This is a genomic window from Arthrobacter sp. HLT1-20, from assembly GCF_054510895.1.
Genome location: NZ_JBTNDR010000024.1, coordinates 1 through 57,671, shown reverse-complemented (window position 1 = coordinate 57,671; position 57,671 = coordinate 1). Strand labels below are relative to the sequence as shown.

Sequence of the window (57,671 nt, the reverse complement as noted above, 5' to 3'; positions counted from 1 at the left end):
AGTCGACTTGACCGAGACAGGTGTAGGGCATGGTCAGCCCGGTTTCGTCTTCGGCGGTATCGCGAGTGAAGAGCAGTATCCGGGAGCCGTGCGCTTTCCGGTCAAGGTACCGACGCCCCACCGGGCTGGCTGGTGAGGTGTTGTTTTGCGATTCCCAATGGAAAAGTTCTTGGCTGATCGCGTAGTCCTTGTACATGGTGGTCGCCGAGTGATTCGCCTCGTCCTTGTCCAGCGTCACGAAGAAAGCATCTGTCCTGGTCTGCGGACACCAAGCAACACCCTCCCGGTGCTTCACGTTTTTGCCGAGTTCCAAGGAACCATATTCCAAAGCAGCCAGAATCTCCTCGCGCCTATACGTGGCATGCGAGAGCAACGGAATTCCCGCGAATTCCAAGCCAAGGCTCTTTCCGGCACGCTTCGACGCGTCCGCTCCCAATTTAACGACTTGCTGAATCTCGCTGCAGTCATACGGGTAGCTGCGAAGGTGGGCGAATCCCTCGTCATATGAGGTAAATCCGCCGGCGTCGTCCCACAAAATAAAGAACAGCATGCGGGCAAACACTTGCTCACGCGAACCCAATTCCTGATAGGCCGGCGCGTCGGGAGAAACGAGCATCGCGTATGCCTCGGCGCGTTCCCTGTCGTCCACATGGATCAGGGCAGCCATGCGAGACAGCAGCTTCTTTTCTTCATCGGCCGAAAGCTGGTCAAGTTTTCCTTGTATCAACGCTTCTGCAGGTGACAGCCCCTCAATAAGTCCTGCCTGTCGCAGGTACCAAGTCCATGAATCTTTGGTGCTCTTGTAGATCGTTTTTACGTCGTTGCCGGAATTTTCCAAGTACAAGGCAAGCCGCAAAGCCCCGTATGACTTGATGTCGGCTGCGAGTTTGGGCCGGTTCAGCTTCAGTTGGGTCCTCAGATTCGTCAGAACAACGTCCTTTGCCACTCGGTCCAGGACAATCTGGGAACCGGACGGCAGGAAGGGGAACTCGTCGTCAACTGCCTTTTCCAACTGCTTCCGGCCGTAGCCAGTCATGGCCCGGAACCGAACGTCGAAGCGAAAGTCTCTGTGCTGCTGTCCAATGAAGTCCAACACAGTCAGCACGGACTTGTCTTTCGCGCGCCGAAGGCCGCGGCCCAATTGCTGCATGAAGATTGTGGCGCTCTGCGTTGGACGCAGCAAGAGTATGGTGTCCACTTGTGGCAAGTCCAGGCCCTCGTTGAACAGATCAACGGCAAAGATGCAGTTGATCTCACGCTTGCGAAGCCGTTTCAGCGCTAGTGCGCGTTCGCCGTCGTCAGTCTGCCCGGAGACTGCGACGGATTTGATGCCGGCCTTGTTGAAGACTTCGGCCATGTACACAGCATGCTGGACTGAAACACAGAAGCCGATCGCTCGCATCCGATCGGTGCTTGTGACTTTGTCCTGGAGCTCTTTGATGATTTTGGCGGCGCGAGCGTCGTTGCCTGTGTATACGCCGCTCAGCTGCTGCAGGTCGTAGGATCCGCGTTTCCAGTCCAAATTGCTGAGGTCAACATCGTCCGATACCCCAAAGTAGTGGAACGGGACAAGCAAATCGGCATCCAGGGCATCCCACAGGCGGAGCTCGCTTGCAGTCCTGCCGTCGAAGAACTCATCGGCAACGTGGATGCCGTCTCCGCGTTCGGGGGTTGCCGTGAGCCCGAGGAATTCCTGCGGTGTCAGGTGGTCCATGAGCACGCGATACGTCTTTGCCGCGGAATGGTGAAACTCGTCTATGACGACGACGTCGAATCTGTCCGCGTCCAACTTGCCCAACTTTTTGGCAGAGAGCGATTGGACGCTGGCAAACACGTGTTTCCACTGCTGGGGTTTGTGTTTGCCAACAAACAGCTCGCCGAATGAACCGCTCTGCATGACGTTGCGGTACGTGGTCATGGACTGCTGAAGAATTTCCTTGCGGTGGGCGATGAACAGCAAGGAAAGGTCTTTGCCGGCAGCTTCGCACAGTCGCTTGTAGTCCAGGGCTGCGATGACAGTCTTTCCCGTACCAGTGGCGGCGACGAGAAGATTTCGATGAAAGCCCTTGGCACGTTCGGCTTCCAGATCCTCCAGCATCTCCACCTGATGCAGATACGGTTCCACTTCAAGGCCGGTATATCCGCTGGGGGCTGAGGTTAGCTTCCCGCCGTTCCTGAGCAACGCAGCGTCCAGTTTGTCAGCATCCGTTTCCGGGTCGTACGGCTGGAATGCTCGCTGTTCCCAGTAACTATCAAAAGTGATGGCAAACTTTTGAAGTAAGGCCGGCGTGCCAATGTTTGACAGTCGCACGTTCCATTCGAGACCGTCGAGCATGGCTGCCTGACTCAGATTGGAACTGCCTACATATGCGGTGCTGAAGCCGGTGTTCCGGTGGAAGAGCCACGCCTTCGCGTGGAGTCTGGTGGACTGGGTCTCATAGCTGATTTTGACTTCTGCACCGTAGCGATTCACAAGTTCATCGACGGCCCTGCGCTCGGTGGCTCCCATGTACGTGGTGGTGATGACCCGGAGCTTTCCTCCGCGGTCTTTGAGCGCCGCCAATGCGGGTTCCAAAAGACGAATCCCCGTCCACCGGATGAATGCGCACAGCAGATCTACGGAGTCGGCAGATTCAATCTCAGCCCTGATCTCAGCAGCCAGATTGGGGTCGTCTTTGCCATTGGTTAGCAGCGCACTTTCGCTCAAATTTGTCACGGGCCTGCGCAGCTGGCGGCGTTTGAGCGCGTCTGGCCGGTGCAACGATCTCAACTGCGTGGGCCCAGCCGACACTTGATGCGCCGGGTCAATAACCGTCAAGAGCTGGTTGACTTTCCCAACCCTGTCTTCCGGCTTGGTGGTGATGAGCAACTGTTTGACGGCCTCGGCAACGTGACGCGACAACGCCTCGGGAGAGCTGTCACTGTCCATTTCCAGACTGGTGGCTTCCAAATCCGGCACCGCACTGAGCCGCATTGCCAGATCATTCGTATGAAGAAGCTCATAGAGCCCTTCTGCCAGCTGTTCTGGCGCTTGTCCCCCATCAAAAGTGTTCACCAGGCCAGGCTATGTGGTGGTTCGGACAAAGACGAACGGTGACGCCTACTGGCTGAATATCTCGTATGCGACGCAGCCCGAATGACACCGCATTGGAAAACCTGGAAAACGAACCTATGTTCCGATAAAATACGCCCAATTGCCTGAGATATCCGGAGGTCAAAATGGCAGACGCCCTAGAGAATTTTGACGATGGACTCATGCCACAGCACGACACAAAAAATGGTCTCGGGATACCGCAGCACCACAAAACACACTCTCGATTAACAGCTGCACAGCGGATGGACATAGTCAGTGCATCGGCTGCCGCTGAATTCCAAAGCGGCCAAGACATCGCATTGTTCCTTTCCATAGCAGCTGGCCGAATAATCGATGGACTAAACGATTTGTATGATGTTGAATACCTACGAGTCATGAGCGCCCTTCAAAGAAGAACCAAACAATTGAGATCAGCGCGTAGTCGCGACCACCGGTAGTGCAGTGCCCGGTCAGTTAGATGGTTCCTGGGGTTGCGTACTCGATGCGGACGTAGCAATCCGAATCTGAGACTTGCGCCCCGTAGCTTGGGAGTGCCTTTGTATCCACCGAAAGGACTCCTCATTGCGTTGCATTCCGCCGGAACCCGATTTCAAAGACGGCCAGCTCGCCGAGAAGGCCGTCTGGGACCTTCTGAAAGCAACACTGCCCGACGATGTTGTGCTGGCCCACTCCGTCCAAGTGCGGCATGGACGGGCGGAACACGAGATCGACATACTGGTCCTGTGGCCCGGCGTTGGATTGGCGGCCGTCGAGGTCAAGGGTGGTCTCGTCACCAACGAGCACGGCCAGTGGTTCCAATCAGGCGGGGCTCACGGTAGACACAAGCTTCAGGACCCATTGGCCCAGTCGCAAGGATCAATGCACGCGTTCAAGGAATGGATCGCTGACCAAACTGGCTCGAAACTGACCAGCCGTTTTGTCTACATGGCCGCCCTCCCGTATTCAGCGGTTCCCCAGGAGTGGGTGAAATCTGGCAATCCGCGTGAGCTGATTCTGGACCAGGACGACGTGAAGAATCCCGCCGAAAAGATCCGCCGTGCGATCCTGACCGAAGGCAGCGGGACTGTACCGCTGGCGCCGTCGTACTTGGAGAGAATTGTCCCCAAGCTCGAGGGGAATCTCGACCAACCCGCGAGCGACGGAGCCGGCCACGAAGAGGACGAGAACAAACAGGACCACCTGACGGAGCGTCAAAAGGTGCTCTTGCGGGCCACTCGGTCTCTGCCGCGTATCCGGTTCACCGGTGGCGCTGGCAGCGGGAAAACCTGGCTGGCGGTGGAGAAGGCCCGCGAACTATGTAAATCGGGCAAGCGCGTTGGGCTGTTTTGCTACAACAAGGGCTTGGGTATGTACCTCGGCAACCAGGTGAGAGGTTGGCGGCAATCAAAGCCTGCCTTTACCGGTGAGTTCCATGAATTCGTCAAATCATTGGGTGTGCCCGACGGCGAAGGCCAAGAGTACTACGACGTGGACATGCCCAGAATATTGAAGGACCTGGCCAGCGCACTGCCGGCGCACGAGAAGTTCGACGCCGTGATCGTGGACGAAGCACAGGATTTTGCCCCGCTGTGGTGGGAAGCCTTGCGCGCCTGCATGAAGGACCCCGAGGAACCTGAGATTTACGCCTTCATGGATGACGGCCAGGACGTCTACAAGCGCTGGGACGGGGATGATGCGATTTCCGACCTCATCACCATCCACATCGACGACAACTTGCGGAACACCAAGAAGATCGCCGAAACGTTCAAGGGCTTCGCAGGCGAGAAGTTCATGCCCCGCGGCAGCACCGGCATGGCCGTCCGGCGAGTGCAATGCGCAACAGACGCTGCACTGGATGTTGCCAGCGACTGCATCGACGCACTAATCAAGGACGGGTGGGCCAACAACCAGATCGCACTGCTGACCACCAAAAATCGGCACCCAATTCATGTGGACTACTCCAACCGGAACGAAATTGGCGAGTATTGGCGTGAGTTCCATGCCAACGAAGGTGAATTCTACGGACATGTTCTGGGCTTCAAGGGGCTCGAACGTTCGGTGGTTGTTCTGTGCGTCAATGGCTTCAAGGACATGGACAGGGCAGCTGAGTTGCTCTATGTAGGGCTCTCCCGGGCCAGGACTTTGTTGGTAGTAGTTGGGGATTCCGCACAATTGCGTGAGGCTGGCGGAAATCAAATGGCCATGGTGTTGTCGCGTGCCCAGAAATGGGATCCTGCGTTTTAGCAGGCTTACACCAGATTGACGCGCAGCGGATTTCGACGGGCTGTGTCTCGACAGACTCGACCACCGCCTCAACACCCTAGCCATTCGGACCATTCCACACCAAGCCGTAGACATCGGATGTTCTGGGTGGAAAACTGTCATGAAAGCGCGCCGGAAATCGGTTTCCTCACCATGGAGCGCTTCAAACACCAGACCAATGAAGCTCAGGAGTGTTCATGACAGTCATGCAACCAAACCGCCGCCAAGTCCTCAAACTGGGAGGAGCCCTTGCTCTCACACCCCTCGTGGCCCAAATGATCGCCCGCAGCGCATCGGCGGCACCGGCCCAGCAACTGGCCACCATTCTTGCACCCCACCCGGCGCTGTCCGCCCACGCGCTTTGGTACCAGCAGCCCGCCACTGATTGGCAGTCCGGCGCCCTGCCCGTGGGCAATGGACGCCTCGGTGCCATGTTCTTCGGCGATCCTTCACGGGACCGGATCCAGTTCAATGAGCAAAGCCTCTGGGGCGGCGTCAACAACTACGACAACGCACTGGCCGGCCAGCCCGACGGCGCCTACGACACCAGCGTCACCGGCTTTGGCTCCTACCGGAACTTCGGCAACGTGGTGGTCAGCTTTGCCGAGCAGCCCGTGGTGACCGCTCCCGGCGGCCCTTACAAGATCTGGGGCGCCGAGGACGTTGACGCCTCCGTGGACAGCAACTCCGGCACCAAGTGGTGCATTGACGGTCCACCGGCAACGGTGACCTGGCAGGTCAAGCTGCCTAACGCCGTCGCGGTTTCAAAATACACCCTGACCAGCGCCAATGACGTCCCCGCCCGTGACCCCCAGAAGTGGACCTTCGCCGGCTCACAGGACGGCACCACCTGGACAGCCCTGGATTCCCGCGACCAGGCCCCGTTCGAGAACCGCCGCCAGGCCAAAGAGTTCACGGCCGCCAACACCACTGCGTACCTCTTCTACAAGTTCGATTTCAAACCCAAGCCCGGTGTGAGCCACTTCCAAGTCTCCGAGGTCGCCCTGACCGGGGTCACCATGGGCGGGCAGTCGGCCCTCTACGCCTCCTCTCCCACCAGCCACTCCGACGGCGAAGGCACGGGCAGTGACATCCTCCGCACCTTGGACGGTTCCCCCGCAACGGTGTGGGTGGCACCCCAGCCGGGATCCGGCGTCGTCTGGCAGGCAGACCTGGGCAAGGCCGTGGCGCTGACGTCCTACGCACTGACCTCGGCTGCTGACAACGCCCAGGAAGACCCCACCTCATGGGCGCTGGAAGGTTCAAAGGACCGCCGCACCTGGACAGTCCTGGACAGCCGGTCACCCGGGGCACCGTTTGCCTCGCGCGGCCAGACCGCCAGCTTCCCGCTATCCAACCCCGCCTACAGCTCATACCGGCTCACGCTGCACGGCGGCGCATCCCGCCTGCGCATCGCCGAAGTGGTCCTGCTGGGCAGCGGCTTCGACTCGCGCACCAGCTCCGCCGTGGCCGAATACAAGCGCGCACTGGACCCCACCGTGGGCATCCACGTCACGCAGTTCGGGACCGCCGGCAACCGCGTTCTGCGCGAGGCCTTCGCCAGCAAGAACGCAGATGTCATCGTCATGCGCTACGAGACCGACCGCGCCGGCGGCCTCAACGGCACCGTGGCGCTGACCTCCGGCCAGGACGGGGTGACCACCACCGCCGATCCAGCCTCGAAGTCACTGAACTTCTCCGGCATGATGGCCAATCAGCTCAAGCACGCCGCCACCCTGCGCATCGTCGAAACCGATGGCCAGGTCAGCGGCGAAGGCGCCACCCTGCGGATCTCCGGCGCCACCAGCATGACAGTCATCCTCGATGCGCGCACCAACTACAAGCTCGACGCCGCCGCCGGCTGGCGCGGGCCCAACCCCGAGCCCGGCATCGCCGCAGCCATCACCGCGGCTTCACGCAAGAGCTACGAGGCCCTGCGCGACGAGCACAAGGGCGAGCTCTCCGCGCTCATGTCACGTGTAGCGGTCCATTGGGGCACGACGCCGGACTCCGTCGCCAAGGTGCCCACCGACCTCCGGCTCGCCGCCTACGGCGCAGGCCAGGTTGATCCCAGCCTGGAACAGACCATGTTTGCCTACGGCCGCTACCTGTTGCTGGGTTCCTCCCGTCCCGGTGGATTGCCGGCGAACCTGCAGGGCCTGTGGAACGACAGCAATTCGCCAGCGTGGGCCTCGGATTACCACACCAACATCAACGTCCAAATGAACTACTGGGGCGCCGAGACCACCAACCTGTCCGAAAGCCACGAACCCTTGGTGGAGTTCATCAAGCAGGTTGCCGCGCCCTCCCGCGTGGCCACCCGGAACGCCTTTGGCAAAGACACCCGCGGCTGGACTGCCCGTACCAGCCAGAGCATCTTTGGCGGCAACTCCTGGGAGTGGAACACCGTGGCCAGCGCCTGGTACGGGCAACACATCTACGAGCACTGGGCCTTCACCCAGGACACGGCATACCTTCTTGGCACTGCGCTGCCCATGCTCAAGGAGATCTGCCAGTTCTGGGAAGACCGCCTCGTTGAGGATGCCGCTGGCAAACTCGTAGCCCCGGATGGCTGGTCCCCCGAGCACGGCCCGCGCGAAAACGGCGTCATGTACGATCAGCAGATCATCTGGGACCTGTTCCAGAACTACATTGACTGTGAGGACGCAGCCAAGGCGGATTCGGTGTACCGTGCACGCGTGAAGGATCTGCAGAACCGCCTGGCACCGAACAAAATTGGCAAGTGGGGGCAATTGCAGGAATGGCAGTCGGACATGGACAGCCCCACCGACATCCACCGCCACACCTCGCACCTTTTTGCTGTGTACCCAGGACGCCAGATCAACTTGAAGGAATCACCCGAACTGGCAGCTGCGGCACTCGTTTCACTGAAGGCCCGCTGTGGTGAGAAGGAAGGCGTGCCGTTCACCGAGGGCAGCGTGTCCGGTGACAGCCGCCGTTCCTGGACCTGGCCCTGGCGTGCGGCCCTGTTCGCCCGTTTGGGGGAAGCAGAGCGTGCCCAGTTCATGCTGCGCGGGTTGCTGCGCTTCAACACGCTTCCCAACCTGTTCTGCAACCACCCGCCCTTCCAGATGGACGGCAACTTCGGCATCACCGGTGCCGTGGCTGAAATGCTCATCCAGAGCCACACAGGCAAGATCGAGCTGCTGCCCGCACTGCCGGCCGACTGGAAGGATGGTTCATTCAAGGGCCTGCGTGCCCGTGGCGGCTACGAACTGAACTGCACATGGAAGGACGGGAAAGTCACCGAGGTTGAGGTCATCGGCGACAAGTCCCCCAACCAGGGCAACATCATCGTGTCCATGAACGGCAAGGACTACAAGGTCAAGCCCACCAAGCCGGGCCACAAGACCAAGCCCTTGTTGCCGAGCTAAATCAAGGCGCCCCGCCAGTAGGCGGGCGTTGACACTCACCCGGTCGCGCCCGTCCCCGCTGCCATTGTGGGCCCGTGGTCGCCCCGACCCGAGCCCCGCACCCGGTGAGCAGCCCTGCCAAGGAGAGGGCCCGGCGTCGTACATCCAACGGCAGGGAATCCTTGCGGGTGGCTATGGTTAAGGCATGATGCGCCGCCCACGGCAGCACGGCATTCTTGACAACTAGGGGGACCTCCGCATGACTGAGAGTTCAGGTGCGGCCAACGGCACCATTTTGATCGCCGACTTTGTCAACGTTGATGCGGCGGGGAAGGTCAACATCATTGGCGGCGGGATTCAGTTTCTGGGCTTCGACCCTGAGGGCGGGCTGTCGGCCCCGTTTGCGGTATTTGTGAACGTCACCGTCAACATTCCGCAGTTTGAGGAAACCACGGCCGCCGTGGAAGTGCTTCTGGTGGATACCGACGGGCATCCCGTGACAATTGCCGGGCCCGACGGAACCAACACCATGCGCTTCAGCCAAGACGTGGATTTCAGGCCCGCGAACGCCGCCCACCTCCAGGAGCCACCCATGGGGTTCCCCGGAAATTCAAACATCGTGCTCAATTTCCCCAGCGGGCTGCCGCTTCATGTGGGGGCCACCTACGAGTGGATTGTGCTGATGGATCAGACGCGGCTGGCATCCACCACGTTCTTCGTGCCGGGGCCGGCGGGAGCGTAGCACTCGTTGTCGGACAAGCAGGGAATTTCTAGGCAGTGACGGAGCCGGGCCGTAGGATCGGATTTACCGACTAACCGGGCTCCAGAAGGGACAACCGCTGTGAATAGTGCCGCAATCTCCGCTCCAACCACTCAGGATCTGCGCCGCCAGCTGGTGGTGGCGGCGAGCGCCGTTTTCGCCCTTGTTGGGTCGTTCATTGGCTCTGGAGCTGCTGGCGGAACTCCCATCCAGAACGCATCAAACGGGGCCTTGGCTGCCGACGCCACGCTCATAGCCCCCTACGGCCCAGCATTTTCCATTTGGAGCGTCATCTACTTGGGCTTGATGGCCTACGCGGTATGGCAGTTCCTGCCGGCCCAAAAGTCTGCCCGCCGCCACAGGCTCCTTGGCTACCCCGCCGCCGCGTCCCTCATTCTTAATGCGGCATGGATCCTAAGTATCCAATTCGACCTGCTCTGGCTTAGCGTGCCCATCATCATTGCGCTGTTGGCAGTTTTGTCGTGGGCCTTTGTCCTCCTGCTGCGCCACAAACCCCTCAACGTTTGGGACGCGGTTATTACCGACGGCACTATGGGCCTGTATTTGGGTTGGGTGTGCGTAGCTACGGCGGCCAACATCGCCGCGGTTCTTGTGTCGGCTGGCTTCGACGGATTCGGCCTGAACCCCGAGGGGTGGGCCGTAGTGGTCCTTGGCGTGGCAGCTGCGGTGGGCGTTGCGCTGGCCATCTTTGGCAAAGGCAGGATGGCACCGGCGGTGTCCCTTTGCTGGGGGCTGGCCTGGGTTGCCGTCGGACGGCTTAGCGGTGACTTGCTCTCAACACCCACAGCAATAGCAGCCCTGGTGGGTGTTGCCGCCGTAGCAGGTGTGACCGTTGTTGTCCGGCTTCGTGGCGGTAGATCGTCGGTGTAATGACAGTCAGCAGCTAGGCCAACAACGAATCCGACACTCATCCGCCGTCGTGCTCTAAGACACCTAACACCAGCAATGTGCGAGCCTGCTTTTAGACTTGGAGGATGAGCACAGACATTGCAGCGTGCCCGCATTGCCACGGGCCACGGGAATCGCGGCTGATTCCGGGCAACTACCTGTGCGCCGCTTGTTCTGACAGGGCCACCGACGCCTTGGGCTGGGCCGTTTCCATCGTCACGGAAGCGGGCGACGACGGACTCCCCACGGTCCTGTTTGCCGTTCACGAGGACTGGACCCGGTGCGACGACGTGGGCGACCGTCGTCGTGCGTATGTTGATGACGTTGCCTACCTGGCACTGCCGGGCGAGCTTGGTGAGGCCTATCTGCAGCCGCTGCCGGTTGCCGAGCCGCCGGGCACGGAAACTCTGCCGGGCCACGCCGACATGGAGAAGTTCTGGGAACTGGTCCACGTTGCCCTCACTGAGGACGTGCGCTGGCTCAAGGACGACGATTTCCTCCTGGTTGAGTACAACACCGGGGACCCCGAGTACACCGTCTATGGACAGATGACGCCCAAGGACAGCGGCTATCACCTGGAAGTCGTCTCCAATCAGTACCTGCCCGCTGATGATTGGCCGCTCGACGTCGGATACCTCCAGGAGGCGGGTTGGACGCCGCCGGACGGCGATGCCCCCAATTGGCACAAGTTTCAGCGCGGCCCGGAGAAAGCCACAGCTGCCCTCCTTGCCGGCCTGCGCTACGGCCGTGACTGCAGCAATCCCTTGGAACTCGGCTGGGAGTCGGCCACGTTTCCCCTTCCCGACGGCGAGTAGCCTCTCACTCCACGGGCGACAACCGGGTCACCCGGCCGCCGATCAGCCATTCCGTCAGCAGAATCGTCTCCCCGTCAACGGTGATCCCGTGCGGGCTGTTGAACACCCCGTCTGTGAGGTCCGCCCTGATGACGTTGCCGTGGACGTTGCGGCGGTTTGGCCAGGCATCGCCGGCGATGTCCTTGGGGCTGGCGCCAATGTGGCCCGTAAAACAATCCCCCTCAAACACTGCGAGCGCGCCGTTGAGTTCGGTGACCAGCAGGGTGCCGTTCAAATCCGCAATGCTGGAGGGGCTGGTGAGGCTGCCTGTTCCCACCACACGGCGAAAGGTTCCATCCAATCCGAAGACCACCAGGCGCTTGTTGCCGCGGTCGGCCACATACAGGTCCTGTCCGCCTGCGCTGTGGCGGATGTGGATGCCGTGCGGGCTGGCGAAGTCCACCCCTGTCTCGCTTCCGTCAAGGGTGAGTTTTACGCGTCCCTGACTGTCGAAGCAATGGACAAGGCTGGCCCCATAGCCGTCGCCAACCCAGATGTCCCCTGCCTGCGCATCCACCGCAATGGTTGTGGGACGCCAGCCTTTGTCCGTGTAGGCAGCCAGCTCAGGGCAGGCGAATTCCCGGTGGATGCACCCGTCCAAGCCCATCGCCACCACCCGCCCGGAGAACAACTCTTCCTGGTACTCGGGGACGCTCTCGCATTGACGTGTCCCGTTGTCGGCAACCCAGATGACCTCTTCGCCGTCGAGCATGCTCGTGGCGAGTCCATGCATCTCCGTCAGCTCAGTAAGGATCTCGGTGAAGGTCCCGTCGCTGAAAACCCTGACAAGTTTGCCGCCCTCGGGGTGGGCAAAAACCACTGACCCGTCCAGCAGGGCCGCAATGCCCGAATGTTGCCAGCCCCGGCCTTCGTAATCCGGCCAGATACGCTCTCACTGATACTCCATTGGGCCAATCAGCAATGTGGTCCGCACCTTACAGCCCGTCCTGATAGTGCCAGTGCTCCTGCCAGCGCCAGTCGATGGGTTCGCTGCTTCGCTGGTAGCGGATGTCGGTGGAGAGGCGCATGACGCCGTCGGGATCCGTATTGTCCGTGCCGGCGTGGACAATGTGGGCCGAATGAACCACCACGTCCCCTGCCGCGTAATCGGTCACCAGCCAACGGCTGTCGTGCTTGTCGGCCAGCGCGGGGAGGTCTGCCGTGATGGAGGCTGCCGGCTTTTGCAGGCGCCCCTCCCTTTCCTCCGCGAGCACCCAGTGGTGGCTGCCTTCCAAGTAGGCCAGCCCGCCGCGCTCCACGGGGCAGTCCCCCAGCGGTATCCACATGGATAGCACCTTGTCACTGCCGCCGCGCAGGTACACCAGGTCGTAGTGCGCCTGGGTTGAGGTGCCAATGCCCGATTCGCCGGGCTTGGTGTGCCGAATGATCTTGCGCTTGTGCAGGTGGACGTCATCCTCCAGAAACCAGCTGAACCAGTCGGCAATGGCAGGCGTTGCACACAGGCCTGTGTACTCGCTACCTGGCACCACGGTCCCAAACAGTGTTTCGCGCATCTGTGCACGATCAATGGGCCCCTCTGCAGCAATGCCAAGGGCCGGCTCGGTTCCGGACTTGGTCACGTTGGCATCCTGCAAGGACTCGAAATAGTACTTTCGGAACGCGTTGACCAGCGCCGGGTCCAGCTGGCCCTTCAGATAGAGGTAACCGTCGCGCCGGAGCCGGCCCCAGAGGGCTTCACGGTCGAACCTTTGCGCTACTGGAACAGGTTCCAAGGGGCCCAGTCTGCTTTCCGACGCGTCCAAGACATATCCGTTTGATGTAAGCATTCCTCAAGTTTTGGCTATCGGCCTCCTGAATCCAATGGACTATGCTGAGCTCCACTTGGACTTTTCTAACAATCGAAAATGAGACATGGACAACTGGTCAACGTACCACCCCCTCTCACCTGTGTTGCGCGATCTGGGCCTAAGCTGCCTGGGCGCCGGGGAGCAGGGCGGGCACCTTCCGTCCTTCAAGAAGAGGCGGCTTTCTTCCTACGGACTGGTCTTCGTCAGCCATGGACGTGGCTGGTTCCACCATGACGGGACAGTGGAAAAGGTCACCGCACCCGCCCTCATGTGGCTCTATCCGGGCCTGGAGCACGGCTATGGGCCCGACCCTCAGGGCTGGAACGAGCATTGGGCACTGTTTTCGGGGGTGGGGGTGCGTGCCTTTGAGGAACTGGGTTGCTTCAGCCGTGAACGCCCCCTGGTGCACCTGGCCAACACAGACCTTGACCTCATCTCAAATTTCCAGCACCTGCATGACAGCCTCCGAACGGAGGGACCGCTGGGAGATTTGCAGGCCTCCATCCACACCCAGCAGCTCATAGTCAGCGCTGGCCGTAGCAGCATTGCCAACAGCTCCGCGGGGAAATCCGAAGAGCTCCTCGCTGGCCTGGCAGACATCGCCTACAAGCCACTGACCTTGTCCCAGCAGGCTGCGCAGCTGCGGCTCTCGGAGTCCCAGCTGCGCAGATCCGTTCAAAAGGCTGCTGGTGTTGGTCCCAAGGAATTCGTTCTGCAACTGCGCATGTCCCGCTCACAGTCGCTGCTGGCCGAGAGTAACTACCCGATCGAGCGGATCGCACGGCTGGTTGGGTACCAGGACCCGGCCTACTTCAGCCGGCTCTTCTCGCAGCGCACGGGCAGCTCGCCGTCGCACTTCAGGGCGCAGCATTTCCGGGCCGAACCGTCCAGCCAAGCGACGCTGCGGACCTGGACCATCATGCAAACGGGGCACATTTCCGCGCTCAGGATCAAGTTGCTCGCCAGTGTGCTGCGAGCGCCGTGCTTGCCTGCCTGACAAGTTCCACACTGGTGGTATCCAGTTCCTGCGCGCCACCGCCGGGACCTGCAGGATATTTGTCCAGATAAGGCACCCTTGCGGATAAGTGAACGGCATCCACGCCCACGGCACGCAGGGCCGCAATGTCCACAATTTCCACTCCGCCACCTGCCATGATCTCAATGCCGACAGGGCCTTCACGGACCATGGAGGCCAGAACGGCCAGGCCATCAATGCTCCGGGCCGCGCCACCGGACGTCAGCACGCGAGTTACACCGGCGCCTTCCAGCCCCTTGAGCTGAACCAGCGGATCGGAGCAGGCATCCAATGCCCGGTGAAAGGTGACGGGCAAGCCGCCTGCGGCGTCCACCCACCGCTCAAGCGCCGCCATGTCTATTGTTCCCTCGGGAGTCAGCGCCCCCACAACAACTCCGTGGACTCCGGCAGCCTTGAGATGCCTGATCTCCCTGCTCATGGTGGAAATCTCCATTGCACTGTAGACGTACCCTCCCCCACGGGAACGCACCAGTACGTGGACAAAGTTGGGCGTGCCCTGCACTGCTTCCAGAACGGCTTCAACGCTTCCTTGGGACGGGGTCAGCCCGCCGAGCCGCAATGCAGTGCAGAGTTCCACCCGGGTTGCCCCACCGGCCATGGCTGCGCTGGCACCGGCAGCGTCTTGGACGGCAATTTCCAACTCAGTCATTGTGCGTGCCTTCCTGTCCATCAGCGGCGGTGAATTGTTGCTTTGAGTGCGGGAGCCGCATCCGAGTCGGAGAAGGGGAAAACGCCGGCAGCCAGATGTGAATGCCCCAACCGCAGCAAGTCCTGGTCCACTCCCCCAGGTGTCAGGGCCAGTTTCCAGCCGGCCGCTGCGTTGAACAGCTCTGGTTCCAGGTAGCCGATCTTGACCACCACAATGCCGAACTCGGCCGGGTCCACACCCAGCTGGGTGAAGTCGGAAACGTGGTGAAACGGCTTGCGGCGCTCTGTCAGGATGGCGAACACATTGCCCACCTGAATGACCACCTGGATGCCAGCAGTGGGGTCCCCGTCGGTAATTGAGTACACCGTTCCCTGCAACCGGACCGGGCCATGAGCGTTGTGGTCCACCCGTGCGCCAGCCTCCACATCCACCGCACCACCCACTCCAGCCACAACCGCTTGGGCAATAGCGTCTGGGTCGAAGATTGATGCATGCACCAGCCGAACATCGGCCGTAGCCAACGCTTCGCTGGCAAGCAACTGGGCCAGGGTCCAGGTGACATCCCCGGCACCACCGGCCGTGGGATTGTCTCCGGTGTCGGAGAGGAAATAGGGGCGTGGAGCATCTGGGGCAATGGCCGCCGCGACACCCTTCTCCAGTGTTGCTGTCTCGGCCACAAAGGCAAAGTCGCCCCGCGCATCCCAGTACAGGCGGGCCAGCCGCTGCGCTTCACGGGTGATGACCGCTTCATCATCGCCTGTCACGACGACGTATGCCTGACACCGGGGCTCATCGGCCCACGCGTAGCCCACCCAGATGGCTGCGTCGAGGACGCCGTCGAGCTCGGTGACGGGAGGCACCTGGTCATAGATGCCCTTGGACGGCTCGATCCTGGTGCTGGTCTTCTCGCCGGGCAATAGCACGGGCACTGGCACCCACGCCTTGAGGGGGCGGCGTTTCTGAACATCGCCACCATCGCCGGAACGGAGCCGGGTGAGCAGGTTGTACACGGCCCGCTCCTTGGTGTTCATCTCATCCTCGTGCGGGGCCATCCGGTAGCACGTGATCAGGTCAACGCTTTCGAGCAGCTCCCAAGAGACATTCCCGTGCAAGTCCATGGATGCTGAAACGAGAACCCCCTCGCCCAAGGCGTCACGCACATGCTGGGCCAGGTCACCCTCCGCGTCCTGGCGGCCCAGCACGCTCATGGCTCCGTGGATGTCGAAGAAGAGGGCATCCAAGGGGCCGGCGTTCTTGATGCGCTCCACAATTTCATCCCGGAATGCCACATAGAGTTCCGGGTCCACGGCCCCACCGGGCAGGGACCGGGCGTGCATGAGCGGAACCCACTCGGCAGCTTCCCTCAGGTCACGCCCACTGTCCAGGAAGGGGTAGTAGGCGGTGAGCTCTTCCCCGCGCCGAACAGTAAACGCCTCGGTGCCGCTGATGTGGGGTGAGAAAGTGCTCGATTCAATGGCGATACCGGCAATGCCAATGCGCGGCCGGGACAAGCCGCCCTTCTGCACCGGTGCAAGCTCCGGGCACCACACCTCCGACTGATCGGGAAGTTCCGTGGTTTGTGTCTGCGTTGTCATCGTGTTCCTCGTTTGAATCCTGTGGACTTCTCAAAAGTGTCAATCATGGTCATTGCCTTGCCAGTGTTCTTGGCCCACAGATTGTTAGTCTCCGCCGGGTCATCATTGAGATTGTAGAACTGCCCGGGGCCGCGCCCCGAGTCATCGGGAGCACCAATGGGCTCGGAGAAGCCTCCCGATCCTGTGCCGAATATCGCCTTGCCCAAGCCGCTGCGCAAAACCAATGTTCCGTCGAACGCCTGGTGACCCAACACCCTGCCGACGCCAGCGGCAGCGCTGTCCGCACCGACGTCGCTCCCCAATTCACGGCTAAGAAGCGTTGGGGCGAAGGAAACTCCATCGCCCAGGCGCACCGGCTCAACCACCGGCTCAACCACTGCCCGGCTCGTAGCATCACCGCCACTCAGTTGGGCAAGCGTTGCCCGCAGATCCATGAGGCTGACCAGCTCATCACTGGCGGAACCCGCTGCGATACCCGGACCGGCAATGAGCAAAGGCACCCGGTGCCCGGCCTCCCAAGCATCAGCCTTTTGCCCACGCCACGGCCCATTGGGCCTGTGGCGCACCACGTCCCCGTCCTCCGGGAACATGGTGGGCGCGCCGTTGTCCGAGGTAAACACCACGATGGTATTGGCCACGTCCTCGCCGAGCGCTTCAAACAACTGACCCACCATCCAGTCGACCAGCACAACACCATCGCCGCGCAACCCTGCTTGGGAGCTGCCCTGAATGAACTGCGGCGGCACGCACGGCCTGTGCGGTGCTGCCGTGGCCACATAGGCAAAGAAGGGTTTGTCCCCCTGGCGTTGCTGCGCAATCCAGGCAGCGGCCTCGGCAACAACTGTGGTGTCCACGGCGTCGTCCTGCCAGCCCGGACTTTGCAAGCCGGGGCGCTGCGAGGAAACAAGGTTCTGTTTTTCCTCCAGCGGTAGCCCGGTTGCCTTGTCCTGGTCCAGGAAGCAATAGGGTGGCATGTCCAAGGACCCTGCGATGCCGAAATAGCGCTCAAAGCCAAGATCCGTAGGGCCTGAAGTGAAGGGGACCTGGTAGTTGACTTCGCGACCGCTCCCCTGCATCTGCGCGGCGAAATCCGGCGCGAAGGCATCGCGCTGGCGCCCGTCGTGGCCGGTCCAGTTCAGCCCCAAATGCCATTTCCCGAAAGCACCTGTGGCATAGCCATCCCCATGGAAATCTCTGGCCAGGGTGGGCGCATCGGATTCAATGATGGCCGGGTCAAGCCCGCCGAGCACACCACTTTTCAGCGGGCTGCGCCACGGGTACTGCCCCGTCATCAAGCTGTACCTGCTGGGGGTGCACACAGCCGATGACGCGTGCGCGTCGGTGAAGCGCACACCTGCCTCGGCCAGTTTATCCAGGTTGGGCGTGTGAATCCGCTCTGCACCGTAGCAGGACAAGTCCCCCCAGCCAAGATCATCCGCCAGCACAACAACTACGTTGGGTTGAGCCACCAAGGGACTCTCCTGTTTTCTCTAGTTCGTGCTTCGTCTAGTTCATGGTTCCGTTGCTCAGCAGGGATTCGTGCCCGACGGCGGCTGCCACATGGTCTGCCGCGTAAGCTGCGGCACCAATGAACCCGGCATCGGGCCCCAGCTGGGCTGAGCGGACCAGCGGAGCTGTATCGCGCCCATGTTCGGCCAGCAATTCAGCCAAGCGGGTGCGTGTTGGTTGAGCCAAGGCCTCGCCGGCCGCGCTCACTCCACCGCCTAGCAGCACCAGCCCGGGATCCAGGAGCATGGACACCTGGCTCAGCCCAAAACCCAGCCAGTGCGCAATCTCGGCAAAGTCTTCGGGCGTCCGGGCTTCCATGGTCAGGGCACTGCCACTGGCGTACCTGTCCAGGCAGCCGCGGCTTCCACAGCCGCAGGCCCTGCCCCCGGGGTCAACCACCATGTGCCCTATTTCACCGGCCCAACCGTTGGCCCCAACCACCAACTGCCCATTGACGAGCAGCCCCCCGCCAATGCCGGTTCCCACTGTCACCATGGCCACGTTCTGCTGGTTCCGGGCTGCACCAAACTTGTGCTCGGCCCAGAGCGCAGCATTGGCGTCATTGATGACAAGACACCTGACATCCAGCCGGGCTTCAATCAAATCGGCCAGCAGGGTGTTCTCAAGCTCCAAATTCGCCGCGTACAGCACCGAACGGTGGTCGGTGGACACATAACCTGGCACGGCAACGCCAACAACAGCTCCGTTCACGGGACCCTTGAGTTCGGCAATAACCGCCGCCACTGTCCGGGCTATGGCGACTTCCCCCTCGGGCGTGGGCAGCTGGGCGCGGGCCACAACGCGCCCATCAGTGTCGACTGTGCCGGCGGCAATCTTGGTGCCGCCAATGTCCACACCTATCCACAAATCGCCCGTCATGGCCGCGTATCCGCCGGCGGGTGCGGAATTCGCAACACTGCCACGGCCTGCGGTGTCAGGGCTGCAGGAACCTCCAGCGTTTCTCCAATATTCTCGGTTGTTCCCAGCCATGTTCCACCTGCGAAGTCCACGGGTGCAGGCGGCAGGTGTTCCAGTGGAGTGAGAACACACAAGTAGGTGGCGTTGCCGCCCACAGTCACGGCGTAGTGCTTTTGCTGCTCATCAGTGAGCTGGCCCGGCCAGGGTGTGGTGCTGTAGATGGCATCCCCGTTGTTTTCCAACCAGGCACCCAGTCCGAGCAGCCGTTCGCGGTAGATCTGCGGAACTGTGCCGTCAGCGGCCAGCCCAATGTTGAGCAGCAAATTTCCGTTGCGGGACACCACTGAGACAAGCAGCTGGACCAATTCGGCCACGCTGAGAACGTCGTCCTCGGTTTCCTGCTGGTTGACGCCAAAGGAGCGGCCAAGCCCACGGCAACTCTCCCAATGTTGCTCGGAGAGCCCGCCAATGTCGCTGTATTCACGGGTCAGGTAGCCGTGGGAGGGAACACCCCACCTGTCGTTGACAATTCCCTGCGGGACAACGCTCAGGTACTCCCTGAACAGCGCTGCCACACCAAAGTCGGCATCCGACTTTCCGGCATCCGGCCATTCAATGTCATTCCACAGAATGTCCGGGGCAAACTTCTGGATGAGCTCTGCTGCCTGGGCATGGGAATAGCGGGCAAAGTCTTCGTCATTGCGGCGCAGGCGGAAAATGTCAGGATCGGAATCGATGGCACGGAAGTCACTGACATGCCAGTCCAGGGCACCGGAATAGTAGGCGCCAAACTTCAGCCCCGCAGCGCGGGTTGCCTGGGCGAACTCCGCCATCAGGTCCCGCCGCGGCCCGCGGGCTGCACTGTTGAAGGGAGTGGTGGCGGTGTCCCACAGGCAAAACCCATCATGGTGCTTTGCCGTTGGCACAACGTACTTGGCACCTGCCTGGCGGAACAACTCAAGGGTGGAATCGGCGTCGAACTTCTCAGCGTGCCAGACATCAGCCAGGTCCTCGTAGCTGCTGCCGGGACCAAAAGTGGCCCGCTGGTACGCCTGCGCGCTGCTGCCCTCGATCCGAACCGTATTGCCGTACCACTCAGCATACTGGTGGTCGCGGTAGGCATCCTCGACGGCGGTTGGCGAGCCGGCAACTTCCGCCCATGCCGGCACCGAGTACAGACCCCAGTGGACGAAGATGCCGAATTTTGCGTGGGCCAGCCACTCGGGGAATTCCCAGTCAGGGTAGCTGGGGTTGTGTTCGCCAAAATCTGGCCCCACACGATCCTCAAAGTTAATCATTGAATGCCTTTTGTGTGTTGAAGAGAGCTGGGGTCAGCGTCCGGCGAGGCCGACTGTTGCGATGCCCTTGACCAGGTGTTTCTGGAGGACAATCACCAGCAGCAAGGTGGGCAGGATGGCTATGACGGATGCCGCCATGACCAGGTTCCACGAGTTGCCGTGCTCCCCGAAGAAGGTTTGCAGGCCCAGGGACACGTTGCCCAGTTCATTGACGTCGTTGACCACAATGAGCGGCCACAGGAAGCTGTTCCAGAAGGTGATGAACGTCCAAACACCCAGCACTGCCAGCGATGGCTTGGCCAGGGGCAAGATGATGCGGGTGAATGTTCGCCACTGGCTGCAGCCGTCCATGCGGGAGGCCTCCACCAGCTCGTAGGGGATGTTGACGAAGAATTGGCGCAGCAGGAATACACCGAATGCGCCGAAGGCCCACGGCAGGATCAGTGCCTGCCAGGTGTTGATCCAGCCCAGTTTTTGCATGAGCAGGAACATGGGGATGACCAGAACTTCTTGCGGGATCATCATGGTGGCCAGGTACAGGAGCATGAACTTGTCCCTGCCGCGCCACTTCAGGATGCCGAAGCTGTAGGCGGCAAGCGAGGAAACGGCAACCACAATGATGGTTCCGGCCAGGGAGACTATCAAGCCGTTAACGATGAAGCGCAGGAATGGTGTGTAGTTGAAAACTTCAACAAAGTTCTGCCACCGGATTTCCGAACCAATCAATGACGGCGGTTGAGCAAAAATCTCGCCATTGGGTTTCAGAGCTGAGAAGAAGGTGAAGATGATGGGGAACAGGAATAGCAGGACAACTACGCCCAGCAGGACTTCACTGGTTAGTTTCAGCGGGCGGAAGCGGAACCTTGCCCTGCCGGTGGAATTCTTGCGTGGGGCTGCGTCCTTGCTGGCAGTTCTGGCCTGGAGCTGATTACTAGTCATAGTGGACCCATTTCTTCTGACCAACCCACTGCACCAGCGTGACGATCAGGATCAAGACAAAGAGAATGATGGCAGGTGCCGCGGCGGCACCGAGTTCACCGTCTTGGAATGCTGTTTGGTAAACGTTCATGACAACCGTCACCGTTGAGGTTCCCGGCCCGCCTGCCGTCATGACGAAAGGCTCCGAAAATAGCTGGAACGCCGAGATCATGGTGACTGTTGTGGCGAAGAAGATGGCCGGCGTCAGCAGCGGAATCTTGATGCGCAGCAGCTGTGTGAGGCCATGAGCGCCGTCCAGCATGGAGGCGTCAATGATGTCCTGGGGCAGCTGGTCAATGGCGGCGGAGAAGATCAGCATGTTGTAGCCAAACCCCTGCCAGATGATGACAACCACGACGGCAATCAGGGCCGTGCTGCTGTCGCCCAAAAGGTTGGGGATGTGAACCCCAAAGAGTGAGGCCATGGTGGAATCAACAATGCCGTTGGGCTGGTAGATGAGCTTCCAGATGACGGCCGTTGCCACCGTGGGGGTGACCACCGGAAGGAAGAAGAGCACCCTGTACAGGCGGCTGAACCGGCTGCTGGCAACCCAAAATGCTGTGGAGAGTGTCAGCACCAAGTTGATGGGAACAATCAAAAGCGTGAAAACAATTGTATTGACCAGTGCTGCGGTGAATTGACTGCCGGGTGCAAACAGGTCGCGGTAGTTATCCAGCCCGGCAAAGCTGATCTCGCCAAAGGTGGGCCAGTGGAAGAAGCTTGTGGCAATCGCCAAGATGGTGGGCAGCAGGATGAATACAGTCATCCCCACGGCGCTGGGGGTCAGGAACCCCAGCGCCGCGCGAGAGTCATTCTTCTTCCGCTTCCTCGGCGCAGCAGGCTTGTGGTCCTGCCGGGGCACAGTTCTAGTTGTTATTGCCGTCAAGGGAGTGCCTTTCTGCTACGGCGATGATGTGCGGAAGAGTTTTCACGAGTTACTTAGCTCCACTTTCCTGCACATTTTTCAGCGCGTCCGACGGCGTGATCTTGCCGGAGAATGCCTGCTGGAACTGCTGGGCCATCAGTTTGGTGACCTTGTCCCAGTTGCTGGTGCTGATGAACGGGACAGCCTTGGCCGAGGATGCCTTGGTGACTGCGGCAACCTGCTCGGAGTAGCCGGGGTTCGTGGGATCGATGTCCTTCTTCAGGCCGTCGATGAAGGCCGGGATGGCTGCCGTACGTGCTGGCTGGTTGCCCGAGTTGGCTGATGCCATTTGTGAGGTTGCATCCGTGAGGACACCAATGGCCTGGGCGGCCTCGGTCTTGTTCTTGCAGGTGGAGGAGATTCCGAAGCCGGAGTTGGCTGAGAACGTGCCTGCGCCGTCGGGCCCCTGCGGCAGTGTTACCACGCCAACCTTGAAGCCGGCGGCATCTGTGACGTTGCTCTTGACGTTCCATGAGCCGTCAACGGCCATGGCAACGTTGCCTGCCACGAACTGCTGCTCGCCCCAGGGGACGTCGGCGGAGCTTGCCGGAATGCTGCTGACCTTCTTCTCTGTAGCCAGACTGCTGTACCAGGAAAACGCTGATTCAAAGGCCGGGTCCGTCATCTGGAGGGCACCATCTGCGGAAACAGGCTTTGCACCGTTGAAGGCCAAAAGCTGTGCTGACATGTGCAGATCGGAGAAGGACTGGCCAAAGGCGGGCTTGCCGCTTGACTTGGTGATCTTCTCTGCAGCGCTCACGAACTCGTCGGTGGTCCAGCCATCCTTGGGCTCGTCAACACCGGCAGCCTTGAACGCGTCCTTGTTGTAGTACATGAGCATGGTGGAGAGGCCGTAGGGAAGCGCGTACTGCTTGTCGCCATTCTGCAGGGCCTTCAATGCCCCGCCGTCCCACTCGCTCTCGGTGAATCCGGCGGCCTTGGCCAGGTCGCCGTCAATGGGTGTCATGGCCTTGGCGAAGGCCGGCAGGCGAAGACTTTGCATGCTCACAATGCACGGCGCGGTTCCGGAGGCCAGCTGGGACTGCAACTTGGTGAAGTAGTCGGCGAAGGGGGCCGTGGTGAGGTTGATCTTGATGTTGGGGTACTTGGCTGTGACTTGATCGGCCAGGTCCTTCCACGTCTTGTTGCCCTCGTCGCCCTGGGCCCAGAACGACCAGTCGAGAGTGACATTCCCGGCAGCGGCGCCGTTGCCGGCGTCGGAAGAAGTGGAGGGGCTGCAAGCTGAGGCACCAAGCACGAGTGCTCCGCCGAGGGCGAATGCTGTTAGCTTCTTTGCTAATTTCATATCAATCCTTTGTCAGGACCAAAGGCTCAAGGGCCCTGGGCATATAATTAATTCGGCGCCGAATTAATGGCGTAATGTTAGGATAATCACAGTTGCTGGTTGCAGTCAATAGGGGGCATCAATTTCATCCACACGGGTTAGACCACACACGAGTCCAACGCGCGACGCCATCAGCCGCGCCGAAATTCTGGGCATCCTGGGCCAAGTTGGCCAGCTGAGCCGCAGCGAAATAGCCAAGCGGCTGGCGCTGGGACCTGCCACAGTCACAGCCCAGGTGCGCAAATTGATGACCGATGGCTATGTCCGCGAGTTGGCGGCAGACCCCCGAACCGGGGCTGGCCGGCCGCGTGTTCCCGTTGAGCTGGTTCCCGAGGCTGCAGTGGTGATAGGCATCAGCGTCGCCCCCACAAGTTTGCTCGCCGTGACCATGCTCATCGATGGCACCATTGTGGGCTCGGAGACAGCTGCCTTTGATCCGGCTGCGGCAGTGCTGGCCCAGTTCAAGACAGTCATTGAAACCCAACGCGCAGCACTGGCTTTTCCCGAGCGCGTTGTGGCAGTTGGCATCTCAGTGTCCGGTGCCGTGGACCAGGCCCTGTCAACAGTGCGCATTTCCACAACACTGAATTGGCGCGACTTCAACCTCGGTGCCGAGCTCCAGCATGCCGTAAATCTGCCCGTGTTTGTTTCCAACGACCTTTTTGCCCAGTCCACGCGTGAGGTCAGCTTTGGACTGGGCCGCAACAAGGATGACTTTCTGTTGCTGGGGCTTGGCTACGGTGTTGGTTTGGGCATAGTGAACCGCCGCAGGGTCTTTTGTGGTTCCGGCGGCTCCTCCACCGAGTTCGGTCACATGTCCATCGACCCCAACGGGCCCATGTGCGTCTGCGGAAACTACGGCTGCCTGCAGGTTTATGCCGGACTGGATGAGCTCTTGCGGTCCGCCCCCAACGCCACCGGACCGCAAACCCTGGCCCAACTCCAAGCTGCCCTGGCCCACGGCAGTCCGGAGCTTGCTGACTTCATGGCCGACCTGGGGCACAGACTGGGCCGCTCCGTTGGCGGTGTGGTCAATCTCTTGGGCATTGGGACCATCATTGTAGCGGGGGAAACCACTTCCCTGTGGCAGGAACTCAACACGGGATTCCAACGCGGTCTGGAGGAAACCGTGCTGAAGTTCCTGCTCCCCCTGGACATCACAGTCAAGGCCTGGACGGAGTCCGAGGACGCTGTGGGGGCGGCGGGGCTGGCCCTGCACAACGCCATCAGTCTCAACGTCCCACTGCACAGCAGGGCAGGGACCCCCGCCCCCGCCTAGGCCTTGCCTGGCTCCAGTTCAATAACGAACACCGGCACCAGTGCGCCCGCCTCCAGGGCTGTCACATCGATGTTCAGCTCGCCGTCGGGGTCGCTGAGGTACCTGTCGTCCAGGGTGGTCCGGAAGGTGAACGGGATGTCCGCTCCCGTGCTGAGCAGTCGCACGCTTTTGACCCGGCGCACCGGGACACTGCGCACTGTCACTGTTTCCACCGGCTGCGCCAACGCAAAGAGGTAGATCCTCTGCGCTGCGGCTGTGCTGGGCCCGTAGTACTGCCACGGCTCCAGCCCCGGCTCCACGCCTAAGACGGATTCCTTGCTACCTTCCATCCAGGCGGCCAGGCCACGCAACAGCTCGGCTTGTTCCGGCGCCAGACTGCCGTCGGCACGGGGCCCCACGTTGAGCAGCAGGTTGCCGCCCTTGGCCGCCACCTCCACCACTGTCCGCACAATTTCATGCAACGACTTGTAGTTTTTGTCATCGGGGACGTAGCTCCAGGTGCTGCACATGGTCATGCAGCATTCCCACGGCTCCGTCAACGGTTGGGCGGGGATGAACTGTTCCGGCGTCCGGTAGTCCCCGCTGCCAATGAGCCTGTCATTGATGACAATGTTCGGGGCTAGGGACCTGATGTGCTGCTCAATCCCAGCGGAGTCCCATTCCTCGCGGGTGCGTTCCCATTCGCCGTCGAACCACAACAGGTCGATGGGTCCGTACCAGGTCAACAATTCCGTGAGCTGGTCCTTGAGGTACTGCTGGTACAGAGCCCAATCATCCGCGCTGGCCCGGGGGTAGGCGCCGTGCTGATAGGGGCGCATCTCATCGGTGAAGGCCGGGTAGGCCGGATGGTTCCAGTCCGAGAGCGAGTAGTAGAGTCCCACCCTTATTCCCTGTGCCCGGAAGGCTTCAACGAATTCCTTGACCAGGTCACCGCCACGCTGGCCATATGGCGAGGAGGCAATGGTCCGCTCACTCGCCTGGGACGGCCACGCCGACCAGCCGCTGTGATGCCGCGCGGTGAACACCGCATATCGCATCCCTGCCGCTGCAGCCTGGCTTGCCAAATCTGCCGGATCCCAATTGCCCGGATCAAAGGTGTCCGCCGATTGGTGATAGTCGGCAACGTGCCCGGTGGGGCTGAAGCCGAGTCCGGCCACACCGCCCACCAGGGGCCAGGAGGCCTCCAGACCCTGCTGGCTGGCATGGTCGTAGTGAATGAACATGCCCAGCCCTGCGTGGTTAAACCACTGCTCGGTGTGTTCCTTGGCCTGGGGCGACAACGGCGCCTCGGCCTTGGGGTCGTGAACCTTTTCGTCGGCCCAAACCACGTCGTTTGTCATAACTTTTACCCTAGTCTCTTCAAATACTGGTGTGCGGCGGTGGGCTGGAGGGTTACGCCTTGGGGCGCAGCCTTAGTGCATCCATCCCGCCGTCGACCGCCAGCGAAATGCCCGTCGTAGAACCGGAACGGGGGCTGGCAAGGTAGGCAACGGCGTCGGCGATCTCCGCAGCCTGCACCAGCCGGCCGTGGGGCTGCCTGGCTTCCAACGCGGCGCGTTCTGCCTGCGGATCTGGGGCCGAAGCCAAGAGGCGGCCAACCCATGGGGTGTCCGCCGTGCCCGGACTGACACAGTTGACCCGGATGCCCTGGTGCAGGTGATCCACCGCCATGGCCCGGGTCAGCGACAGTACAGCGCCCTTGGATGCGCTGTACAGGGCGCGCTGCTGAATTCCCGCCGTGGCGGCGATGGAGGACGTATTCACCACTGCTGCAGCCGGCGACATCGCCAGGTGCGGCAAGGCGGCGCGGGTCACCCGGGCAATGCCCACCACGTTGATGTCCAGCACCCGCAGCCATTCCTCATCCGGGTTCTCAGCAATGGAGCCCTGCGCACCAATTCCCGCGTTGTTCACCACAATGTCGAGGCGCCCATAGCGTTCCACCACCTGTTCGACGCCGGCCCTCACGGCGGCGTCGTCGGCCACATTGACCTGGACGCCCAGATTTCCCTCCGCAACCTCGCCCGGATTCAGGTCAAAGATGGCAACGCTGGCACCGCCCTCCATGAGCCGATCCACTACTGCCGCACCAATTCCGGAGGCGCCGCCTGTCACTATGGCCACCAGGCCATCAAATTCGCTCACTTATTTTCCCTTCTCGCTGGCGGCAGCCACAAATTCCTGGCGCTGCCGGCCCAAACCAGTAATTTCAATCTCGCAAACGTCCCCGGCCTTGAGGTACTCAAAACGGCCGGACAGTGCCACACCCTCCGGGGTGCCCGTCAGGATGAGGTCACCCGGCTCAAGCGCCATGTACTGGCTCAGGTACCAGATGATGTAGTCAACGTCGAAGATCAAATCCGCTGTGTTGGAGTCCTGGCGGCTCTCCCCGTTGACCCAGCTGCGCAAGCGCAAATTCCTGTGATCCACCTCCTCGGGAGTGACCAGCCAGGGCCCCGTCGGGTTGAAGCCGGGGGCACACTTGCCCTTGGACCACTGGCCGCCGGAGATTTCCAGCTGGAACTCCCTCTCGGAGAGGTCATTGGCCACCACGAATCCGGCAATGTGCTCGGCCGAATCCGCCACCGAGTCCAGGTACAGCGCCTTCTTGCCGATCACGATGCCCAGCTCAACCTCCCAGTCGGTTTTGTTGCTGTTGCGCGGAATCTGAACTGCGTCATCCGGGCCTGCAACAGTGTTGGGGGTTTTCAGGAACACGATGGGGAACTCGGGCGGGGCTGAGCCCGACTCTGCAGCGTGCGCCGCATAGTTCATGCCCACGCACACCACGGCTCCGGGGCGGGCCATGGGCGAACCCAGCCGGCCGCCGTCGGCCGCCACCACGGGCAGTTCACCGGCGGCCAGCGCAGCGCGCACCTTGTCCACGCCGCCGCTGGCGAAGAACTCGCCGTTGATGTCGGCAGCGATGGCGCGGATGTCATAGTGTTGCTCGGCGATGACCACCGGAATCTCCTCATTGAGGTTTCCGATCCTTGCAAATTTCATGGTTCCTGTGTCCCTTGATTGGTGATGTCAAAATCTGTCAGTGAGTGCCAAAATTCATCCGGCAATGCACGGCCCAGCAGTTCCACGTTGGACGTGACCTGGGGCGCCCTGCGCATGCCCACCACCACGCTGGCTACCTGCTCCGGCCTGAGCGGGAATTGCAAGGCCGCCTGCGGCAGGGTCCCGCCAAAGCGTTCGGCCAGGTCTGCGAGGCGGTTGGCTTCCGCGAGCACGCTCGCCGGTGCCGGGGCGTAGTCCATGAATGCACCAGGCAGTGGGCGCGGACGGGCCAGAATCCCGGAGTTGAAGGGGCTGGCCATGATCACGCTGCGCTCCCCCGCCGCAGCGAAGACCTCATCGGCGCCATGGCGTTCAAGCAGTGTGTACCGCCCGGCCAGCATGGCAGTGTCGATGTCAGTGGTCTTGAAGGCGTGAACCACTGCGGCGCTGCTGTTGGAGCCGATACCCACTGCGTCTAAAACGCCCTGCTCCCGCAACTCGATGAGCGCTTTGGCGCCGGTTTGGGTGGCGTTGGGGTCCCCTGAAACGTCGGGATCGTGAAGGTACAGGATGTCGATGCGGTCCAGACCCAACCGTTCCAGGCTGGCTTCAACGCTGCGCAGGATGCCATCACGGGAAAAGTCCCACACCCGTTTGAAATCCCCCGGAACCTCGAAAATGTTGTTATCCCGCTCGGTGGGTGCGTCATGAGGCAGCAGCAGTCTGCCCACCTTGGTGGAGACGACAAACTCATCCCGCGGCTTGTCCCCCAGCGCAGCCCCGAGCCGACGCTCGGACAGCCCCAGACCATAGTGTGGGGCTGTGTCGAAGTACCGGATCCCTTCGGTCCAGGCCTGCTCAACGGCTTGGGCGGCGTCCGCATCTGTAATGGACGTTTGCAGATTTCCCAGTCCGGCGGCGCCAAAGCCAAGCTCCGTCACATGGACCGCGCTGCCCACAATGTTGTTACTTTTCACGAGTTGATCCTTTGTAGATTTCTTGTGCAGTGCCGCCAAAAATTGCAGCCTGGGAGTCACCGTCTAGGTGCCCGCACAGTTGGGAAAGCAGTTCCGGCCAGGTCCGTTCCTGCCCGGCCAGCAAGGCCACGGGCCAGTCACTTCCGAACATGAGACGGTGAGGCCCAAACACCTCAAGGGCGTGGTCGACGGCGGCACCCACTTGCTCTGCTGTCCACATTTTCCAGTCCGCCTCGGTGGTCAAGCCGGACAACTTGGCCGTGACATTTGGCAGGGAACCCAGTGCCGCAATGTCCCTGCGCCACGCCTCCAGATCACCGCTGGCTATTGGCGGTTTACCCAGGTGGTCCACCACAAATTGTGTCTGCGGTTGGTCCTTGACCAGGCCGGTGGCCATGGGGATCTGCTCGGGGCGCAGCACCAGGTCAAAGACCAAACCATGCCTGGCCAGCTCCCTCAACCCTGCTGTAAGCTCCGGCCGGGTCATCCACAGAGAGTCCGGATCCTGATGGATCAGGTGCCTGATGCCAAATAGCTCGCCTGCCGCGATGGCAGGCCCGTACTCCTGCAGCTGCTGTGCCACGGGCAGCAACAGGTCCACCCAGCCAACAACACCCGCCACGGCGGGGTGCTTGGCCATGGCCAACAGATCCCGAGTTTCTTGGGCCGAGTTGGCGCTCTGGACCAGCACGGAGGCGTCAACGCCAGCGGCTGCCTGCATGTCAACAAGCTCAGCCAGCATGAAGTCACGGTCCAGAACAGCCTTTTCCACCGGGTCAATCCAGGGCTGCGGGGTCCGGGACCTCCGCCACACATGGGCGTGGGCGTCAATCCTCATGGAAGACGCCATACCTCTTCGGCGTCTGACCACTGCGTTCCCGCGGCCAGCGCCTCGGGCAGCGGCTGCTGGCAGGGGTCCGTCAGCTTCCACCAATCCTGCGTGGCAGGGTCGGCGGCCATGGCCGCCATGTCTGTGGCGTAGTCGCTGCCTGTGTACTCGAAATAGCCCAGCAGCAGGTCGCCGTGGTTGAAAATGGTGTAGTTCTCAATGTTGCTGGCCCGCAGCCGTTCCTGAACTTCCGTCCACACCTGGCGGTGCAGCCTGACGTACTCCTCGCGGTACTGGGGCTTCAAGCCAATGATTTGAAGATGGCGCTCGCGCATGCCGACCCTCCCTTAAACCAGTGCCTTGGCGTGGATCATGCGGATCACGTCCTGGCTCATGGTGTCGTAGTCGTGGGTGTTTTCAACGGTTCCAGCCAAGGTGAAAGAGTCCATGACGGCAATTCGGTCCGCCAGGGTGATCATCTCCGCCAAGTCACTGGAGATCAGCAGGATGGCAAGTCCCTTGTCAGCCAGGCCCCAAATCAGCTCGTAGAAGGACCGTTTTGTGCGCACATCAATGCCGATGGTGGGTTCATCGATGATCAGGATCTTCGGGTTGGCCGCCAGCCACTTTGCCAGCGACACCTTTTGCTGGTTGCCGCCGGAAAGCTGCCCGGCCAGCTGGTCCTGGGAAGAAACCTTGATGCCAAGTTCGTCAACATACTTCTGGACCATGGCGCGCTCAGCACCGGCCTTCACGACACCCAGCGGACCGGCCAGCTTGCCCCACGTGGTGGCAGCAACGTTGCGGGTGATGGTCTGGTCCAGGAAAACGCCCTCCTCCTTACGACTTTCGGTGACGTAGCCAATGCCGTATTCATGCAGGGCGTCCCGCACTGAGCGGATCCTGGCGGGCGTGCCGTTGACCAGCAGCTCACCCTCTGTGATGCGTTCCCGGCCCAGAATGGCGTGCGCCAGTTCGGTGCGCCCCGCACCCACCAGGCCGTACAGGCCCAGGATTTCTCCGGGGCGCACGTCCAAGGAAATGCCGCCGTGGCCCGCCGTCGTGGTCACGTTGCGAAGTTCTAGAACAGGCGCGACGGCGGTATCCACCGAACGCTCAGGCGTCACCAGGGATGCCAGTGAACGGCCCACCATGATGTTGACAACAACATCATGCGGGTGGTCCGCTAACGCGGCGTCGCTGAGCACGGTTTTTCCATCCCGCAGCACAGTGACTGTGTCGCAGTGGGCATACACCTCGTCAAGTTTGTGACTCACAAAGAGGATGGCCGCGCCGTCATCCTTCAACCGGTGGATCACCGTGAACAGCTTCGCGGCCTCGGCATCACTGATGGAGGCCGTGGGTTCGTCCAGGAGCAGGACCTTGGTGTCCGTGTAGAGGGCGCGGGCAATCTCCACGAGCTGGATCTGGGCCGAGGACAGGCTTGAAATGGGCGTGCCCGGGTCAATGTCAAAGTCCAGCAGCGCCAGGCATCGGGCGGCTTCAGAGTTCACCTTTTTCCAGTCGATGAAGCCAAACCGCTTGGGCGTGCGGCTGAGCACAATGTTCTCCGCCACAGTGAATTCGCGGATCACATTGCGTTCCTGGTGAACAACTCCCACCCCTGCGGCCGAGGACGCCGAGGGGTTGGCGAACTTTTGTTCAATCCCGCCAATGAGGAGCTTGCCGGAATCGGCCTGGTGCACACCCGTCAGGTATTTGATGAGAGTGGATTTGCCGGCGCCATTCTCGCCCAGCAGGGCATGGATTTCGCCTCCTGCCAGCGTTAAGTTCACGGCGTCCAGGGCCTTGACGCCGGGGTACGTCTTGGTGACATTGCGTGCTTGAAGGATGGGAGTGCTCATGAGTGTGCCCCTTCGGATACCTTGTCCGCACTAGTTGGTGCGTTGTTGCGGTGGTTGGCAACCCTGGCGCGCAGCATGCCGGCCTTGGTGGATTCTCTGGATTCGCGCAGGCGGCCCAACGCCACAGTGCCCAGGATGACGGCACCAATGACCAGGTTCACCCAGGCGGGTGCCAGCTGGAATTCCGCGCGTGCACTGTCCACAAGCCTGACCACAAAGGCGGCCAGGACTGTGCCGAAGACGGCCACCGTGCCACCCGTCAGGGACACCCCGCCAATGATGGGTGCGGCAAAGCTGGAAAGCAGCCAGTCGCCGCCAACGCTCTGGTTCACGCCGGGCAGCGAGGCGAAGGAGATAAAGCCCGCGAACCCGGCGATGAGGCCGGAGGCGCCGTGGGCGATGGTCAAGCTGCGGTCGTTGGAGATGCCTGCCAAGGTGGCGGCATGCTCATTGTCACCGCTGGCGAGAAGGTGACGGCCCGTCGTCGTATATTTGAACGCCAATCCCACCAGAACGGCCACAATGATGGCTATCACGAAGATGGCGGGCAGGCCGAACCAGCTGGCCTTGCCCAGGGCGGCCACGGGCGCCCAGTTGTCCGCCGAGATGGTGCGGGTGTTGACCAGCGCGTACTGTACGCCGAGCAAAACTGTCATGGTGGCCAGGGTGACGATGAAGCCGTTGATCTTGGTGGCGACCACCAGGATGCCGTTGGCCATGCCCGCAATAGCGCCGACCACCACGCAAACCAGGCCGCCCAGCCAGGGGTTGAAGCCCCAGTCGGCCACCATGACGGCGGCCAGGCAGGCTGCCACGCCGCCGATGGCGCCGATGGCCAGGTTCAGCTGTCCCACGGCGAGTGTGATCATCTGGGCCAGACCGATCAGGATGGGCACGGCCAGGAACTGGAAGAACGTCTGCATCGAGACGGGGCCAAAAAAGTTGCCGCCCGAGGACACGCCCAGCAGGATTGCGCCAAGGACAATCGTGGCGATGAGGACAAGGTATTGGGATCCCATGGATGCGGGCAGTTTGAATTTCATGCGCTTGCTCCGCTCGGGATAGCTTCTTGGCTGTTGGGTGTGTCCGGTGGCGTTTCGCTCGGCTTGCGACGGCGGACGGTGCGGATCCGCTCGGCGGACAGCGCGACCAGCAGGATCAGGCCCAGGAAGATGTTGAGCATTTCGATGCCCGCTCCGAAAAGTTCCAGGCCGCGACGGATCAACAGGGCCAAGGTGATGCCCAAGAAGGTGCCCGTTACGGAGATGTAGCCGCCCGCCAGCAGGGTGCCACCCAGGATCGGCCCCAGGAAGGACTGCAGCATGAACTCGTTGCCGATGGCGGGGGTGAAGGAACCCGTGCTGGTCGCCAGCAGAATGCCGGCAAAGGAGGCAAGTGCACCGGAGATGGCGTGGACAAGGACCACGCGCTTGTTGGTGGGGATGGCGGAAAGCTCTGCGGCCTTGATGTTGGCGCCGGTCAATAGGATTTCGCGGCCCAGTTTTGTCCTGCTGTACAGGGCGCCCACCAGGATCACCACCACCAGCACGGGGACCAGCATGACGGGAATGGCTGCGGGTCCGCAATATCCCACCATGCAGACATCCAGGAATGTGCCGCGGCCCAGGAACTCCATGCCGTCGGGCTTGAGCGTGAAGGCGGATCCGGGGCTAAGCGTGGAATAGACGGTGGGGACAAGGCCCAGGAGGGCGAAGCTCATGGCAAGGGTGACAATGAAGGAATTCACGCCAGTTTTTGCGATGATCCAGCCCGTGGCCCCGCCAATGAAGGCGCCAGCCGCCAGCCCCACGATGAGGCCCACCAGGAAGGGCATCTTCCACAAGTCAAAGGCCATGCCCGTGAACATGGCACCAAAGGCAGCCATGTTGCCCACGGCGATGTTCATCTGCCCAATGGACAGCACCATCATTTGAGCCAGCCCCACAATGGTGAAGATGGCGATGCTGGTGAGCAGCGGCGCAACGACAAACGCACCGTTGAAGGCGTTTGGCTTGGTGGCACCAATGACGCCCACCAGGACCAGAATGATGAGCACCAAAAAGGACTGCGGTGAGGTGAGATACCGCTTTATGTCAATGCCCTGCCGGCGCTTCACGGCGCCGGCAGGGTTTCCTGTGTGTGTCATGCAACCACCCTCTTATCAATCTCATCCATGTCCCAGTCGATGCCCAGGCCGGGGGTGTTGGGCGCCAACGCGCGACCGTTGGCAATCGTCATCTCGCTCCTAGTGATGGCGCGCAGCTGCGGAATGTGTTCCACGTAGCGGCCGTTGGGGATGGCTGCCAGCAGGCTGACGTGCAGTTCCATGAGGAAGTGCGGGCAGACTGCCACGTTGAAGGCCTCGGCCAAGTGGGCCACCTTCAGCCACGGGGTGATGCCGCCAATGCGGGCCACATCAACTTGCACAATGCCCGCGGCGCCGCGCTGGAGGTATTCGCGGAACTGGGCCACTGAGTACATGGACTCCCCCACTGCCACGGGAATGGAGGTGGCTTCGGCCAGGCGCACGTGTCCGGAGACGTCGTCGGCTGGCATGGGCTCCTCAATCCAGAAGATGTCTAGCGGCTCCAGTGCGCGGGCCCGTCGGATGGACTCCGGGCCCGTCATGGATTGGTTGGCGTCCACCATGATGTCCATGCGGGGCCCGACGGCGTCACGCACGGCACGCAGGCGCTCCACGTCCTCGGACACGTGCGGCTTGCCAATCTTGACTTTCAGCCCCGGCCAGCCCGCAGCCTGCGACGCCTTGGCCGAGCTGACCAATTCGTCAGTGGTCAGGTGCAGCCAGCCACCCTCGGTGTCATACAGCGGCACGTCCTGGCGGAAGCCGCCGGCCACCTGCCACAACGGCGCCGCGGCCCGCTTGGACTTCAAATCCCACAGAGCAGTGTCTACGGCGGCCAGCGCCAAGGAGGTGATGGCACCTGTTGTGGTTGCCCGGGTGGAGGCGAACAGATCCATCCAAATTTGTTCAATGTTGTTCGCGTCCATGCCCACCAGGCGCGGCACCAGGTGCTCGCGCAGCATGGACTGAACGGCGGAACCGCCGGTGCCAATGGTGTACGAGTAGCCGAGGCCGCTGAGGCCGTCGTCGGTCTTAAGCTCAACAAAGATGGTCTCCTGCTTCAGGAAACTCTGGACGGCGTCAGTCCTTACTGTCTCAACTTCGAGATCCACAAGGTAGGCACGGGCGTGGGTGATGCGTGGCATGGTGGCCTTTCGAGACTGGGTGTGCGGGGCTTATTTGCAGCTGAGGTACTTCGAGTCGAAGTCCTTCTGCAGTTCGGCTGACTTGGCCGTGCGCTCGGCATCGTAAGTGTCCACGTTGTCCTTGCTGACAATGAAGGAGCCGGAGTCAACGATCTGGCCTTTGGTGGCCATGGTGCAGGCCTTGCTGGCGAGCTTGGCCAGCGCGTAGCTGCCCACATATGCCTGGCCGCTGGGGTTCTGCACAACTGTTGCCGAGACCGAGCCGTCCTTGATGGCGGCGAGAATGGTGGCGTCGTCGTCAATTGCCACCAGCTTGATGGGGAGCTTGGATTCCTTCACGGCCGTTGCCGCGGCAACGGCCGGGTTGTAGGCGGTGGAGACGATTCCTGTGATCTGGCTGCCCTTGGATGCGAGGAGGTCGGCAACTGCCTTCTGGGCCGTGGTGAGGTCCGTATCGATGTCAGTCACATCCGGCAGCAACGTCACGGCACCGCTAGTCTCGGCAACGGCCTTCTTGACGCCGGCAATGCGGCGCTGGGTGTTGGAATCAACATTGACACCCGTCAGGTGGGCCAGAATGCCCTTGCCGCCCATGGCGTCGATGGCCGCCTTGGCTGCCTTGTAAGCTGCTTCCTCGGTGTCCGTGGACAGGCAGAAGTCTGCCTCATTGGTGTCGCCGGCCGGGCAGGAACCCAAAGCCGCTGTAGCTAACCCGTGCTTGGCTAGGTTGGTGAACGTCGAGTTGATGTCTGTGGGGGAAACACCGAAAACACCAAAGGCGTTGTAGCCGTTGGCCACCATGGAGTTGATGACGTCATTCTGCTTGGTCTGGTCCCAGTCGGCCGTCTCGTTGAAGGTGACATCGCCCAGCTTGAAGTCAGTCTTGGCCTTGGCTCCTGCAGGGGCCCAAGGCTGGAAGTACGGGTGCGCCCCGCCGGAGACAAGACCTACCTTGACTGTATCCATGGCTGCGGGGGCTTTGCCGGAATCGCCACCAACCGAAGCCTGGGGTGTGCAGGCGGTGACCGCCAGGGTTGACACGGCGAGGACGGCCAGAGTGGTGGAAAGTGTTTTCAGTCTCATCGTTGAGTCTCCAAACTATGTTTCAGAATCCTATAGGATATAGTGATATTTCATTATCTGGGCCTATATACTTTCTGTCAAGGACTCTGATCGGAGAAGCGTTTGGACGCGTCATATTTGACTTCGCTACATGGCATGGCTCCACGGCAAGAACTGGCGGATGAGGTTTACACCCTCCTGCGGGGACACATCATGCGCGGCACCATTCCCCCAGGGGTGCGCATCAACATTGAAGATGTTGCCCGCCAGCTCAACGTTTCTCCCACGCCTGTGCGCGAGACGCTGGCCCGACTGGAATCCGAGGGGCTTGTTGACCGCCAGCCACGCCGCGGCTACCGCGCCACGGAACTTTTGAACCGTGAGGATGTACGCGAACTATATGAGCTGCGCATGCTGCTGGAACCGTTCGCTGTGGAACGGGCAACCCAGATCGCCGACGCGGCGCTGCTGCATCAAATCTCCCAGGAGATGGGCCACGGCCACGAACTCACACGGACCAAGGACGCAATTTCACCGGCTGAACTCTCCGCACACGACGAACGCTTCCATGACTTGATTTTCCAAGCAGCAGGCAATGAGGTCATCAGGGCGTCCTATGCCCGCACTCACTGCCACCTGCACATCTTCAGGCTCTCCTACTCGGACACCTTCGATGACCACACCATCCTTGAGCATGAACAGATAGTTGAATCCCTGCGCGCAGGAAACACCGAGGCTGCGGTTGAGGCGATGCGCAGGCACGTCATCTCTTCCGAGGCCCGTGTCCTGAAGTATTTTGAAAGCCAGCAGCCCAAGCGCACGGGCTGGCGCAACGCGGGCGCGCCACTGCTGTAAGCGGTGGCCGCAAGCGACCCTGGCGCAGCTGTGCGGCGCGGGTCTAGGGTGTGAAGATGAGCAAGAACCCAGATTATGACGACCAAGATCTGATCCATGACCACGGCGCTGCGGATCCGCTGGCGCAGGTTTACACGGAGCTGGTGACGCCGGACATCGAGGAGATGAACGAGCACGCAGCCGCCCTGGCAGACGAAGCCGAAACTGAACCGGACAGCCTTTAGGGGCACCACACACCAGCGCTTTGTGCGCTCAACTGCGCCTTGACGGCTTGTCTGCGGTGGAGCAACCGCAGATAAGCCGTCAAAGCGCAGTTATGGCTTCGGCGCAGGAAAGCAGGACGGCTACGCGGCCACCTTTGCGCCGGCTGCCTTGGCCGGCTTCGGGGAGGTCACGCCCACGGAGTCGGCAGAGAGTCGCTGCGCCAGCCAGATCGGCACAATCGAGATGATGATCAGCACCACGGCCACCACGTTGACCACGGGCGCCTGGTTGGGGCGGAACAGGTTTTGCAGGATCCAGATGGGCAAGGTGGTGTCGCCTGCACCAATGGTGAAGGTGGTAACAATGATCTCGTCAAAGCTCAGGGCGAAGGCGAGCAGGCCACCGGCCAGCAGGGCCGAGCGCAGTTGCGGGAACGTCACCAGCCAGAACGTGGTGAACACCCCGGCACCCAGATCGGCCGAGGCCTCCTCCAGCCGGGCGTTGGTGCGCCGCAGCCGGGCAATCACATTGTTGAACACAGTGACCATGCAGAACGTGGCGTGGGCAATGACCACAGTCCACATGCTCAGCGGCACCCCCAAAATGGTGGTGAACATGTTGTTCAGCGCAATGCCAGTGACAATGCCGGGCAGGGCGATGGGCAGAATGACCAGCAGGTTGATCACGTCCCGGCCAAAGAACTTGTACCGCTGCAATGCCAGTGAGAGCAGCGTGCCCAGCACCAGGGAGATGATGGTGGAAACCACGGCCACCCACAAGGAGGTGACCAGCGCTTCGCGGACACCCTCCGATTCAAAGGCCCTCCCCCACCATTCAAGGGTGAAGCCCTTGGGTGGCCAGCCAAACGTCCTGTCCGCGTTGAACGAGTTCACCACCACCAGCAGCAACGGGGCATAGATGAACAACAGTACCAACGCCGTGATGATGCCGAGGATAGTTTTTGCACTCTTGGAAAGTCTCATGGCGCGCTCCTACAAATTGTTCAGGGCGCCTGTACGGCGGACCACAAAGAGGTAGATCATGATGATCACGATCGGGATCAGGGACACCGCGGAGGCAAACGGCAGGTTGTTGGCAGCACCAACATTGGCGTAGACAACAGTTCCCAGCATTTGCGTGGTGCCGCCAACAATCTGGGCCGTGATGTAGTCACCCAGGGACAGTGAGAAAGTGAAGATGGTGCCGGCAATGATGGACGGCACCAGGATGGGCAGCATGACCAGGCGCATGGTGGTCAGTGGCTTGGCCCCAAGGTCCGAGGACGCCTCCAAGAGGGAATCTGGCACCTTTTCAAAGCCTGCGTGGATGGGCAGGATCATGTACGGCAACCAGATGTAGGCCAGGGTCAGGATCACGGCGGTCTCGGAATATCCCGGACTGGTCGCGCCAATGGGGGCGCCCAACCATTCCAGCAGGCCACCGTCGGCCAGGACGTTGCGCCAGGCGTAGGCCTTCACCAGGTAGCTGGCCCACAGCGGCATGAGCACCGCCACCACCAGAATCTTCTGCCAATTGGCGGTGGCAACTTTGGCGATGAAGAAGGCAATGGGAATGGCGATCACCATGTCGATGAACGTGACCGCCAGTGCGATCCAGATGGTTCGCAGGGTGATGATTTGGTACACGGGGTCCGTCAGAACCTGGATGATGTTGTCAAAGCTCCAGACGGTGGAGACCTTGCCGGTGAACGTGTCCACCGTCCACAACGCCGTAATCAGCAAGGCTGCGAGCGCGGCAACGTAGACCAGGATGAGCCAGCCGGCGGGGGCCGTGAGCAATCCGGCGAGCCGAAGCTTCGGGGACCTGTTCAGCAGGGCCGAGAAAGTGTTCTTTTTTGCCCGGGGTACCTCGGCGTGGCCGGGCGGGACGCCAGTGCCTGGCGTGGCTCCGGGCTGCATCTGTAATGCCATGTCCTCTAACCTTTGATTCGAAAGTGCAGCGGGTGGGTCCAGCAATTAGCGCGCACCCAGACGGTGCCGTGATGGGTGCGGTGGGTGCGGCGGGAGGGGGTCCGCCGCACACACCGGCTAAGGGGCTACTAGCCCTTGATTTCCGTCCAGGCCTTGGTCCATTCGGAGTAGTCGGTGCACGTGGCATCGGTGCGTCCGTCCAGGCACTTGGCTACGGGTGTGGTCCAGTACCAGATCTTCTCCGCGTAGGCCGCATCTCCCGAGTGGAAGGTGGTGCAGTGCTCCTTGTCCGCCGTCAGATCGCAGGCCTTGGGGTTGGCCGGGGACTCGCCGAAGTACTCGGCGACCTGGGCGTTGGCTGCCGGGCTGGCAATGTAGTCCAGCCACAGGTAGGCGCAGTTGGAGTTCTTGGTGTTGGCGCCGACCATCCACGTGTCCGACCAGCCCGTGGCTCCTTCGGAAGGAAGCACCGTTTCCACCTTCACGCCGTCGGCCTGGGCAATGTTAGCCCCCACCTGCCAGGTGGTGCCGACCACCGTGGTGCCGGAGGAGAAGGACTGGACTTCCTTGACCACGTCATTCCAGTACTCGCCAATGTGCTCGCGCTGGGCCTTGAGCAAGGTGACGGCTGCGGCGAGCTGGTCGGCGTCGAGCGCGTAGGGGTTCTTGATGTTCAACTCGGGCTTGTGCGTCATCAGGTACATGGCGGCGTCGGCAATGTAAATGGGTGAATCGTAGGCCGTGACCTTGCCGGTGTTGGCGGCGGCGTCGGTGAACACGGCACTCCAGGAGGTGGGCGCCGGGGTGACCTTGTCGGCGCGGTACATGAGCAGGTTGGCGCCCCAACCGTGCGGCATGCCGTAGTTCTTGCCATCCACCGTGTTCCACGCCTTGTCCTTCAGGAACGGGTACACGTCCGGGTAATTCTTCAGCAGGGACGTGTTCACGGGCTGCACGTCGCCGCCGGCCACCAGGCGCAGGGAAGCGTCGCCGGATGCGGAGATGACGTCGTACTGGCCCGTGCGCATGAGCGTCACTGCCTCATCCGAGGTGCCGAAGGGCTTGAAGTTGACCTTGCAGCCGGTGTCCGCGGTGAACTTGGTGACCCAGTCAACCTTGGGATCGTTGCTGCCATCCTCCACATAGCCGGGCCAGGCCAGAATGGAGACCTGCCCCTCCCCCGCACCGATGGACTCCTTCATGCTGCTGGCCGGGGCGTCGCCGCCGGAGGTTCCGCACGCTGTCAGCGCCAATGCTGCCACCGCCAGGGTTCCCATTACTTTGAGTGCATTCTTAGTAGCCACTGTCTTGTCCTTTGTGTCTAGAAATGAATTTGAGTGAAGTTTTAGGCCGCGTTGGGCAGCCAGACGGCGTCGCTGTCGCGCCAGCTGACCACCACGTTTTGGCCGATGAGTGCCTTCTCATCGGGGAGGTCGTTGTCAACCAGAACGACGACGGCGGGGCCGCCTTCCAGCGAAACCCGCACCTGGGTTGCGTGCCCCACGTACACCAGAGACGTGACCGTGCCGCCTAGGGAGCTCAGGCCGTGCTGTGGTTCAGGCGTGCCGTTCCAGTCCACGGTGAGCCGTTCCGGGCGGATCACGAACTGGTCATTGCGCTGGTACAGGGCCCCGGCCACCTCCGCGCCGAAGAGGTTGGAGGTGCCCACAAAGTTGGCCACGAAGGCCCCTTTGGGCTGTTGGTAGATCTCGTGTGCTGTCCCGATCTGGGCCAGTTTGCCGTTGTTGAACACGCCAATACGGTCGCTCATGGTGAGAGCTTCCTCTTGGTCGTGCGTGACAAAGATGAAGGTGATGCCCAGCGAGCGCTGCAGTTCCTTGAGCTCGATCTGCATTTGCTGGCGGAGCTTCAGATCCAGCGCGCCGAGGGGTTCATCCAGGAGCAGAACCTTAGGTTCCACCACTAGGGCCCTGGCCAGTGCCACGCGTTGGCGCTGCCCGCCGGAGAGCTGGGAGGGCTTGCGAAGCATGAACTTGCCCAATTGCACGCGCTCCAGTGCTTCCACCGCCCGCTCACGCCGTTCGGCCTTCTTCATGCCCCGCACCCGCAGGCCGTAGGCCACGTTGTCCACGAGGGACATGTGCGGGAAGAGGGCGTAGTCCTGAAAGACGGTGTTGACGTCGCGCTGGAAGGGGGCCTTGCCGCTGACGTCGGCACCTTCCAGCTCAATGGTGCCGGAGGTGGGCAGTTCAAAGCCTGCAATGAGGCGCAACACTGTGGTCTTGCCGGATCCCGAGGGCCCCAGCATGGAGAAGAACTCGCCCTGGCGGATGTCCAGGTCCACGCCGTCCACCGCCTTAGTTTCGCCAAAGCCCTTGGCACCAAACGACTTTGTTAGATTGCGCAGCCGGATGGCGGGAACCTCCGTGGCCAGCTCCGCCACGGGGGAGGAGGTACGTGAGCTCATGGGGTACGCCTTTCATATGTTTGTGCTGACATGGCCGGCCCAACACCCTTTTGAGGGTGTGAACTGGGCCACATTCTGGTGATCGAGATAAATACTATTACTTAAGATGATTTATGTATAGCCCAAGGCTGAAATCGCCGGTACGATGAATAAAACGCCGCACCGCTCGGCACCCCCATAGCCAGTCAGGATGGCTCCCGTGTCCCTCTCACCGCTCGGCGCGTCACGCAGTCTGGCCGCCGTTTTCACTCCCATCAAGTCAGGCGGCTTGGTGGATGAGGTGTGCCGGCGCATTGAACTGGCCGTGGAATCAGGGCTTCTGGTGAGCGGCCAGCGCCTGCCCAATGAGGTGGAATTGGCCGCAGCCCTGGGAATCTCCGCCGTCACAGCACGTGAAGCCCTTTCGCAACTACGCGGCCAAGGGCTGATCCGCACAGTTCGGGGGCGCAGCGGCGGCAGCTTCATCACGGAAAATTCCTTCCCGTCAGCCGCCACGGCCAGGGAGAACCTGCAAAACCTGACACGTCTGCAAATCACTGATCTGGGCCTGCATCTGCAAGCGATTGCCGTGACCTGCGCAGGGGTGGCCGCCAAACGCTCCAGCCCGGACGACGTCGAATCCCTGCGGGCATACGTCCGCCCCGAAACCGGCCCCGGCGAGAGTGCAACAGCGTTTGCCTGGCGGTTGAGTTCAGCCGAATTCCTGCTGGAACTGGCCTCCGTGGCCCGGTCAGCCAGGTTGGCCCGCGAATTGCTGCACCTGCAGGCCTATGTGGGCACCATGACCCTGCTGCCCTTTGAAGATCCGGATTTCTGCGAGAAGACAGCAACCCTGTGCGCGGCCATCACGGACGCCGTTGCGGCCCATGACAGCGCCGGCGCCGAGGCCCACACCAAGGAACTGATCACCACCACCACAGCATGGCTACTGGCAGAACATGCCGGCAGCCACCACTAAACCGCACCACTAAACCGCACCAGGAAAAGGCATCAGCATGAACGGCAATGACGCCGCCCGCACCAGCGCACCCGTAACAGAAGTTGCGTCCTTGATTGCGGGCATCGAGGCAGCTCTTGACCAGTGGGCCGCCGCCACCAGCACGTGGCTGGAAGCTTCGGGCAAGATCACCGGCACGGCAATCGATAAATTCATCCGCCCCACCGTCCTGGACATGATGAACAACCCGACGTCGCTGACGGCCGGCGCCGGATTCGTGGCCGCCGACGGGATCATGGGCGTCAACCGCAGCTACATTGCCTGGTGGCAGGGCAGCGACATGGAGCGTGTGGATGCCCTGGCAAACTTCAGCCCCCACGCCACCAGCCGGTACATCAAGGCCGAATGGTTCAAGCTACCCATGGCCACCGGCAAGCCGCATGTGACAGGCCCCTACATCGATCTGCTCTGCACGGACGAGTACGTGCTCACCTTCACCCACCCCCTGTACAAGGACGGCGCATTTGCCGGTGTTGTGGGCCTGGATGTCACGGCCCAATCCTTGGAACGGGCCACCCTGGGCCTGCTGCGGACCATTGGACCCAATGCCGTTTTGGTCAACAGCGACGGCCGCAGCATTGTCAGCGCCGGTGCCGACGTGGACGCCGGGGACGTTGTCCAGGCCGCCAGCGGCGCACAGGAGTACGCTGCCGGGCGCCATTTCCGCATCATTTCCGCCACCGCGTAATCATTGCCTACCAACCGCAAAAGCCACCCCGCCGCCATGTAAGGTAAATCACTACCAAGGCCCGGAGTTGTGCCCCATGAGGAAGGAGCGTCCATGCCTGCACAAAAGAACAGGAACAAGCTCCTTGCGACTGTGGCCGCTCCGGAACGGTCCCCCGCCGTCGGGCATAAAAACGGCAGTGATCTGGCCGCATTCCTGATGGATCCGCAACGCACGCACACGGCGGTGGTGGTGACGTTTCTGCCCGAGAACGCACTGCGCATTGATGCGGAGAAGGTTGCCGCGCTGCTGGGCGCCGACGTCCAAGTCTTTGAGCTGGCCAACGGCCCGGAAACCCACAAGTTGCAGAAGGGGCTGCCGGAGCGGCTGCACGTTTTTGGCAACAGCGCCCGGGTGTACCCGCACGGGCCGCAGTGGATGGGCCGGACGCCCCGGCCGCACATCCTGCACAGCGCCGCCTACCTGCCGCAGCTTTACACCATCCTGGAACACGAGTTCCTGGCCGCCGAGCACTTTGAATCCAGCATGCAAAGCGCCACTGCGTCGCTCCCCGTTCTCAGCGAGGCCGTGGTCAAGGGCTTCCCCTCCGATGACCGCGCCATGGTGGAGCTGCTCTCCAACGGCCAGCGGGCGGTGATTCGCGGCGAAGACCTGCTCCCGGGCATCCCGCTGGAGTGGCTGCTGCACAAGGGTCAAAAGCTGACGGGCATTTTTGACCCGGCCACCGACGCCCTGGACGTGAAGTCGCTGCTGTTGCCGCACGCCTCCCCCGTCACTGTTTACAAGCACGGCGACGTGGCGCTGGCCAGGGTCAAGTCCGTTACGCCCTCCCACGCCTTGGTGCACCTGTGGCCCGGCAGCGATTTCCGGATTGGCGTTGCCCGCATCTCCTCCAATGACCTGGATTCCGCCGTTGACCTGCTCACCGAGGGGGAAGTGGTGCGCGTGCGGGTCCTGTATGAGAACGGCGCCGTGGTCCTGTCCATGCTTGACGTGGACGACGACGAACCCGCCGTCCCAGCCCCGCCCCTGTTGCGCGGCGGCCCGCCATGGCTTGACTACGACCGCCCCTACGCGAGCATTTTCAACTCCACAACGGCCGTGGCGTCCCTTGCCCCCGGCACTGCCGGCGCCGGCAACCCGGCGGGACTTTCCGGCGTCGGGCTGGCAGGTGGGGAACCCCCCGGCACGGATCTGGCCAGTGGAGAGGCGCTGCTGACCCCGGCCGAACGGCGCACCGCCCTGCGCAGCACCCAAATGCAATTGGAACTCGCTAGGCACACCATTGCCGAGTTACTGGAGGCGCAAAAGCGGCAGGGCGCCACGGACAAGGTGGCGCGGGCGTTGCAGGACCAGCTCGAAGCCGAACGCAGAAGTGCCGCCGAGCTGGCCCGGCTGCACAACACCGCCGAGCGCCAGATTGAGGCGTTGCGGGAGGACCTGGCCAGGACAAAATCGGCCCTGGTTCAGCTCAAGCAACAGCGCCGCTCAACAACGTCGCGCACCGATGCGCCCGCCGAAAGGTTGTTTCTGGATGCGGCCGAGCAATTCAAGTTTGATGTCCAGCTGGCCTGGGCTCGGCTGGTGCCCGCCGTGGAGAAGGCCGCACACCCCTTGAGCGGCTACGGCTGCAGCGCTCAATTTCTGGCATCCTGGTCCGGCATCACGGAGCAGCAGCGCAGCAAGACCCTGCGCGCGGTGGTGGACCTGGTTGCCGGGATGACAGGTTCCCTGCGCAAACGCGAGGCCCACCCGCTGCGCCTGAATGAGGGTGCGCACGCGGGCCTCACCCTGCGCGGCGAGGACGTGTGCATGCGGCTTTACGTGGAAAAGGGCACGGCCGGGGCCCTGCGCCTGCACTATTGGAAGCTGGGTGCGGGCGGTGTTGAGCTGCACGAGGTGGTCTCGCACGACGTGGTCAAACCGTAGACTTGAGGTTGGCTTCGTCGGAAAGGGCGTCTTCACATTATGGGTTTCGAGCGAGAACTGGTCCGGCTGCTTGATGAGTCCGGCAACGACATCGGCACTGCTGACAAGGCGCTGGTCCACACCACCGATACGGCCCTGCACCTAGCCTTTTCCTGCCACATTCTGGACGCCAAGGGCCGCACGCTACTCACCCGCCGGGCCCTGTCCAAGCTGACCTGGCCGGGTGTTTGGACCAACTCCTTCTGCGGCCATCCGGCCCCAGGGGAATCGTTTGAGGACGCCATTGTGCGCCGAGCCGCCGTTGAGCTTAACTTGGAAATCAGCGGCATCACCCCCGCATTGCCGGATTTCCGTTACCGGGCCGTGGATGCCTCGGGCATTGTGGAGAACGAGATTTGCCCCGTGTTCACAGCCGTTTACACCGGCCCGGCCGAGCTCTCTCCCAACCCGGAGGAAGCCTGCGATTGGGCTTGGGCCGACATTGTGGATGTGGAAGAGGCCGTTGCCGCCACACCCTTCGCCTTTAGCCCGTGGCTGGTGAAACAGCTGTCCGAAGGTGTCTACACCGGTGGGCGTTTCCCGCTGGCCCAGCCGGCGGAAAGCTAAACTTCTCCCCCGCTATTCCTCCTGCTTCGCTAAGCCTGGCTGCTGCTGAGCCCCACCATGGTTGCGCTGCGATCCCAGAGGGAGGCAGCAATTGCATCATCCTTGGCCAGCCTGTTGGTTTTGGCTACCTTGCGCTTTGCGTAGTGCTCCCCCGGCGTCCAATCCTGGCCGGGTACGGTGGTTGCCAACCACACTAGCGTGTCCGCCCCCTGCTCCGGGGAAAGCATGAATTTCCGGACCAGGCCCCAGTAGACCATTTTGCTGAGATTTGTTGACTCGGCGGCGAAATTGCTGCGCACCACACCCGGGTGGAAGGCCGCAGCATTGATCCCGTGGTCACCGAAGCGTTTTTGCAACTCCTTGGTGAAGAGGATGTTGGCCAGTTTCGCGTTGCCGTAGGCAGCACTGTGCGAGTACTTTTTTCCGCATTGAGATCGTCAATATCGAAGCGCGCCATGAGATGGTTGGCGGCGCTGGAGGTGTTGATGACAGTGGCACGGTCCGCAACCAAACGCTCCATCAGCAAATTGGTCAGCAGGAACGGGGCCAGGTGGTTGACTTGAAAAGTCTTCTCGAATCCATCAACTGTCACCTCCCGCTCAGCCATGATGCCGCCGGCGTTGTTGACCAAGACGTCAATGCGCGGATATTTCGCCAACAGCTGCGCGGCCAGGGTGCGCACTTGTGCCAACTCGGTGAAGTCAGCCACAAAGAAGTCGGCCTCCAGCTCATCCGCAATGGCCGCGGTCTTCGCAGCCGACCTGCCCACCAGCACCAGGGTGTCACCGGGGTAGGCCAGCATTGTTGCTGCGGCGGCACCGATTCCATCGCTTGCTCCGGTAATGATGACAGTGCGTGACATGTAGCGTCCTTAGAAAAGTTGCAGCAAAAAACCGTAAAGGTCAGGCTCGCAGCCTAGTCCATGGCCACCAGGAACATCAGCGGGTGGAGCCTGTAGCGGTCATTTCAGCAAGCATTCGGACCTCAATGTCGGATTCGGGGTGATCGTTCGGGTCCATCCCCAACAACCACGTCAAACCCTTCAGTCCACGGGAGTCGAGACCGACGAGGGCAATCGCGACGATGGTGTCATCGAGCGCTTCGTGTTTTGCCCACTTGTGTACTTCGGTGAAGGTGGCTTCGGAAACGTCGAACGTAGTGATTGCCCGGTTGATTCCTTGGGCGAAGTAGACCCGAAATGTGGAGTCGTGCTGTTCCCAGGTGCTGTCGCGCTCGTCTGATTCCTCAATGTTCATAATCAACATGATAGAGACGGTGCCCTAATACCCCTTAAGAGAGGGACGCCCGCCGGATCGCTACTGCGTGCCGTCAAGCATGCGGGCCACTTTTTTCTCCAGCGCCGCAACGGAGACATCGGGCAGGACCAGGATCCCGTCGAGTTCCTTGCGGGCCCGCTGGTAGGCGGTTTGGCGCTCGGCCGGGCTGGCGGCCTCATCCTCGGCAATCTTGACGAGTTTCTTGGCAGTACCCAGGCGCTGCCGCTCAGGCTCGCTGAACCCTGTGTCCTTGATCCGGCGGGCTTCCTTTTCCGCCACGTCAAAGGACACGGCAAAGGCGTTGACGGCGTTGAAGTAGTCATCCCAGCGGCTCTTGGCTGACACGTCGGTGGCTGCCAGCGGGCGGAGGGAATCGGCGTCGCGCTTGGCCCGCAGGAAGGCGACGGTCAATGGCTCACGGACATCGGTCATCATGGGGAAGTCAATCAGCTTGCCCACGTCCAACTCGTAGTCCAGCCACCGCCTGTTGACGGCGTCGTGCTCTGCCATCAGTTTGGCAACGTCGGTTTCCGAGTAGGCTGTGGGCGCAGGCTCGGCGGCAGTTCGCCCGACGGCGGCGTGCCCGGCCGTCACATCCAGGCCGGCCACCTCCGGATGCGCCAGCTTGTAGAGTTCAATTTTGCGCTGGTGCCGCCGCTCGCCGGACTTGGCCCAGGCCCGCCCCCACCCAGCTACAACGCCACCCAAGGGGATGGCCAACCACCAATAACTACCGGCAAACTGCCAAAAATCCTGCATGCTCCCATGGTGCCATCCGCTCGGATTATAGCCTAGGCAGGGAGTTGGTGTGTTGACACAATGACGTCACCGGTCATGCCTGCCACGCAGGTGGGCGTGGGAGCTACGGTTGTTCGGCGAGCACCCGAATGCCGAGGGAAGCGTTGTAGATGAGTTGAAAAGCTACGTCACTGATGCGCTCGGTATCGTGGGTGGTCCCGCCGAGCAAGGCATCGAGCATCATGTTGTTGACGCCGCCCACCATGGAGATGGCCGTGAGCCGCGCACATTCAAAGATTCTCGCAGCCTCCACGGCGCCCAGCCTTGCCGTGAGCTGTTCCTGCCCACGCCCGGGATCGATCCCGCTCAACAACAACAGCACCTGCAGCGACTCGTCGGCGAATTCACTCATGGATTGGTGGCGTTTGGCTTCGAGCCCGGGCGAAACGCCCACCACCTCCACCAACATGATCCGTGCATGGCGGGGGTCGTTGAGCATGAAGTTGACCACCGCTTCCATGCCGGCTCGCGCTGACGCCAACAGATCCAATCCCGGGGCCTGGAGTGCATCGGCAATTTGTACCGTCAACAGTGCATCCAAATGATTAAACACGGTACCGAGCAGGTGCTCGCGCGATTCAAAGGACTCATAGAAGTATCTCTCGCTGAGACCGGCGCTCTTGCACAAGGTCTTGATCTTGGAGCTCTGGTACCCCAGGGTGCCGAAAACATCCAAACCTGCAGCGACCAGGCGGCGATGCCGTTCACTGGCCCGCTGCGAGGATTCAAGCCCCGAGTAGCGGCGCCCCAACAGTTCCCCGGCGGATGCTCCATCCGGGGACTCCATGCTCTGATCTGGGTACGGCTCGCTCACCCCATCAGTCTAGTTGACGCCCGGCACATTCATAGCTACAAATGGGGTCAATTCGTCCACTCACAGCGGCCGCGGAACCAGCGCGGCAAGCTCCAGAACATTATGGCGGAAGTGGTCGCGGGCATGCGCCAGCGCCCCGAGCATGACGGCATCGGCACCCACGGCCGAGAGGTGCAGCTCCGGTTCAAACATGCCCAGACGCGCCACAGCCTCCCGCAGCGGGTGCAGCAGCAACTCCCCAGCAGCTGCCATGTCCCCACCTACACTGATCACCTCCGGATCAACCGCCAGGGACAGGGCTGCAATCCCGTTCGCCACACGCTTGGCAAAATCCTCCACAGCAGCAACCGCCCAAGCCTCGCCCCGTGCGGCACCCTCCACAACAGCGGCAACGCTGCCATCCGGGCCAGCCACGGCGTCCGCTGCCGCGGCCCAGCCCAGGCTGCCCAAGCCACCAATTTCACCCGCTGCACCGTGATGGCCCCGCACCACTTTGCCGTCGATGAGCAGCCCGGCTCCCATCTGCCGCCCCAGAACCACATGAACGCCGTTGTCCACGCCAGCCAGCACCCCGCCTGCCGCTTCAGCGGTGGTGGCCAGCCGCGCGTCGTTGTCCAAGAGCGTCACGGCCGGGTGCAGGAAGGCGGCAATCCTGCCCAGGGTTCCGCCCGCAATCCAGTCCGGCACCACCACCGAGCGCACCAATTCCCCGCCGCGGCTGACAACACCCGGCACCCCGATCGCCGCAGCAACCACGGCCGTGGGCGGTACACCGGCCTGGGCCAGGACCTCACGCACGGCAGTTTGCAGCGCTGATTCGGCGCCGGCCCCGGCTGCGATGTCCAACCCGCTGTGGCGCACGCTTGCAACAATTTTGCCCTGCAGGTTGGCCAGCATGGCGTGGACCTGCCTCGGCCCCATGTCGATCCCCAGCAAGTACCCGGCGTTGGCGCGGAACTGGTACAGCCGCGCCCGGCGGCCGGCCTTGTGGGGCGTGGGCGCAGGGCTGCTCTCCGCCACCCAGCCCTCAGCCAGCAAATCCACCAGTGCAGCTTCCACCGTGGGCCGGGTCAGCCCCAACTGCCCTGCGAGTTCCGTGACGCTGACCTGCCGGCCAGCTTCCATCAGGGCGGCCAGCAGGGCCCGTGAATTCATCCAGCGCAAGGTCTTGGGTGAGTTGATGCCGAGGCGTTCCATGGCGCAATCCCTTCTAGCGCTCTTCTATTATGAAATACTCTATTGCAATAGCCGATGAACATCCCACGCCAGCCACGAAGGAACCGTCCCATGCCGTCCACTGCCTTGCCGCTGCTGCCCCGCCCCGCCCACGAAGATCGCCGGGACGGCGAGTTCTTGCTGAGCGCCACCACAACACTTTCCTGTGCGCCGGGCCTGGAGTCCGTGGCGATCGGCCTGCAAGACGCACTGCGACCGGCCACGGGATTTCCGCTGATGGTCTGCGACGGTGACGCGGACATTTCCCTCCGCCTTGATGCCGGGCTGGGCCAGGCGGAATACGCCTTGGCGGTCTCCCCCGGCAGGGTTGAGGTGCGCGGCGGCGATGCTGCGGGCGTCTTCCATGGCTGCCAGACCTTGCTGCAGCTGCTGCCGGCCGCCATTTTCCGCACGGCTCCCGTTGCCGGCGTGCACTGGGCTGCGCCCGCCTGCCACATTGCTGACAAACCCCGATTCGGATGGCGCGGCACCATGCTGGACGTGGTGCGGCATTTCATGCCCAAACGCGAGATCCTGCGGTTCATCGACCTTATGTCCATGCACAAGCTCAACACCCTGCACCTGCACCTCACTGACGACCAGGGCTGGCGTGTGGAGATTCTGCGCTACCCCAAGCTGACTGAGGTTGGCGCCTGGCGCCGCGAAACCCAGGTGGGCGCCGGTGCCGATGCGGGCACCGACGGCCGGCCCCACGGCGGCTTCTACACCCAGGACGACATCCGCGAGATCGTGGCCTACGCCGCCGCCCGCTTCATTGACGTGGTGCCGGAAATTGAAACACCCGGCCATGTACAGGCAGCCTTGGCGGCCTACCCGGAACTGGGCGTACAAGGAGATGCCATGGAGGTTTACACGCGGTGGGGCATCAACTACAACGTACTGAACGTGGAGGACGCCACCGTGGAGTTCTTCAACAACGTCTTTGACGAGATCATGGACCTCTTCCCCGGCACGTACATTGGCATTGGCGGGGACGAATGCCCCAAGGACCAGTGGCGCGCCGACCCCCGATCGCTGGAGCGCATGGCGGAGCTGGGGCTGGACCGGGCCGAGGATCTGCAGACGTGGTTCATCGCCCAGATGGACAAGCACATTTCAGCCCGCGGGCGGCGCGTCTTTGGCTGGGACGAAATCCTGGAGGGCGAGCTGGCCCCCACAGCCACGGTTGCCTCCTGGCGCGGCATGACGGGCGCCCTGAGCGCTGCCCGACGCGGCCACGACGTTGTCTGCTGCCCTGACGATCTGGCGTACTTTGACTACAGGCAGTCGGAGCTGGCCGCCGAACCCATCCCCGTTTCCATCCCTCTGGGCGTTGCCGACGTGTACGGTTTTGACCCGGTGCCGCCGGGCTTGAGCCCCGAGCAGGAACGCCACATTCTGGGCGGGCAGGCCAATCTGTGGACCGAGCACATCGATTCCACCCGCATGCTGGACTACATGGCTTTCCCGCGCCTGTGCGCCATGGCAGAGGTTTTGTGGAGCGCGCCGGAGAAGGATTTGCCGGGCTTCAGCACCCGCCTTGCGGCGCACCTGGCCCGGCTGGATGCCGCAGGCGTGGAGTACAGGCAAGCGGGTGGCCCCCTGCCGTGGCAGCAACGCCCGGGCATCAAGGGCCGGCCGGAGACCGTGGCGGAACGGGCCGCCCACATTACCAAGATTGTTGCCTCGATCGAAAGTTAGGCGTGGCAGAATGGCAGTGATTGACCATGAGTAGCAGCGCAGAAGTTCCGCCCACACAGCAGGACGGCGAGCCGGAAGGGCAAGCCCCCGCCGCCGGAAAAACGCGCCAGATTCCTGATGTGCCGCGGCGAATGTTTCTCGCCACCCTGGGCACGGCGGCCATCACCACAGCGTTCCAGGCCAACATTGCCGCCGACTATTTGCTGACGGAGCGCAGCCAGTACCGCATCACCACCCCCGACAACGAGGAAAACCGGACGGCCGCACAGCGTTTTTCGGGCAAGACCTGGTACCTGCTGGGCGGGTTCAGGGTCAGCCACCGCGATGCCGGACGGAAACTGGCAGCACTACAAGGGGCCATGAACCAGCGCGCGCCGGCCTCGTACATTGGCTACTCCAACGAGGGCATCGACATTGCGCAGCTTTTCATCGCCATCCAGCGCGATGCGTTTGCGCGCAACATCAACACCGTGTACTTCTACGGCGATAGCTTTGGCGGCATGGCGGCGGCCGTTCTGGCCTCCCTGCTTTCCCAGAATGGCATCACGGTGCCCGTGGTGGTGATGGGTTCAAGCCCCAGCAATGTGCGCGACATCCTGGATCCGGGCAAGGCGTACATTTCCGTGGCCGGCCAGGTGGTCCCCTACCTGGGACTGCTGGGCCGGGTGGGCGCAGGCCTGTTCGGCGGGCTGTCCAACTCCAACGGCCAGGGCATGTATCAGGCCGCGCGCAGCGGACTTGCCCGGTCCTTCGACCCGGAAAGCAACTCGCTGATCCTGAGCACCACCCAGGCGACGTTCCTGCAGGCCTTCCCCGCCCAGTACGACGGCGGGGTCCCCGGCAGTACGGGCATCGGGCTGATCTACGATCCGGGGGATTTTATTGTCAACGCCCGCGCTGCCACGCTGGGCTGGGAGTCGTTATTCCCCCGAAACCCGCACTTTGCCTACAACGTGCCCCGCACGGGCCACGCGAGTCCGGAGATCCACCCCGATGACTACAGCACGGCCCTGCGCGTGGTGCTCGATCAACTGGACCCGCCACCACTGACCAGCAAGCCGGTGCAACCCATTTTCTAGGGCTGCACCGGCTCGTTGGGCGGCGCTTCTGCGGTACTTCCGGGAGGTTAGCGGGCCTGCGTCTGGGCGAGCAGCTGCTCGAACGGCAGGGAGGTCATGTCAGAGGTTTCGCGTTGTGCCCTTTTTTCCCTGTGCCCAACAACCGGGGACGCGGCGGACGGTGAGGCGGGGGTGTCCGTGCCGGCCGGCGTCGTACCTGCGTGTGAAACCACGACGGCGGCAAGCTCGCCGGCGCCTTGGGCAATCCGGCGTTCCAGCGACTGCGTCCCGGCAGTGCCCCAATCCTCGGGCGAGGCGTAGATGGCCGTTGCCATCGTGTTGGCGCGCAGGTAGCTGAACAGTGGGCGGATGGCCATGTCCAGGACCAGCGAATGGCGCGAGGAACCGCCCGTGGCGCCGAACAACACGGGCATGCCGTCAAGGAACTTCGGGTCCAAAACATCAAAGAACGATTTGAACAAACCGCTGTAGGAGGCGCTGAAGGTGGGGGTCACGGCAATCATGGCGTCGGCCGCAGCCACCCGCCGCACCACATCATTCAGGGCGGGGCCGGCGTACCCGGTGACCATGTTGTTGGCAATGTCGGTGGCGAAATCGCGCAGGTCGATGACGTCCAGCACGGCTGCGATGCCCTGCGCGGCCAACTGCGCCTGAACCTCGGCACCCATCTGGTCTGCCAGCATGCGGGTGGAGGACGGAACTCCCAGACCGGCAGATATGACCACTACGCTACGTTGCACAACTACTCCTTGGTGAACTCAAACTATTCATGCGTTTGCATCTAATAGAGTCAACCTTGGGGTGCCGGAGGATATTCCCGGCACCCTCGTGGAGCCTTAGTCTTCCGCCTGAGTTCTGCCGTGGTGTGCACCCACCGGGTGGCTGTGGGTGTCCGTATGGCGGTCCGCGGCAATCTGGTTGATGCGTCCGCGGCTGAGGTACCAGCCCACGATGAGCGCCGGAATGATGACCACCAGCGAACCAATGGTCCAGGTGCCCACGGGGCTGTCGAACGCCATGAGCACCAGCACGGTCAGCAGGAATGCGAGTGTCAGGTAGCCCGTGTACGGGGCGCCAATCATGCGGAACGAAGGCCGGATGGCCTCCCCCTTTTTCGACAGCCGGAACAGGGCCATGGAACGCAGGATCCGGCCGGTGGAGTACAGCCCGGCATTCAGGGACGACATGGCCGCCGTGAGCACCACAAGGTTCATGATGGCGTCAATGCCGTCAACACCAATGGAGCCGAAGAAGGTGACGAAGGGGCTCTCCCCCGCCTTGTAGGCGGTGTAGGGCAGCAGCAGCGAGAGCAGGATCAAGGAGCCCACATAGAACACGGCAATCCGGATGATGACTGTGTTGATGGCCTTCGGCATGACCTTTTCCGGGTTCTGCGTTTCGCCGGCCGCGGTGCCAATCAACTCAATGGATGCGTACGCAAACACCACGCCCTGCATGACCACCACCACCGGCAGCAGCCCGTTCGGGAAGAATCCGCCGTTGTCCGTGATCAGGCTGAACCCAACGTCCTGCCCTGCCACAGGGGTTCCGAAGATGACAAAGTACGTGCCCACCAGCAGGAAGGTCACCAGTGCAACCACCTTGATCAGCGCGAACCAGAACTCCATCTCACCGAAGACCTTCACGGAGACCAGGTTCAGCCCCAGCACCAACAACAGCGCCGCCAGCGCCCAAATCCACTGCGGCACCGACCCCATCCAGGGCACGTATTTGGCGAAGAAGTGCATGTAGAGCGCCACTGCGGTGATGTCCACAATGGCTGTCATGGCCCAGTTGAGCCAGTACAGCCAGCCGGAAACAAAAGCCGCCTTTTCCCCGAAGAACTCCCGGGCGTAGGACACAAAGGAGCCCGAACTGGGCCGGTGAATAATGAGTTCGCCCAAGGCCCGCAAAATGAGGAAGGCAAAGAAACCGCAGATCGCGTAGCTGAACATGAGTGCGGGGCCCGCACTGGCAAGGCGTCCACCGGCGCCCATGAACAGCCCCGTTCCAATGGCCCCGCCAATGGCGATCATCTGGATTTGGCGGGTTTTCAAGCCCTTGTGCAGCCCGGCGTCCTCCGCTGTCAGCGAGGTATTGGGGGCATCTTGGACTAGGTCAGACACGTCGGTTCTTTCGTGGTGGTTCATGGTGCAAATCCTTTTCTTCTGCGCCGTGTGGCTTCGCCGCCCCCTGCGTCGTTGCCCCTTGGCGGTGTTAGTCAGCTAAGTTGGCGAGGTGTTCCGGGCGCAGCAATTCCTGCAGTTGCTCAGCGGTGAGCAACTTGTGTTCCAGCACCAGTTCCGCCACGCCGCGGCCGGTCGCCAGGGCTTCCAGCGCGATGGCCGTGGAAGTGGCGTATCCCAGGCGCGGGGTGAGCGCCGTGACCAGGCCGATGGAGTGTTCCACCTGTTCGCGCAGCTTGTCCTCGTGGGCCGTGATGCCGCGGATGCACTTGTCGGCCAGCGTGATGCAGGCGGCCTCCAAGTGGGTCATGCTCTTGTTCAGGCTGTGCACAATGATCGGCTCAAAGGCGTTGAGCTGCAGCTGCCCGCCCTCGGCCGCCATGGTGATGGTGACGTCATTGCCAATAACCTCGTACGCCACCTGATTGACGACCTCGGGGATCACGGGGTTGACCTTGCCGGGCATGATCGAGGACCCAGCTTGGACGGCGGGCAGCGTGATCTCGCCAAAGCCGGCACGCGGCCCGGAGGAGAGCAGGCGCAGGTCGTTGCAGATCTTGGACAGTTTCACGGCCACACGCTTGAGCACTCCCGAGAGGTGCACAAAAGCGCCGACGTCCTGTGTGGCTTCGATGAGGTCAATGGAGGTTGTCAGCGGCAGCCCGGAAATCTCCGCCAGGTGGCGGCAGGCCAGCGCCGAGTACCCAATGGGGGCGTTGAGGCCGGTGCCGATGGCCGTGGCGCCGAGGTTGATCTCGTGGACCAGCATGGTGGATTCGGCCAGGCGCGCCCGGTCCTCCCCCATGGTGACGGCGTAGGCGTTGAATTCCTGGCCCAGCGTCATGGGCACCGCGTCCTGCAATTGGGTGCGGCCCATCTTCACCACGGTGCGGAATTCCACAGCCTTCACGGCAAAAGCATCGCACAGGTACTCCATGGCGGTCACTAGCTGCTTGGCCCCGAAAATGGTGGCCACGTTGACCGCCGTCGGATATACATCATTGGTGGACTGGCTCAGGTTCACGTGATCATTCGGGTGCAGGAACTGGTATTCGCCCTTGCTGTGGCCCATGAGTTCCAGGGCGCGGTTGGCGATGACCTCATTGGCGTTCATGTTCGACGACGTCCCGGCGCCACCCTGAATGACGTCCACCACGAACTGCTCATGCAGCGCCCCGGCAATGATCTCCTGGCAGGCAGCGATGATGGCCCCGGCACGGACCTCGTCCAGCAGGCCAAGCTCATGGTTGGCCTGTGCGGCCGCCTGCTTGACCATGGCCAGACCGTTGACCAGGTGGGTGTTGGTGCTCAGCGGAATCCCGGTGATGGGGAAGTTTTCCACGGCGCGCAGGGTGTGCACGCCCCAGTAGGCGTCCACGGGGATGTCACGGTCGCCGATCAGGTCGTGCTCGCTGCGGTACGCGGGCGGATGCTGCACGGGATTGTTGAGCTCTGTCATGGTTCTCCTTGATGCTGGCACGTCATTGGGCCGAAAATGCGGATGGTGATGGGTCTTGGGTGGCTGCTCGGCGTTCTGGTCAGGCGGCCTTGCGGCTAACCGGCGACTGGCAATCCGCGCAGTTCGCCCACGGGATGACCGCCGCCGTATACGGGCAGCTCGTTGAATGGTGCCAACAGTTCTGGCTCAACACCCAATGCCAGCAGTGCCGGGACTGCCGCGGGCATCCGGGCACGGTCGCCGCCGTCGGAAATCTTCAGCGCCAGCGCGCTGCCGTCAGCCAGCGCGATGACCTGGATGCCCTCGAAGCCGTCCTTGGCCAGCAGTCCGGGGACGGCCTCCATGAGGGCTGTTACGTCCCGTCCGTGGCCGGCCACCATTTCCGGATGCGCACGCATGGCGTCGGCAACGCGGCGTTCGGGCGTGCCCGGGGCCGCTTTTACCAGGCGGGCGAAGGCGCGGGCCATGCCGGTCAGGGACAGGCCAAACACCTCCGTGCCGCAACCGTCGGTGCTGATGGCGGTGATCGTTTCGCCGGTCAGCTCCGCCACCACGTCGCGGATCAGGACTGTCAGCGGGTGCTCCTTATCCAGGTAGCTTTCCAGCGGCCAACCATTTTTGACGCAGGTGGCCAGCAGTGCGGCGTGCTTGCCGGAGCAGTTTTGGGCCAGCTGTGTGGGCCCGTGGCCGGCGCGCAGCCACGCCTCACGTTCTGCTGGGCCGTAGGGAATGTCCGTGGAGTTGCGCAGGTCCGCAGGCTGGAGCCCGGCGTCGGCAAGGATGGCGGCTGCTGTTTCTTGGTGCTTTTCTGCGCCGGAGTGGCTTGCCGCGGCCAGGGCCAGCTGTTCGGCCGGGAGCTCCAGACCGGCCCGCAGCATGGCGACGGCGATCAACGGCTTCAGGGCCGATCGGGGGTACACGCGGGCGGCGGGCTCTCCGCGCGCGAGGAGGCTCCCGCCGTCGTGCTTCAGGGCAACGAGCGAACCAAAGTGGACGCTTTCAACGAGCTCGCCGCGGGTCTGCACGGCGAGCGGCGCGTGGGCGGGAAAGTGGTTGGTGCTCATGATTGTTCTGCTCCCATGATGAGGCTTAGTGCGGTGTCCACGGCGCTCAGGTGGACGGCCATGGCGCGGCCGGCGTCCGCGGAGTTGCCGTGGGCGATCGCGGCCAGGATGAGGCTGTGTTCGGCATCCGAGGTGCTCTTGCGCCCGGTGATCAGGTTGATGGTCTCGGACTGCTTGGCCATGGCGTCGCGGATGTCGTTGATGACGCGCTCAAACACGCCGTTGCCGCTGGCCTTGGCGATGGCGGCGTGGAAGCTGGCGTCGAGGCTGACCCAGATTTCGGGGTCGTCTTCCTCGGCCATGAGGGCCAGGATGCCGCGCATTTCCTCGAGTTGTTCGGCGGTGCGGCGGGTGGCGGCAAATTCGGCGGCCGGCACTTCGATGTGGGGGCGGGCCTCCATGAGGCTGCGGGCGGAGAACTTGCTCAGGACAAGATCGTTCGAGGCGCTGTTGGCGATGACAAAGGTGCCCTTGCCCGTGAGCGTTTCGGTCAGGCCCAGGGCGGTGCAGGAGCGCAGCGCTTCTCGGATCACGGAACGGCTCACGCCGTACTGGGCTGCGAGTGAGGTTTCACTGCTGAGCTTGGTGCCGAGTTGCAGGGCGCCGTTCTCAATGGCAGTGCGGATGGCCTTGAATACGGCTTCCGCGGCACTGACCCGCACAATGGGCCCCTGTCCTGCTGTCCAGCTGTCTGACAAGTTCATAAGGGAGACTATGACACGGCTCACAGGAAGATGTCAATCCCCGGCCCTTTCGACGCTCTCGCAGTAGTGGCTGGATTTTCCGGGACGCTCTCGCAGTAGTGGCTGGATTTTCCGGGACGCTCTCGCAGTAGTGGCTGGATTTTCCGGGACGCTCTCGCAGTAGTGGCTGGATTTTCCGGGACGCTCTCGCAGTA

At 62.1% G+C, this 57,671-nt stretch carries 51 protein-coding genes and 1 pseudogene (1 of these 52 running past the window's edge); 15 read left to right on the top strand and 37 right to left on the bottom strand.

Annotated elements, in window-relative coordinates:
* Positions 1-2,974: the 5' portion of a DUF3427 domain-containing protein gene (locus tag ACX80Q_RS13200; RefSeq protein WP_459330992.1), read on the bottom strand. It extends 101 nt beyond the left edge of the window; only the first 2,974 of its 3,075 coding nucleotides appear in the window; it begins with the start codon at positions 2,972-2,974; the stop codon falls past the left edge of the window.
* 681 nt (positions 2,975-3,655) lie between these two features.
* Here ACX80Q_RS13200 and ACX80Q_RS13195 point away from each other — a divergent pair.
* The 5 genes from ACX80Q_RS13195 (at position 3,656) to ACX80Q_RS13175 (ending at position 11,193) form a co-directional block, all read left to right on the top strand.
* Complete coding sequence (locus ACX80Q_RS13195; RefSeq protein ID WP_459330986.1) at positions 3,656-5,317, top strand: nuclease-related domain-containing DEAD/DEAH box helicase; 1,662 nt, start codon at positions 3,656-3,658, stop codon at positions 5,315-5,317.
* A gap of 215 nt (positions 5,318-5,532) precedes the next feature.
* On the top strand, positions 5,533-8,730 hold the full coding sequence (locus ACX80Q_RS13190) for a glycosyl hydrolase family 95 catalytic domain-containing protein (protein ID WP_459330985.1): 3,198 nt from the start codon (positions 5,533-5,535) through the stop codon (positions 8,728-8,730).
* A gap of 238 nt (positions 8,731-8,968) precedes the next feature.
* Positions 8,969-9,451: a hypothetical protein gene (locus ACX80Q_RS13185; protein ID WP_459330984.1), complete on the top strand. Its 483-nt coding sequence runs from the start codon at positions 8,969-8,971 to the stop codon at positions 9,449-9,451.
* A 99-nt stretch (positions 9,452-9,550) separates the two neighbouring features.
* The gene (locus tag ACX80Q_RS13180) at positions 9,551-10,360 is read left to right on the top strand and encodes a TspO/MBR family protein (protein WP_459330983.1); all 810 of its coding nucleotides are present in this window, start codon (positions 9,551-9,553) and stop codon (positions 10,358-10,360) included.
* Positions 10,361-10,464: 104 nt separating this feature from the next.
* On the top strand, positions 10,465-11,193 hold the full coding sequence (locus ACX80Q_RS13175; protein WP_459330982.1) for a TY-Chap domain-containing protein: 729 nt from the start codon (positions 10,465-10,467) through the stop codon (positions 11,191-11,193).
* A gap of 4 nt (positions 11,194-11,197) precedes the next feature.
* Here ACX80Q_RS13175 and ACX80Q_RS13170 read toward each other — a convergent pair whose 3' ends face one another.
* Positions 11,198-12,052, bottom strand: coding sequence for an NHL repeat-containing protein (locus ACX80Q_RS13170; protein ID WP_459330981.1), 855 nt, complete (start codon positions 12,050-12,052; stop codon positions 11,198-11,200).
* Positions 12,053-12,167: 115 nt separating this feature from the next.
* Positions 12,168-13,019, bottom strand: coding sequence for a phytanoyl-CoA dioxygenase family protein (locus ACX80Q_RS13165; protein ID WP_459330980.1), 852 nt, complete (start codon positions 13,017-13,019; stop codon positions 12,168-12,170).
* A gap of 85 nt (positions 13,020-13,104) precedes the next feature.
* Between ACX80Q_RS13165 and ACX80Q_RS13160 the strand changes: the two genes are divergently transcribed.
* Positions 13,105-14,037, top strand: a complete 933-nt coding sequence (locus ACX80Q_RS13160) for a helix-turn-helix transcriptional regulator (protein WP_459330979.1) — start codon at positions 13,105-13,107, stop codon at positions 14,035-14,037.
* On the opposite strand, the gene ACX80Q_RS13155 is transcribed toward ACX80Q_RS13160, so the two are convergent.
* The 8 genes from ACX80Q_RS13155 to ACX80Q_RS13120 are packed head-to-tail and all read right to left on the bottom strand — an operon-like array spanning position 13,991 to position 23,254.
* On the bottom strand, positions 13,991-14,725 hold the full coding sequence (locus tag ACX80Q_RS13155; protein WP_459330978.1) for a copper homeostasis protein CutC: 735 nt from the start codon (positions 14,723-14,725) through the stop codon (positions 13,991-13,993). The genes ACX80Q_RS13160 and ACX80Q_RS13155 overlap by 47 nt on opposite strands.
* A gap of 20 nt (positions 14,726-14,745) precedes the next feature.
* Positions 14,746-16,320, bottom strand: a complete 1,575-nt coding sequence (locus ACX80Q_RS13150; RefSeq protein WP_459330977.1) for a M81 family metallopeptidase — start codon at positions 16,318-16,320, stop codon at positions 14,746-14,748.
* Positions 16,317-17,789 (bottom strand): sulfatase family protein, encoded by a 1,473-nt coding sequence (locus ACX80Q_RS13145; RefSeq protein WP_459330976.1) that lies wholly within the window; start codon positions 17,787-17,789, stop codon positions 16,317-16,319. Before ACX80Q_RS13145 ends, ACX80Q_RS13150 begins: the two co-directional genes overlap by 4 nt.
* 37 nt (positions 17,790-17,826) lie before the next feature.
* Positions 17,827-18,708 carry an ROK family protein gene (locus ACX80Q_RS13140; RefSeq protein WP_459330975.1) on the bottom strand — a complete coding sequence of 294 codons (882 nt, stop codon included), beginning with the start codon at positions 18,706-18,708 and terminating at the stop codon, positions 17,827-17,829.
* Entirely contained in the window at positions 18,705-20,045 is a 1,341-nt protein-coding gene (locus ACX80Q_RS13135) for an alpha-L-fucosidase (protein WP_459330974.1), read from the bottom strand. Before ACX80Q_RS13135 ends, ACX80Q_RS13140 begins: the two co-directional genes overlap by 4 nt.
* A gap of 33 nt (positions 20,046-20,078) precedes the next feature.
* A complete protein-coding gene (locus tag ACX80Q_RS13130) occupies positions 20,079-20,984 on the bottom strand; it encodes a carbohydrate ABC transporter permease (protein WP_459330973.1) in 906 nt (301 codons plus the stop codon).
* Entirely contained in the window at positions 20,977-21,909 is a 933-nt protein-coding gene (locus tag ACX80Q_RS13125) for a carbohydrate ABC transporter permease (protein ID WP_459330972.1), read from the bottom strand. Before ACX80Q_RS13125 ends, ACX80Q_RS13130 begins: the two co-directional genes overlap by 8 nt.
* A gap of 49 nt (positions 21,910-21,958) precedes the next feature.
* Positions 21,959-23,254, bottom strand: a complete 1,296-nt coding sequence (locus tag ACX80Q_RS13120) for an ABC transporter substrate-binding protein (RefSeq protein WP_459330971.1) — start codon at positions 23,252-23,254, stop codon at positions 21,959-21,961.
* Between the two features lie 121 nt (positions 23,255-23,375).
* Here ACX80Q_RS13120 and ACX80Q_RS13115 point away from each other — a divergent pair, with 121 nt between their 5' ends.
* Complete coding sequence (locus ACX80Q_RS13115; protein WP_459330991.1) at positions 23,376-24,572, top strand: ROK family protein; 1,197 nt, start codon at positions 23,376-23,378, stop codon at positions 24,570-24,572.
* Here the strand turns inward: ACX80Q_RS13115 and ACX80Q_RS13110 are convergent.
* From ACX80Q_RS13110 to ACX80Q_RS13060, 11 genes are read right to left on the bottom strand one after another with little or no spacing between them, the layout of a single operon-like run.
* Complete coding sequence (locus tag ACX80Q_RS13110) at positions 24,569-25,912, bottom strand: alpha-L-fucosidase (RefSeq protein ID WP_459330970.1); 1,344 nt, start codon at positions 25,910-25,912, stop codon at positions 24,569-24,571. The genes ACX80Q_RS13115 and ACX80Q_RS13110 overlap by 4 nt on opposite strands.
* 52 nt (positions 25,913-25,964) lie before the next feature.
* Positions 25,965-26,717, bottom strand: a complete 753-nt coding sequence (locus tag ACX80Q_RS13105) for an SDR family NAD(P)-dependent oxidoreductase (protein ID WP_459330969.1) — start codon at positions 26,715-26,717, stop codon at positions 25,965-25,967.
* Entirely contained in the window at positions 26,718-27,578 is an 861-nt protein-coding gene (locus tag ACX80Q_RS13100) for a fumarylacetoacetate hydrolase family protein (protein ID WP_459330968.1), read from the bottom strand. It abuts the gene before it with no gap.
* Complete coding sequence (locus ACX80Q_RS13095; protein WP_459330967.1) at positions 27,575-28,555, bottom strand: aldo/keto reductase; 981 nt, start codon at positions 28,553-28,555, stop codon at positions 27,575-27,577. Before ACX80Q_RS13095 ends, ACX80Q_RS13100 begins: the two co-directional genes overlap by 4 nt.
* Positions 28,545-29,393: an amidohydrolase family protein gene (locus tag ACX80Q_RS13090; RefSeq protein WP_459330966.1), complete on the bottom strand. Its 849-nt coding sequence runs from the start codon at positions 29,391-29,393 to the stop codon at positions 28,545-28,547. The genes ACX80Q_RS13095 and ACX80Q_RS13090 overlap by 11 nt, the downstream gene beginning before the upstream one ends.
* Positions 29,390-29,719 (bottom strand): L-rhamnose mutarotase, encoded by a 330-nt coding sequence (locus ACX80Q_RS13085; RefSeq protein ID WP_459330965.1) that lies wholly within the window; start codon positions 29,717-29,719, stop codon positions 29,390-29,392. Before ACX80Q_RS13085 ends, ACX80Q_RS13090 begins: the two co-directional genes overlap by 4 nt.
* Before the next feature lie 12 nt (positions 29,720-29,731).
* A complete protein-coding gene (locus tag ACX80Q_RS13080) occupies positions 29,732-31,249 on the bottom strand; it encodes a sugar ABC transporter ATP-binding protein (protein ID WP_459330964.1) in 1,518 nt (505 codons plus the stop codon).
* The gene (locus tag ACX80Q_RS13075) at positions 31,246-32,292 is read right to left on the bottom strand and encodes an ABC transporter permease (protein WP_459330963.1); all 1,047 of its coding nucleotides are present in this window, start codon (positions 32,290-32,292) and stop codon (positions 31,246-31,248) included. Before ACX80Q_RS13075 ends, ACX80Q_RS13080 begins: the two co-directional genes overlap by 4 nt.
* A complete protein-coding gene (locus tag ACX80Q_RS13070) occupies positions 32,289-33,395 on the bottom strand; it encodes an ABC transporter permease (RefSeq protein WP_459330962.1) in 1,107 nt (368 codons plus the stop codon). The genes ACX80Q_RS13075 and ACX80Q_RS13070 overlap by 4 nt, the downstream gene beginning before the upstream one ends.
* Positions 33,392-34,480, bottom strand: coding sequence for a mandelate racemase/muconate lactonizing enzyme family protein (locus ACX80Q_RS13065; protein WP_459330961.1), 1,089 nt, complete (start codon positions 34,478-34,480; stop codon positions 33,392-33,394). The genes ACX80Q_RS13070 and ACX80Q_RS13065 overlap by 4 nt, the downstream gene beginning before the upstream one ends.
* A 30-nt stretch (positions 34,481-34,510) precedes the next feature.
* The gene (locus tag ACX80Q_RS13060; RefSeq protein WP_459330960.1) at positions 34,511-35,563 is read right to left on the bottom strand and encodes a sugar ABC transporter substrate-binding protein; all 1,053 of its coding nucleotides are present in this window, start codon (positions 35,561-35,563) and stop codon (positions 34,511-34,513) included.
* Positions 35,564-35,698: 135 nt separating this feature from the next.
* On the opposite strand from ACX80Q_RS13060, the gene ACX80Q_RS13055 reads away from it, so the two are divergent.
* Together ACX80Q_RS13055 and ACX80Q_RS13050 are read left to right on the top strand one after the other, a co-directional pair.
* Positions 35,699-36,397, top strand: coding sequence for a GntR family transcriptional regulator (locus ACX80Q_RS13055; RefSeq protein WP_459330959.1), 699 nt, complete (start codon positions 35,699-35,701; stop codon positions 36,395-36,397).
* 56 nt (positions 36,398-36,453) lie between these two features.
* Positions 36,454-36,621, top strand: coding sequence for a hypothetical protein (locus ACX80Q_RS13050; protein ID WP_459330958.1), 168 nt, complete (start codon positions 36,454-36,456; stop codon positions 36,619-36,621).
* A gap of 120 nt (positions 36,622-36,741) precedes the next feature.
* Here the strand turns inward: ACX80Q_RS13050 and ACX80Q_RS13045 are convergent, their stop codons facing one another.
* The 4 genes from ACX80Q_RS13045 to ACX80Q_RS13030 all read right to left on the bottom strand — a co-directional run bounded on the left by ACX80Q_RS13045 (position 36,742) and on the right by ACX80Q_RS13030 (position 40,960).
* Positions 36,742-37,584, bottom strand: a complete 843-nt coding sequence (locus ACX80Q_RS13045) for an ABC transporter permease (protein ID WP_459330957.1) — start codon at positions 37,582-37,584, stop codon at positions 36,742-36,744.
* Between the two features lie 9 nt (positions 37,585-37,593).
* Positions 37,594-38,532, bottom strand: coding sequence for an ABC transporter permease (locus ACX80Q_RS13040; RefSeq protein ID WP_459330956.1), 939 nt, complete (start codon positions 38,530-38,532; stop codon positions 37,594-37,596).
* A gap of 128 nt (positions 38,533-38,660) precedes the next feature.
* Positions 38,661-39,836 (bottom strand): extracellular solute-binding protein, encoded by a 1,176-nt coding sequence (locus tag ACX80Q_RS13035; protein ID WP_459330955.1) that lies wholly within the window; start codon positions 39,834-39,836, stop codon positions 38,661-38,663.
* A 41-nt stretch (positions 39,837-39,877) separates the two neighbouring features.
* Complete coding sequence (locus tag ACX80Q_RS13030; RefSeq protein WP_459330954.1) at positions 39,878-40,960, bottom strand: ABC transporter ATP-binding protein; 1,083 nt, start codon at positions 40,958-40,960, stop codon at positions 39,878-39,880.
* 199 nt (positions 40,961-41,159) lie between these two features.
* Here ACX80Q_RS13030 and ACX80Q_RS13025 point away from each other — a divergent pair, with 199 nt between their 5' ends.
* The 4 genes from ACX80Q_RS13025 to idi all read left to right on the top strand — a co-directional run bounded on the left by ACX80Q_RS13025 (position 41,160) and on the right by idi (position 45,180).
* The gene (locus ACX80Q_RS13025) at positions 41,160-41,918 is read left to right on the top strand and encodes a FadR/GntR family transcriptional regulator (RefSeq protein ID WP_459330953.1); all 759 of its coding nucleotides are present in this window, start codon (positions 41,160-41,162) and stop codon (positions 41,916-41,918) included.
* A gap of 37 nt (positions 41,919-41,955) precedes the next feature.
* The gene (locus ACX80Q_RS13020; RefSeq protein ID WP_459330952.1) at positions 41,956-42,645 is read left to right on the top strand and encodes a cache domain-containing protein; all 690 of its coding nucleotides are present in this window, start codon (positions 41,956-41,958) and stop codon (positions 42,643-42,645) included.
* Positions 42,646-42,738: 93 nt separating this feature from the next.
* Positions 42,739-44,574 carry a hypothetical protein gene (locus ACX80Q_RS13015; RefSeq protein ID WP_459330951.1) on the top strand — a complete coding sequence of 612 codons (1,836 nt, stop codon included), beginning with the start codon at positions 42,739-42,741 and terminating at the stop codon, positions 44,572-44,574.
* Between the two features lie 39 nt (positions 44,575-44,613).
* On the top strand, positions 44,614-45,180 hold the full coding sequence (gene idi, locus ACX80Q_RS13010) for an isopentenyl-diphosphate Delta-isomerase (protein ID WP_459330950.1): 567 nt from the start codon (positions 44,614-44,616) through the stop codon (positions 45,178-45,180).
* Positions 45,181-45,209: 29 nt separating this feature from the next.
* Here the strand turns inward: idi and ACX80Q_RS13005 are convergent, their stop codons facing one another.
* From ACX80Q_RS13005 to ACX80Q_RS12980, 6 genes and pseudogenes are all read right to left on the bottom strand, one after another.
* The gene (locus tag ACX80Q_RS13005) at positions 45,210-45,368 is read right to left on the bottom strand and encodes a hypothetical protein (protein WP_459330949.1); all 159 of its coding nucleotides are present in this window, start codon (positions 45,366-45,368) and stop codon (positions 45,210-45,212) included.
* Between the two features lie 326 nt (positions 45,369-45,694).
* Positions 45,695-45,982: pseudogene (locus ACX80Q_RS13000) on the bottom strand (SDR family NAD(P)-dependent oxidoreductase); the annotation flags it as partial.
* A 136-nt stretch (positions 45,983-46,118) separates the two neighbouring features.
* Entirely contained in the window at positions 46,119-46,436 is a 318-nt protein-coding gene (locus ACX80Q_RS12995) for a hypothetical protein (protein ID WP_459330948.1), read from the bottom strand.
* 60 nt (positions 46,437-46,496) lie between these two features.
* The gene (locus ACX80Q_RS12990) at positions 46,497-47,216 is read right to left on the bottom strand and encodes a hypothetical protein (protein WP_459330947.1); all 720 of its coding nucleotides are present in this window, start codon (positions 47,214-47,216) and stop codon (positions 46,497-46,499) included.
* A gap of 103 nt (positions 47,217-47,319) precedes the next feature.
* Positions 47,320-48,069, bottom strand: coding sequence for a TetR/AcrR family transcriptional regulator (locus ACX80Q_RS12985; RefSeq protein WP_459330946.1), 750 nt, complete (start codon positions 48,067-48,069; stop codon positions 47,320-47,322).
* Between the two features lie 60 nt (positions 48,070-48,129).
* On the bottom strand, positions 48,130-49,266 hold the full coding sequence (locus ACX80Q_RS12980) for an ROK family transcriptional regulator (RefSeq protein ID WP_459330945.1): 1,137 nt from the start codon (positions 49,264-49,266) through the stop codon (positions 48,130-48,132).
* Positions 49,267-49,356: 90 nt separating this feature from the next.
* Between ACX80Q_RS12980 and ACX80Q_RS12975 the strand changes: the two genes are divergently transcribed.
* Together ACX80Q_RS12975 and ACX80Q_RS12970 are read left to right on the top strand one after the other, a co-directional pair.
* Positions 49,357-50,985, top strand: coding sequence for a beta-N-acetylhexosaminidase (locus ACX80Q_RS12975; protein WP_459330944.1), 1,629 nt, complete (start codon positions 49,357-49,359; stop codon positions 50,983-50,985).
* Positions 50,986-51,011: 26 nt separating this feature from the next.
* A complete protein-coding gene (locus ACX80Q_RS12970) occupies positions 51,012-52,064 on the top strand; it encodes a hypothetical protein (RefSeq protein ID WP_459330943.1) in 1,053 nt (350 codons plus the stop codon).
* Between the two features lie 47 nt (positions 52,065-52,111).
* On the opposite strand, the gene ACX80Q_RS12965 is transcribed toward ACX80Q_RS12970, so the two are convergent.
* From ACX80Q_RS12965 to ACX80Q_RS12945, 5 genes are all read right to left on the bottom strand, one after another.
* Entirely contained in the window at positions 52,112-52,804 is a 693-nt protein-coding gene (locus ACX80Q_RS12965; RefSeq protein ID WP_459330942.1) for an FMN reductase, read from the bottom strand.
* Between the two features lie 96 nt (positions 52,805-52,900).
* The gene (locus ACX80Q_RS12960) at positions 52,901-54,214 is read right to left on the bottom strand and encodes an amino acid permease (RefSeq protein ID WP_459330941.1); all 1,314 of its coding nucleotides are present in this window, start codon (positions 54,212-54,214) and stop codon (positions 52,901-52,903) included.
* 67 nt (positions 54,215-54,281) lie between these two features.
* On the bottom strand, positions 54,282-55,709 hold the full coding sequence (locus ACX80Q_RS12955; protein ID WP_459330940.1) for an aspartate ammonia-lyase: 1,428 nt from the start codon (positions 55,707-55,709) through the stop codon (positions 54,282-54,284).
* A 95-nt stretch (positions 55,710-55,804) separates the two neighbouring features.
* Positions 55,805-56,773, bottom strand: a complete 969-nt coding sequence (locus tag ACX80Q_RS12950; RefSeq protein ID WP_459330939.1) for an asparaginase — start codon at positions 56,771-56,773, stop codon at positions 55,805-55,807.
* Positions 56,770-57,477, bottom strand: a complete 708-nt coding sequence (locus ACX80Q_RS12945) for a FadR/GntR family transcriptional regulator (RefSeq protein WP_459330938.1) — start codon at positions 57,475-57,477, stop codon at positions 56,770-56,772. The genes ACX80Q_RS12950 and ACX80Q_RS12945 overlap by 4 nt, the downstream gene beginning before the upstream one ends.
* Positions 57,478-57,671 lie beyond the last annotated feature (194 nt).

Coding starts and splice junctions, on each gene's coding strand:
- ACX80Q_RS13190 (WP_459330985.1), top strand. CDS start 5,533: ATGACAGTCATGCAACCAAACCGCCGCCAAGTCCTCAAACTGGGAGGA.
- ACX80Q_RS13185 (WP_459330984.1), top strand. CDS start 8,969: ATGACTGAGAGTTCAGGTGCGGCCAACGGCACCATTTTGATCGCCGAC.
- ACX80Q_RS13175 (WP_459330982.1), top strand. CDS start 10,465: ATGAGCACAGACATTGCAGCGTGCCCGCATTGCCACGGGCCACGGGAA.
- ACX80Q_RS13165 (WP_459330980.1), bottom strand. CDS start 13,019: ATGCTTACATCAAACGGATATGTCTTGGACGCGTCGGAAAGCAGACTG.
- ACX80Q_RS13160 (WP_459330979.1), top strand. CDS start 13,105: ATGGACAACTGGTCAACGTACCACCCCCTCTCACCTGTGTTGCGCGAT.
- ACX80Q_RS13155 (WP_459330978.1), bottom strand. CDS start 14,725: ATGACTGAGTTGGAAATTGCCGTCCAAGACGCTGCCGGTGCCAGCGCA.
- ACX80Q_RS13150 (WP_459330977.1), bottom strand. CDS start 16,320: ATGACAACGCAGACACAAACCACGGAACTTCCCGATCAGTCGGAGGTG.
- ACX80Q_RS13140 (WP_459330975.1), bottom strand. CDS start 18,708: ATGACGGGCGATTTGTGGATAGGTGTGGACATTGGCGGCACCAAGATT.
- ACX80Q_RS13135 (WP_459330974.1), bottom strand. CDS start 20,045: ATGATTAACTTTGAGGATCGTGTGGGGCCAGATTTTGGCGAACACAAC.
- ACX80Q_RS13130 (WP_459330973.1), bottom strand. CDS start 20,984: ATGACTAGTAATCAGCTCCAGGCCAGAACTGCCAGCAAGGACGCAGCC.
- ACX80Q_RS13120 (WP_459330971.1), bottom strand. CDS start 23,254: ATGAAATTAGCAAAGAAGCTAACAGCATTCGCCCTCGGCGGAGCACTC.
- ACX80Q_RS13110 (WP_459330970.1), bottom strand. CDS start 25,912: ATGACAAACGACGTGGTTTGGGCCGACGAAAAGGTTCACGACCCCAAG.
- ACX80Q_RS13100 (WP_459330968.1), bottom strand. CDS start 27,578: ATGAAATTTGCAAGGATCGGAAACCTCAATGAGGAGATTCCGGTGGTC.
- ACX80Q_RS13090 (WP_459330966.1), bottom strand. CDS start 29,393: ATGAGGATTGACGCCCACGCCCATGTGTGGCGGAGGTCCCGGACCCCG.
- ACX80Q_RS13085 (WP_459330965.1), bottom strand. CDS start 29,719: ATGCGCGAGCGCCATCTTCAAATCATTGGCTTGAAGCCCCAGTACCGC.
- ACX80Q_RS13080 (WP_459330964.1), bottom strand. CDS start 31,249: ATGAGCACTCCCATCCTTCAAGCACGCAATGTCACCAAGACGTACCCC.
- ACX80Q_RS13075 (WP_459330963.1), bottom strand. CDS start 32,292: ATGAAATTCAAACTGCCCGCATCCATGGGATCCCAATACCTTGTCCTC.
- ACX80Q_RS13070 (WP_459330962.1), bottom strand. CDS start 33,395: ATGACACACACAGGAAACCCTGCCGGCGCCGTGAAGCGCCGGCAGGGC.
- ACX80Q_RS13065 (WP_459330961.1), bottom strand. CDS start 34,480: ATGCCACGCATCACCCACGCCCGTGCCTACCTTGTGGATCTCGAAGTT.
- ACX80Q_RS13060 (WP_459330960.1), bottom strand. CDS start 35,563: ATGAGACTGAAAACACTTTCCACCACTCTGGCCGTCCTCGCCGTGTCA.
- ACX80Q_RS13055 (WP_459330959.1), top strand. CDS start 35,699: ATGGCTCCACGGCAAGAACTGGCGGATGAGGTTTACACCCTCCTGCGG.
- ACX80Q_RS13050 (WP_459330958.1), top strand. CDS start 36,454: ATGAGCAAGAACCCAGATTATGACGACCAAGATCTGATCCATGACCAC.
- ACX80Q_RS13045 (WP_459330957.1), bottom strand. CDS start 37,584: ATGAGACTTTCCAAGAGTGCAAAAACTATCCTCGGCATCATCACGGCG.
- ACX80Q_RS13040 (WP_459330956.1), bottom strand. CDS start 38,532: ATGGCATTACAGATGCAGCCCGGAGCCACGCCAGGCACTGGCGTCCCG.
- ACX80Q_RS13030 (WP_459330954.1), bottom strand. CDS start 40,960: ATGAGCTCACGTACCTCCTCCCCCGTGGCGGAGCTGGCCACGGAGGTT.
- ACX80Q_RS13020 (WP_459330952.1), top strand. CDS start 41,956: ATGAACGGCAATGACGCCGCCCGCACCAGCGCACCCGTAACAGAAGTT.
- ACX80Q_RS13015 (WP_459330951.1), top strand. CDS start 42,739: ATGCCTGCACAAAAGAACAGGAACAAGCTCCTTGCGACTGTGGCCGCT.
- idi (WP_459330950.1), top strand. CDS start 44,614: ATGGGTTTCGAGCGAGAACTGGTCCGGCTGCTTGATGAGTCCGGCAAC.
- ACX80Q_RS12995 (WP_459330948.1), bottom strand. CDS start 46,436: ATGAACATTGAGGAATCAGACGAGCGCGACAGCACCTGGGAACAGCAC.
- ACX80Q_RS12990 (WP_459330947.1), bottom strand. CDS start 47,216: ATGCAGGATTTTTGGCAGTTTGCCGGTAGTTATTGGTGGTTGGCCATC.
- ACX80Q_RS12980 (WP_459330945.1), bottom strand. CDS start 49,266: ATGGAACGCCTCGGCATCAACTCACCCAAGACCTTGCGCTGGATGAAT.
- ACX80Q_RS12975 (WP_459330944.1), top strand. CDS start 49,357: ATGCCGTCCACTGCCTTGCCGCTGCTGCCCCGCCCCGCCCACGAAGAT.
- ACX80Q_RS12970 (WP_459330943.1), top strand. CDS start 51,012: ATGAGTAGCAGCGCAGAAGTTCCGCCCACACAGCAGGACGGCGAGCCG.
- ACX80Q_RS12960 (WP_459330941.1), bottom strand. CDS start 54,214: ATGAACCACCACGAAAGAACCGACGTGTCTGACCTAGTCCAAGATGCC.
- ACX80Q_RS12955 (WP_459330940.1), bottom strand. CDS start 55,709: ATGACAGAGCTCAACAATCCCGTGCAGCATCCGCCCGCGTACCGCAGC.
- ACX80Q_RS12950 (WP_459330939.1), bottom strand. CDS start 56,773: ATGAGCACCAACCACTTTCCCGCCCACGCGCCGCTCGCCGTGCAGACC.
- ACX80Q_RS12945 (WP_459330938.1), bottom strand. CDS start 57,477: ATGAACTTGTCAGACAGCTGGACAGCAGGACAGGGGCCCATTGTGCGG.